Raw genomic sequence first — 57671 nt, 5'->3', positions numbered from 1 at the left:
GGGACGATGTGCGCGCCGACGTCAAGCTCACCCGGAAAAATCCCAACGCACTCGTCATCAATATCCCCTTTTCGGAAAAGCCGACGGAGTTTTATTATAATCACAAGATCAATTGTATGACCGCCGAGGGTGGTTTTACATATAGCGGAAAAGAATATCAATTCGGAGACCGGGCGTTCGGATTGCTCGACTGGGGCAGGGGTGTATGGCCGTTTTCAAACGAATGGTATTGGAGCAGCGGCACCGGGATTGTCAACGGCGAGATCTTTGGATTCAATCTCGGCTGCGGGTTCGGCAATACCTCCGCAGCAACCGAAAACATCCTGTTTTACGCAGGAGAAGCCCATAAAATCGGCCCCGTGGCTTTTGAACTCGGAGAGAAATATATGCAGCCCTGGCGGCTGCACGACCGGGAGGATAGGGTGGATTTGACCCTGACGCCGTCCTATGACCGCACAACAAAGACAAAAATGCTCTGGATCGACAACGAATGCCATCAGATGTTCGGTAAGTTTGCCGGAAGCGTTGTGTTAAACGACGGGCAAAAGATTGTGATAGACAATTTGTATTCGTTTGCGGAATTTGCAAGAAATCATTGGTAAGATCAGTGAACAGTAAATCAATTATAAAAAGCGTATTTCAAAAAAATTGGATATCCTATTTTATCGGCATCGTTTTGGCGGGCGGTACGTCCTATCTGAGTGCCCAGATACCCGGCCTTTTAGGTGATGCCGTCAATGCGCTTTCGGACGGAAATAACGATTTTAACGCCGTTAAAACCGCAGCGATTCTGATGATCGCAGCAGCATCCGGGGCTTTTGCCGCACGGTTCATTTGGCGGTTTTTGATCATCGGGACCACGCGAAAAATCGAATTGAATCTGCGTATGGGGTTGTTCGGACATCTCCAAAGCCAGTCTGGCGACTTTTACGTCAAATATAACACCGGTGATATTATCACGCGCTCCATTTCGGATATCAACGCCGTTCGCATGATGTTCGGTGTCGGACTTGTTGGAATTATCAACACTGCTGTCACCACCGTCGTATCTGTTACATACATGGTCAATGCGGTGGATTGGACACTGACGCTTGCGGCGGTGGTGCCGCTGCCGATTTTGGCATTCGGATTGACCAAATTGCGCTTTACCATCCGCAAACGTTTTAAAAGGGCACAGGAGGCGGTCTCCGACCTGAACGCAAAGACCCAGGAGAATATCACCGGCATCCGGGTGGTCAAGGCCTATGCACAGGAAAAAAGCGAGACCGAGACCTTTTCCCGATTGAGTAAACGCAAGTGGGCCAGCGAAATGGCGATGGTGCGCGTTTCGGCGTTGATCGGTCCTTCGACCGCGTTGGTATTCGGCATCGTGTTCTCGGTGTTTTTAATGGTCGGCGGGAGAATGGTCATCGACGGCACGATGAATTTGGGTCAGTATGTGGCGTTTAACGGTTATCTGGCGTTGGTCGTGGAGCCGATGAATATGATCAGCCGGATTATGACGGTTTGGCAGAGAGGCCGGGTCTCGATGGGCCGGCTTGATCAGCTGTTCAATGAAAAACCCAGTGTCAACGACGAGAAAGCAGACAAGACCATCACGGAATTGGAAGCCGGGCAGCTTGAAGTTCGCGATCTCACTTTTAGTTATCCCAATACCGATAAATCTTCGCTTAAAGACGTCAATTTCAGTGTCAGGCAGGGCCAACTTTTGGCGGTAATGGGCGTAACCGGCAGCGGGAAAACCACACTGGCCAATTTGATTTTACGTCTGTGGCCGCTTGAGGACGGCAAGGTCTTCCTTGACGGCATCGATATCAATCAAATTCCGATTTTGACGATGCGTAAATACGCCGCTTTTGTCCCGCAGGACAGTTTCTTGTTCTCTGACACGATCGCCGAAAACATCGCGTTCTTTGACGAGGATGTGACCGACGAGCAGGTGCGGGAGGCGGCCAAACTGGCCTGTGTGGATGAAAATATTATGGCGCAGCCGGACGGTTATGACACCGTCGTCGGCGAACGCGGTATGACGCTTTCGGGCGGTCAGAAACAGCGTATCTCGATTGCGCGGGCGTTGGTTCGCAACCCGCGGCTGCTGTTGCTCGACGACTGCCTTTCAGCCGTGGATGCAGCCACCGAACAGGCAATTTTAAAAAATCTGACCGATGCGCGCGGCGAGCGGATCACCGTGTTCATCACACACCGTATCAGTGCGGCAATGGCCGCCGACAACATTCTGCTGTTCAACAAGGACGGCAGCGTGGCCGGCATCGGCAGCCACGAACAGCTTTTACGCACAAATAAGGCCTATAACGACCTGATCGAACTGATCAAATCCCGAGAGCGGGGAGGTGATATCCGATGAAGCCCACTGTCGGTGAACACCTTCCGAAAGGCCGCATGAGCGAATACGAGAAGAAAAAACGACGCCATACGCTCCGACGGCTGTTGAGGTATTTTAAATATTCTCCCTGGCTCACAGTGGGCGCATTGCTGCTTGCCGTCGTCTCCAACATCACCGTCACGTTAAAGCCCTTTATTCTCGAACGTGTCATCGACCAAAACCTGATGACGGGTCTGAACGATTATAACGCGCTGATAAAATGGGCGGGGCTGTATTTTGCTGTGATCGTGCTCGGCTTTGGGATCTCCTATGTCCAGTCCATCGCGTTAGCATCACTCGGGCAGCGCATTATGCATAAGATGCGTGTTTCGCTGTTCGATAAGATTCAAAACATGTCAATGCGCTTTTTCGATAAAAATGCTTCGGGCAGTATCCTGACGCGCGTTTCCTCCGACGTTGAGTCGCTGTCCGACCTGTTTTCCAACGTCATCATCAGTTTGGTGAGTGATTTTCTGTTGGTGGTCAATGTCTTGGTCATGATGTTTCTGATGGATGTGAAACTGGCTTTTTCAAGTTTGGTCATTTTACCGCTCGTACTCGCCATCGCCCTGCTTTACCGATTCATTGCACGCAGAATCTTTATTCGCATCAAAGCCCAACTCTCACGAATGAACGGATTTTTGGCCGAGAACATCATCGGTATGCGTATTGTACAGATGTTCGGCAGCCAGAGCAAAAAATATGAACAATATGACGGGCTCGCCAAAGGATATTACAAACTCAGCATGATGGATATGCTGCTGCGCTCGCTGTCGAACCCGCTGCTCGGACTGATCGGCAATATTTCAATCGGCATTTTGATCATCCTGTATGCAAAGGATGTGTTTGCGGGGGTTTTGCTCGTCGGTGTTCTGCACGCGTTTACTTCTTATATTAAACAGTTTATCAATCCGATCTCCCGCATCGCCGAACAGTTCACCAATATCCAGTCTTCATTGATCTCGGCGGAACGTATTTTCGATATCATGGACAATAGGGACGATGTTGAAGATATCGAGTCGGGCGATAAAGTGACCGAGGTTCGGGGAGAGATCGAATTTAAACACGTCTGGTTTGCCTATGACGAGGAAAATTGGGTGCTGAAAGACGTCTCCTTCAAGGTGTTTCCGGGCCAGACGCTGGCCATTGTCGGCGATACGGGCAGCGGCAAAACCACCGTAATCTCATTGCTTGCGCGGTTTTATAAGATTCAAAAAGGCGAAATTCTGATCGACGGCAAGAACATCGAGACCATCAATCTCTCATCGCTGCGGCGGTTGGTTGCGGTTGTGATGCAGGATGTTTTCCTGTTCTCCGGCGATATCGGCTATAACATCCGCCTTAATGAGGAGAGCATTTCTGATGAGGATGTCGACAGGGCGGTTCGGACGGTTCACGCCAATGATTTCATCCAATCGCTGCCGTGCGGCATTCAAAGCTCGGTATCGGAGCGCGGCTGTACTTTCTCCGCCGGACAGCGGCAGTTGATCGCCTTTGCCAGAGCCGTGGCGTTTGAACCGCGCATTCTGGTTTTGGACGAGGCGACCGCGAACATCGACTCCGCTACCGAGGCGGCCTTGCAGGACGCACTGACCGAGGCCTCAAGCAAGCGAACGAGCATCGTCATCGCCCACCGCATCAGTACCATCATGTCCAGTGATATGATATTGGTCATGCGGTATGGTGAGATCATTCAACGCGGCACCCATACCCAGTTGATCGCCGAGGGCGGGCATTATGCCGATCTGTGCCGGGCAGGACAAAATTCCACATACAGGCCGGAATCGACCGAGGGTTAACCGACGAATACGGCAGATCCGAAACTGCAGCTTACTGTAACAAATCGTATCTTTCCCGCATACAATGACTATACAGGTTGCGGGGAGGGATCGGATATGATCAGCAGTTTTTACGAGTTGCGCGATAAGGACGTTGTCAATGTCAACAACGGGGAACGGTTGGGACGCATCTGCGATATCGACATTGATCTGGAGACAGCACGGGTATGTGCGCTGATATTACCGGGAAAATGCCGCTGTCTGGGGCTTTTCGGCCGTGAAGATGACATCACAATCGCATGGAATGAGATCACTTTAATCGGCGAGGACGTCATTTTGGTTAATAAATGTATGCCGCCGTGCGATAATAGGCGCTGTAAAAGCCCGCGTATTGACTAAAACCGTTTCATAGCGTATAATAAACCCATGTGAAAGGGGTGGGGAACGTATGCGCGTAATCGCCGGAAGCGCAAAGCGCAAACCGTTGAAAAGCACCGAAGAACCCGAGATGCAGCCCACCATAGAACGGGTCAAGGAAGCGGTTTTTTCAAAACTGCATTTCGAATTGGAGGGCAGGCGGGTGCTTGACCTCTTCGCCGGTTCAGGGCAGCTCGGAATCGAGGCGCTCAGCCGCGGAGCGGCGCATTGTGATTTTGTGGACAACTCCAAAGCCTCGCTCAGTTGCGTAAAAAAGAATGTGGAGTCCTGTGGCTTCACCGATCGCGCAGGAATTTACAGCACGGACGCGTTCGGTTTTATCAAGTCCGTCAACGAAAATTACGACATTGTTTTGCTCGATCCGCCGTTTAAACACGGGATTTTGGATAAGATGCTGCCGCTTGTGGCAAAGCATGTGGAGAAGAGCGGAATCATCTATTGCGAGACCAGCGACAAAGAGCGTCTGCCGGAGATCGCCGGAGATTTTGTGATGGATTCCCAGATTAAATACGGCTATATCAAGACGACTTATTATCGGCATAAGGACTATCATGAGGAAGAAGATTGATGGCCGCCGGTTTTACGGAAGGAATGATGGTGTATGAAGAAAATTGCAATTTGTCCCGGGAGTTTCGACCCCGTGACTTACGGACATATCGATATCATACGGCGGGCAGCCTCGCTGTTTGATGAGGTCATTGTCGTGGTTGCCAACAATCCGGATAAGAAACGGCATTTTACGGCGCAGCAGCGGTTGGAGTTTTTAAAAGAGTCCCTGTCCGATATCTCAAATGTGTCGGTTGACGTTTGGGACGGCCTGACCGCCGAATACGCCCGAAAGGTCGGTGCCGCCGCCATTGTCAGAGGTCTGCGCGCGATGACCGATTTCGAGAATGAATTCCAATTGGCGTTGACCAATAAAAAGCTTTATCCCGACGGCGATACCGTGTTTTTGACCACGAAGCTCGAAAACCTGTATATGTCGTCCTCGATGGTTCGGCAGTTAGCGGGTTTCGGCGGCGATACGACCGAATTTGTTCCTCCCTGTGTCAGTGCCGCTTTTAAAAACCGGGGAAAAAACAAATAAATATCTTACATAAAAGATGAAAATCAATTCGGCAGGAATTTTCCGGCCTTTGTGAAAGGATGGGACCATATCTTATGTCAGAAAAACGGCTCAGCATTGAAGACATCATCGACGAGATCCATGATTTACTTGACAAAGCGTGGGATTTGCCGCTGTCCAGAGGGCACAGTGTTGTTGATGCGGCGAAAATGCGCGATCTGCTGGAGGAAATCCGCGGTGGTCTGCCTGATGAGATCGGGCAGGCGCAGAAAATCGTTGCCGACCGCAGCGACATCATCACATCCGCCAAACGGGAGGCAGAGTCAATCATCGCAGCTGCCGAGGAACGTGCGAAAAAACTCATTTCCGAAGAGCGAATCGTGCATGATGCAAAGGAACTGGCTCAGAATATTGTCAGTGACGCCGAGTACAAAGCCGGGGAAGTCAAGCAGGGCGCCGTTGTTTTTGCCGACAACATTTTAAAGCGAACCGAAGATGAATTTACCAAGGGGCTCAACGACCTTCGTCAGTCGCGTGCGTCCCTTCGCAATACCCGCAGAGAGGATTAATCAGGTCTGATGGCGCGTAAAAAAGAAATTATTACAACTTTATTCGAAAGCGGAGTCGTCAGTGTCGCCCAACCGGATCAACCGTTCTGGCGTTCAACAGGGCGTCTTGCTGCGGTAAAAATTCGCACACAGCGTATTTTGGAAAATGACGATACGTCCGCTTCTGCGACAGCACTGGCCGATACGGCCTCCGACAGCCCGATGCTCATTACGAGAACATTGGGAACCTTGTGCAAACAGATGATGGATCGGTCACAGTCCTATCGGACAGTCATCGAGCGTTCCGTCGAGTTTCTCATGTCTGAACCGACCTGTCAAAGAGCCAATGCGGTTGCGGGAAGTCCGCACAACGGCTGGTTGTTTTCCATTCCGATTGCACAGCGTCTTGAGCTGCCGCACGCGATGATTTTTGACGATAAAAAGATTGTACTCTATCATGAAGGCCGAAGCAGTGAACTGAACGACGCACTCGGAAAAAAGTTTTTATTAGTAGGCGATATCATCGGCGGCGGCAACACCTATAACCGGGTTTGGCTGCCTGCAATCAATGAGACAGGCGGTTCGGCTGCGGTTGTATATAACATCATCGACCGCCGGCAGGGTGGGAGCGACCGGCTGGTGACGCTGGGCATTCCGCCGTTTTCGCTGTGCGATACCGATGCAACCTTTTTCCGCGAGGCCTTTGATTATAATCTCATCGATCAGGGTCAGCTGGATTTCGTGCTGGCCTATATCGCCGATCCGATCAAATCCATGTTGGACTTTGTACGTGAGCATCCCGATTTCATCACGAAATCCCTTGAAGGCGACGAGAGGACCAAAGCAGCCGCGATGCTCTGTCTGGAGCATGGATACTATACTGCAAAATAGCAGCATGATGCTGCATTCAAACGCGTCATAAAATCCGTGTTCCGTTTGCCACATAGCGCGCGCTTCCAACCACGATGTTTAAAATGGCTTACCGGAGAAAAAAGATTTAATAAAAAAATTATTTTTACGATAACAATAAAACAAAAAACGGAAAGGTGTTCGTTATGAGATTTCGCCAGATTCACCTCGATTTTCACACGTCCGAATGTGTTCCGGATGTCGGAGGCAAGTTCGACAAGAAACAGTTTCAGGAAGCGCTGAAAGTCGGCTGCGTCGATTCAATCACGCTGTTTTCCAAGGGCCATCACGGCTGGTGTTATCATCCTACCAAAGCCAATGTAATGCACCCGAAATTGAAGTTTGACCTGCTCGGTGCGCAGCTTGAGGCCTGCAAAGAACTCGGCGTGCGCACGCCGATTTATATTTCTGCGGGATTAGATGAAAAAGAGGTAGGCCGTCATCCCGAGTGGCTGGCGCGCAATGCCGACGAGAGTACTCTTGTCACTAAAAATTTCGACGAACCGGGTTATCATTGGCTCTGCTTTAACACCGGTTATCTGGACGTGCTGCTTGCGCAGATACGCGAAGTGGCCGAGTTATATCATCCGGTTGAGATCTTTTTGGACATCTGTGCGCCCAAGCCCTGTTATTGCAGCCGCTGCCGCGCGGATATGAAGAAAAAGGGGCTTGACGCCGCGAATCCCGACGACGTGATGAAACAAGCCGAGGACGTCTACGCCAACTATGCCCGCAGCGTGCGTGAGGCCATTGATTCGGTCGATAAAAATATCGCTGTCTTTCACAATTTCGGCCATCTGCATTGCGGGCGGCGCGATCTGGCCGATTTTCAGACCCATCTCGAGCTCGAATCGCTGCCCACCGGCGGCTGGGGATATGACGACTTCCCGTTCTCCGCGCTCTATGCCGAGACGTTAGGAAAAGAATACCTCGGCATGACCGGGAAATTCCACAAGAGCTGGGGCGAGTTCGGTGGATTTAAGCATCCGAACGCCCTGCGTTATGAGACCTCTCTTTCAGCGGCGCTCGGCGCCGGAAGTTCGGTCGGCGATCAGCTGCATCCGCTCGCAAAAATGGACATGTCCACTTATAAACTCATCGGCGCCGCTTACAGCGAACTCAAAGAGAAAGAGCCGTGGGTTAAGGATACCCGCGCGGTGGCTGATATTGCGTTGCTGTCGTCCGAGGCCGTCGGCGTCGCCGCAGGGAAAGAAATCAAAAGAACCGCCGATATCGGCGCTAACCGGATGCTGCTCGAGGGGAAATACCTCTACAGCGTCATCGATACCGAAGAGGATTTTTCGAAATTCAAGCTGCTTGTCATGCCCGACTGCGGCCGGGTGACTCCGGCAGTTGCCGCAAAACTGAACAGCTATCTCAAAAACGGCGGCAAATTGCTGGCATCCGGCACAAGCTGCTTAGCGATAGATAAAGACGAATTCGCGGTCGATCTGGGGGTAAAATACCTCGGTGAGAACGAATTTTCTCCGACTTATCTGAACAGTCAAGACCGTCTCAAGACCAATAACGGCGTTTTGCTGATGTACGGGAAAAATCATCGTTTCGAGACAGCGGGCGCGACGGAATTCGCAGCCGTCCAGAATCCCTATTTCAACCGTACCGCCGCACACTTCTGCTCGCATGCCCATGCGCCTAATGACCCGACCGACGTCGGACCCGGTGCGGCTTTGACCAAGAACACGGCTTATATCGGTTGGGAGATCTTCTCCGATTACGCCACCGAAGGCGCGCTGCAGTGCAAAGAACTGGTCACCGCACTGATCGAAAAGCTGATCGGCAGTGAAAAGACACTCCAAACCAATCTGCCCGACCGTGGCATCGTCACGCTGCGTAAAAAGGGCGATGTGCTCATCAACCACCTGTTGTTCGCGCACACCACCGTTCGGGGCGCCAACACCGAGGTCATCGAGGACCTGCTGCCGATTTATGACACCACTGTCGAAATTAAGTTGAAAAAAGCCCCGAAATCAATCGTTTTACAGCCGCAGGGCAAAGCGATTCCGTTTGAATATCAAAACGGTGTTTTGCTGTATACCGTTGAAAAATTCACCTGCCATCAGATGATCGAAATCAAATAAGGAATAACATGAGCTATCAGTACATTTTACGCTATGGAATCGCCCCCGGCTTCCATGAGGAGGAGGCTGTCTCGGGGCTGTTGGAATTCTGCCAAAGCGCCCAAATCGACAATGTGATGTTCCATCTCAACTGCGAACAGCTCAACCGGGGCCATATCTCGATTGAACAGACAACGCCGTGGCTTGAGACGATCAAAAGGGCGGGGGAACAGCTTGCCGAAATCGGGGTAAAGACCTCGATCAATCCCTGGATCACGACGCTGCATGCCGACCGGGGACGCAAACTGTGGGATTTTAACAAGTTCGGTACGATGGTCGACCCTTGGGGGCAAAAAGCCACTGCGGTCGTCTGTCCCGCCGATCCCGAATTTCAGAAATACCTCTGCGAGATGTACGCCTATTACGCTACCATACAACCCGATACGATCTGGGTCGAAGACGATTTCCGTCTGCATAACCACGCACCGCTTAAATGGGGCGGGTGCTTCTGCGAACGGCATATGGCAATTTATTCAGAGAGAGCGGGAAAGCCGCTTTCCCGCGAAGAATTTGTCAAAGGTGTTTTGATGCCCGGCGAACCGCATCCCTATCGTAAAATCTGGCTTGACGTTTCGCGTGAAACCATGCGGGGACTGGCGAAAAAAATCGGTGCCGCAGTGCATGCGGTATCACCTGAGACCAAAGTCGGCCTGATGAGTTCTTCCCCCAAAGTCCATTGCGCCGAGGGACGTGATTGGAGCGGTATTTTACGCGGCCTCGCCGGTGAAAACGATCCTGTCAGCCGTCCGCATCTGCCGTCTTATCAAGATGTGACAATGGCGCAGTACGAGTGGAATTTTGCCGCGCACTCCTGCCAAACCGCTGCCGATTGTCCGTCCGAGACGTTGATTTATCCCGAACTAGAGGGTTATCCGTTCGGGCGTTTCGTCAAGTCCAAAGCCATGATCCGTGCGCAGCTGCTGACTTCGGTTTTGCTGCCCGCCGACGGCATGACGTTAAATCTTTTTGACATGATGGGTGACGTCATCATCAAAGAATACGGCTACGACAAGGTTTTATCTCAGGCTAAACCCGTTTTGGAACGCATTACAGCGCTTGGTTTGAAGAATATGCAGCGCAAAGGCGTCTGCGTTCCGATCAATGAAAAGGCCTCCTATTCACTACACACCATAAAAGGTGAGCGCATGGAGGAACTCTATCCCGACGAGAGCTTTTGGTTCTCATTTTTGTCCGCTCACGGTATCCCGTGCCGCTTTGTGAAAACTACCGATTTTAGCGGTGAAATCGTCGCGGTCTCGGGGCAGTATTTCCGTTCGTTGACTGAAGACATGATCAAAAAGCTGTTTACGCACAATATTGTTTTATTGGATGGTGAGGCCGCGAATACCCTGTTCGAGATGGGACTCGGCGAATTGGCGTTGATCTCAGGCTGTGAACGGCAGACCGGCGACGCGGGTCCTGCGATCTGGCACCAAGTCGTCAACGGCGTCGAATATACCGCAATCCCCGAGGCCAGAGTCGGCGTCGGCGATTGTTATTTCAACATCCGATACAGTGAAGCGCCTTATCTGATCACCGAGGCTAAAAACTACATGGGCGAGGCAGTCGGAAACGGCATTGCGCTGACCGGGTCGAAATGCCTCATTTTCCCGTTTTCCTCACCGGATATGCCTTCCGCTTTACTGACGCCGATTCACCGCGATATTCTGTTCGGCGTGATTGCCTCGTGCAAATCAGCGATGCCCTGCGCGGTCGGCGGAACCTACCTGTTTCCGGCGCTGTTTTCCCAAGAAGACAAGGACATTCTGTTGATTGTAAATTTTTCGCCGGACGAAACCGACGACATCACCGTGTTCATCCCGAGACCCGAACAATATCGAAAAATCATTTTAGACGGCTGTGAAGACCCGGAGCATAACGGCGAGTATTATAGTTTCCGCAAAAAGCTGGCGACCGGGGAGGCAGCTGTTCTGACCTTGATTCGTTAAGGAGGCGGTCGGATGCTGGACAAATCTAAAATCAAAGCGTTTAACGAACTGAAAATCGGCCTTGTGATGTCGGGCGGCGGTGCAAAAGGCGCCTATGAGGGCGGTGTGATTGCGGCGCTTTATGATCTCGATCTGCGCGATAAAGTCAAAGCGGTTTCGGGTACATCCATCGGCGCGTTGAATACGATGCTGTTTGCCACCGGGGATCAAAAACTCTGCCGAGAGCTTTGGAATGAGAAGGACGTCGCGGGATTTATGTTTAAAAACGGCAGAGTGCCGTCGGAAAGGAGAAAAGAATTTTTAAAATTCGTCAATACCGGGCGCGGTTTTCCCGATTTCCACTCGGCGATCTCCTACATAGCCGCCGGAAACCAGTCGGCCTTTACGCTTGAGGGCGTTCGGCAGTTCATCCAGTCCTGCGACATCGCGCCACTGTGGCGTGACGGACGGGATTATTATGTCTGTGCCTATAACTGTGAGCGGTTTGAACCGGAATATTTTCATCTGAACGAATGCGATTATAAACGCGCCGTCGACTGTACGTTGGCCTCGGCTGCGATCCCGTATCTGTTCGAGCCGATTGTAATGGACGGCATCCGGTATTGCGACGGCGGAATCGCTGCCCCCGGGTCTCCGGATGAAAATGCTGACGGAACGCCTTTCAAGCCCCTTTTAGAAAAAGACTTGGATATCCTCATCGGCGTGCATCTTCGGGAGCCGTCACAGGTTAAAACGATCCCTTCGACGCCGGAACGGGAGGTCATCGATATTGTCCCGACCCGTTCCATCGAGCCGGTCAGGGGCATTTCGGCCATGAATTTTACGCATTCTTATCTGCGCGATAAATACGAACTCGGATATCGGGATGCAATGAGCCTATTAGCGCCGAAAATCATCTCTTGGCTCAAGGCAGCAGAAGAGAAAAAATCCCTTTTCAAGCGTTCTTGAACGCAAACCACCCATCCGGTTTTTGATCGGAATAAACAAATCCGATATCTTCATAAACGCCTGCGCGTCAAGAGAATTATTGTTTAAATGCAAACCAAGTGTCTACATTCCAATCGGAATAAACAAATCCAATGTCCTCATAGACACGCATGGCGACCGGATTTTCGACCCATAAATAAATATCTTTATTGTTATAATGCTCGAGCTGAAAGCGCATCGCCGCGCTCATCATCGCCCGGGCATACCCTTTTCCCCGAAACTGCGGCAGGGTAAAGACGTCCTGTACCAGTGCAAGATGGGTGATATTGTCGTGTTCAATGCTGACCGAGGCAGCGCCGCAGCTGTTTTCACGCCCAACAAATACGTCGATACTGCCGTAATTCATGCAATCGCGTGTGGCCAGCGCGCACCAGTCGCCGCCGTCGTGGGCGAAGAACATATTATAAATCTCATCGTCAAAGCGTTCTTTACGAATAATCTGCAGCTTCGGAGAGGTGTATTCCTTGAGTGAACCGCCGCCCCATAACATCAGTTTTCGGTCAGCGACCTCAATCGTCCAACCGCGTTTTCGGAGCGCCGGAGTCAGCAGCTCACGTTCGTTTTCAAAACCGCCGAAGAAGATGCGCGGTGTGACGGCTTTGGTATAATAAAACGCTTCGACCATCTCCAGCGCCGATTCCGAGTCAGACAAATCAGAGATCACGGCGTGGTTGCAGTCGTGCGAATTTTTATTGGTGTCGGAATAGAAAAAGTGGGCAAAAGAGGTCTTTATAAGATTCGCGCAGTGGCACAGCAAGTTGTTTTCACAGGTCATGACGGTTTTTAAATCGGTCATCAAATCACCTCAAAGCTATTATATAGTTTTAAAATAAAAAAATAAAGATCTCTGTAACAAAAGGGTGAAAAGTGTGGTCATATAAGCGGACCGGAGGCGTGAGCATCCGCCTCCGGTCCGACGGCCATACCTAAAGGGAGATAACACAAAAGGGGTAGCTTAAAAGCTACCCCTTTTGTGTTTGGGAAGAAAAGGCTTTACGGCCTTTTCTTCTTTTTAATAATGCGCTTAAAAGCTACCCCTTTTGTGTTTGGAAGAAAATTCGGTTTTGTCTTTGCGAGGAGAGGCGCGGGACTTGATACTGCGCCCGACGAAGCAATCCAGAGTACCGTGTCCGGATTAAACGGTGATCTAATTCGACCGCAATGTCTGGATTGCCGCGGGGCTAAAGCCCCTCGCAATGACGTTAAATTCAATATCAAATCAGCGTCAGCTGTTCATTCTTTTCTTCCAGCATGTTCATATAGCGAAAAATCTGACCCACATCGTGCATCACGCCGTGTTTTTCACATTCATTGTGGAAAATTTTCATCAGTTTCGGGCTGTTGTCGCTGATGCACGAGTAGGCAAGCCCGTATTTTTGAATGTATTTTTGCATTATGCCCGGGAAATGCCGGTTGAGCGCGGCATAAAAATACTCGCGGTCACCGTCGCGCAAGGTTACCCCCATATCCCAGCAGATAATGCCTTTCACCCCGGCCTCGAAACAATAAGATAAAATCCCGCGCAGGTTTTCTTCGGTGTCGTTTATAAATGGCAGTATCGGACACATCCAGACCACCGTCGGAATGCCGTTATCACGCAAAGTTTTCAAGACCTCAAACCGCCTTTTGGTTGTGCAGACGTTCGGCTCGAGAATTTTACATAAATCCTCGTCATAAGTTGTCAGCGTGATCTGTACCACACATTTGGCTTTTTCATTAATGCTTTTCAGCAGATCGAGGCCGCGCAGAATCAAATCGGATTTCGTCAAAATCGCAAGTCCGAATTCCAATCGGTCAATCACTTCAAGGCAGCGGCGGGTGTATTCGATTTCCTTTTCAAGCGGGATATACGGATCGCACATTGAGCCGGTTCCGACCATGACGCGGCTGCGCTTTCGAAGCAATTCGCTTTCCAACTGTTCGGGTGCGCCGGTCTTAACCTCGATATCTTCAAAATCGTGCAAAAACTGATAACACAAACTGCGGCTGTCGCAGTAGATACACCCGTGCTGACAGCCGCGATAAATATTCATGCCGTTTTTGGCAGAAAGAATGGATTTGTATTGTTTATAATGCATTACTCAGCGATAAAGTGGCAGATGTCGAGGATGATCTCGCCGTTCTCGTCGGGTTCTATAAAGCGCGGATAAGCATAGCGTTCAAAGAACCAGTATGCTCCTTGTTCATCGGTAACGATTCTCATGCCGTCGGCCTGAAGCTGTTTGTTGCAATTTTCTTCTTGAAAATAGACATTTGCCTCACTGCCCCTGACCCAGCAAACGCCGAGGTCGGCAGCGGGGAAGTCATGAGAATCAAAGCCATCGGGAACAACTGTTTCAGCCGGTAGGAACATACCGATCCAATACTCAAACGGCTCGTTCTTTTTCCAACGCATCAATCCGACATGAGCGCCGCCGTCTTCATATACAGAGAGAAATTCCGGCGTGTAAAGCGCTGTGAGAGATGCAAACCGATTTGTATTTAACCACTCGTGCCATTGAAAGCTGTAACCGAGGTTTACACGATCCTTTTCGCCGTACCGAATGCCGATAAACCTTGACGCGGGAACCTTTTGGCGATAACACCTGACTATTTCCGGCATATTACTCCTCCCTTGCTAAAGTCAATTTTCGAATATTTTGAAACCTTATTAAATAATCCTTGCGCCGGTCACGCCCATAATTCCCAAAATTCGCTCGAGTAAAGGACGGGTGTCGGTGAGTTCATTATCCAAATCAATCAGCGTATAAGCCCAGTTGCCGCGGCTCTGGTTGGACATGTATTCGATATTATGTCCGCCGCCGGAGATGATCGACGTAATGGAGCTGACCATGTTGGGAATGTTTTTATGCAAAACAGTAACACGGGGCTTGCCGCCGTAGGGCACATTGCAGGCCGGGAAATTGACCGAGTTGCGGATGATGCCGTATTTGAGATAATTGATCATCTCTTCGGCGGCCATCTCGGCGCAGTTGTCCTCGGACTCGGGGGTCGAAGCGCCGAGGTGGGGGATGCAGAGCGTGTTGGGCAGCGCAAGCACTTCTTTGGACGGGAAATCGGTGGCATAACAGGCAATCGTACCGTCTGCGATGGCATCGGCCAGCGCGGCGGTGTCGACGAGTTCCCCGCGTGAAAAGTTTAAAAGCCGCGCCCCCTTTTTGGTGGCTTGAAACAGTTCTTTTCCGTACAATCCTTTGGTTTTTTCGGTGTAGGGCACATGCAGTGAAATATAGTCGCTGGTGGCGACAAGTTCCTCAATGGAACAGGCTTTTTTGACGGCACGCGATAAGCTCCAGGCCGCGTCGACGCTCAAAAACGGATCGTGACCGCAGACCTGCATATCGAGTGCGTAACCCGTGTTGGCGACCTGCGCGCCGATGGCGCCTAGTCCGATGACGCCCAGTTTTTTGCCTCTGATCTCCGGGCCGATAAACTGCGATTTGCCTTTTTCAACCGTCTTAGCAACATCTTCCGCATCCGTCAGCGTTTTTGCCCAGGCAATACCCTCGGCGATCTTGCGTGATGACAGCAACAAGGCCGCGACGACGAGTTCTTTGACGGCATTGGCGTTCGCACCCGGCGTGTTAAAGACCACGATGCCGCGGTCGGAACAGGCGTCAATCGGAATATTATTCACGCCTGCGCCCGCTCTGGCGACTGCCAGCAGCGATTTGGGCAGCTCCATATCGTTCATATTGAAGCTTCGCAGAATAATTCCATCCGGTTCTGTACAATCGGAACAGACTGTGAATTCAGGCGGCGTCAGCAGGGACAGGCCGGAGTCGGAAATGGCGTTTAACGTTTGAATCTTATACATAAGATTACCATCCTTATATTAATATGGGAAGTTTAGTTCGGAAGAATCAAAACTTTTGGCTTGAAAAATTAATTTTTCAAGCTTTCCCCCTCGAACTTGGCCATAAATTCCACCAAAGCTTCAACACCCTCGACCGGCATTGCGTTGTAGATGCTTGCGCGCATACCGCCGACAGTGCGGTGGCCTTTGAGATTGACAAAACCCGCTTGTTTCGCCGTTTTGATAAACATATCGTTGAGTTCCTCGGTAGGCAGAATGAATGGGATGTTCATCAGAGAGCGATCATTTTTAACGACCGTGCCTTTAAACAGTTTTGAGTTGTCGAGGAAATTATATAAAATCGCGGCTTTTTTCTCGTTGATTTTCTGCATTTCAGACACACCGCCGCGTTCCAGCATCCATTTGAACACCAAACCCATGACGTAGATCGCATAAGTCGGCGGGGTGTTGAACATCGATTTTTCCTTGGCGTGAATCGCATAAGAGAGCATGGTCGGGGTGTTCGCCGGCTCGTGCCCGATCAGGTCGTTTCGAATAATCACGACCGTAACGCCCGCCGGCCCGAGATTTTTCTGCGCACCGGCATAAATCATTCCGAATTTGGTAATGTCAATCTGTTCGGAGAGAATTGATGAAGACATATCCGCAATCAACGGTACATTCCCGACGTCGGGCAGTTTTGTGAACCGGGTGCCGTAAATAGTATTGTTCAGAGTGATATGAAAATAATCCGCGTCCTTGGAGAAGGTGTTCGGGTCAAGGTCGGGGATGTAGTTGAAAACTTTGTCTGCGGAACTTGCAACGACGTTTGCCGTGCCGAATTTGGAGGCCTCGGCGACCGCACGTTTGGACCATTGCCCGGTTATAACGAAATCAGCTTTTTTACTGCCGGTTAAAAGATTCATCGGGATCATATCGAACTGCAGCGAAGCGCCGCCCTGTAAAAATAATACGGTATAGTTGTCGGGGATCGCCATCAGCGTACGCAGGTCGGCTTCGGCCGCTTCAATGATGGCTTCGTAATCCTTGGAGCGGTGGCTCATCTCCATCACCGACATGCCGCAAGTGCCGTAGTTGACCAGTTCGCTCTGTGCTTTTTGCAGTACTTCGAGCGGGAGCATGGAGGGACCCGCAGAGAAGTTAAATACTCGTTCCATATTTGTGATCTTCCTTTCGTCTTTGCCGCGATTGCCATGATGTGTAATATTATACGCTATTTTTGCATACCGTGCAAGCCCCTGCGAGAGACAGAGAAGAGAGGGCAGGGGGATTATTTTTGTAGGGCGGGGCATCCCTGACGCGACGTGTACCGCAGGAAAAAGAAGAAAATCAAAAGCAAAAACTGGTACCGCCGCAGTGGGTAATCGGGACATGTAGGGAATGGTCTTGACCATTCCGAAAAATCGCAAGTGAAAAAATCGGAAATAAAAAAGCGGGATCCGGTTTGTCATTCTGAGCGCAGTCGAAGAATCTCGGACTGATGAAAGCAAAAAATAAAAAGGCGGAGATCGGTTTGTCATTCTGGGCGCAGTCGAAGAATCTCGGGCTGATAAAAACGAAAAATAAAAGGCGGGGAATTCCCCGCCTTTTTAAATCGCAATTTTACCGCTGGACTCTACCGCTGCCGTCGCCGCCCGCGAGGGCTTTGACCTCTGCGACCGAGACGTGGTTGAAGTCGCCTTCGACCGCATGCTTCAGGCAAGAGGCCGCAACCGCGAATTCGAGCGCATCGGCACTGCTCATGCCGGTCAGTATGCCGTAGATCAGGCCGCCGCCGAAGCTGTCTCCGCCGCCGACCCGATCGACGATGTGCACATCGTAGTTCTTGGAGAAATAATAGTCCTTGCCGTCATAAAGCATACCGGCCCAGTTGTTGTCGTTGGCCGATTTGGAGCTGCGCAGCGTGATAGCCACCTTTTCGCAGCCGAACCGCTTGGAGAGTTCCGCCGCGACGAACTTGTAACCCTCGTGGCTCAGCTTACCGCCGCCGACATCGGTGTTCGGGGCCTTAATGCCGAAGACCTTGTCCGCATCCTCTTCGTTGGCGATGCACAGGTCAACGTACTTCATCAGTTCGCCCATGACCTTGCCGGCCTTCTCGGTCGACCAGAGGTTTTTGCGGTAATTCAAATCGCAGCTGACCTTAACGCCGAGTTTTCTTGCGGTTTTCACCGCATCGAGGCAGGCCGCAGCGCAGTTGTCGGACAGGGCGGGGGTGATGCCGGTAAAATGGAACCACGCACAGCCCGTAAAAATTTTTTCCCAGTCGAACTCGGACGGATCCGCCGCCGCGATCGAGGCGTATTTGCGGTCGTAGATGACCTTAGAAGGACGCTGGGAAGCGCCTTTTTCGCAATAATAGATGCCCAGCCGTTCCCCGCCGCGTACAATCATCGAAGTATCGACGCCGAAACGGCGCAGCTCGTTGACGGCTGCCTGGCCGATCTCATGCGCCGGAACTTTGGTCACAAACGCCGCGTCGAGGCCGTAGTTGGCCAAACTGACGCTGACATTGGCCTCGCCGCCCGCATAATAGACGTCAAAGCTGTCGCATTGGACGAACCGCTGGTAGTTCGGGGGCGAGAGCCGAAGCATGATCTCGCCGAAACAGACGATTTTAGCCATGTCAATCGCTCCTAATTAAAACTTTTTTTGCAGCAGATGCAGGGTGAAGCCGTTCAGATCGATATCGAGATAAGCGGCATTCAGCTTGCCTTTGTCGTTGTATTTCATGCCATCCGGGTTGAACTTGATGCCCTTGTCGGTCATGTAGCGCACGCCGCGCTCGGTGCTGTTGGTCGCGATGGCGACGTGGCCTTTTTCCGCCAGATAGGGCGTCATGACCTCAAACTCAGTGCCGACAAAACCCTTTGTCTGCGGCAGGTCAAACGCCATCGAAAGGAACGCCTTGACCGTATCGGTCTGCGCGTCGTCTTTGGTATAGATGCCGACGTGGGCGATCTGGTAGCCCAGAATCGCTTTGACGGCGGTTTTGGTCAGTTCGGTGATCTTGGCGTAGTTGCCCTCTTTGATCGCGACTTTGTCAATGACGAAAGAACCGCCGCAGGCCAATACATTGGGCAATGCCAGATAGTCGGCGATGTTTTTCTCGTTCACGCCGCCGGTCGGCAGGAACTTCATCTGCGCATACGGGCCTCCGAATGCTTTCAATGTCGCAATACCACCCATCTGTTCGGCGGGGAAGAACTTGACCGCAGTCAGACCCATCTCGAGCGCCGCTTCGATTTCTGCGGTGCCGGAAACGCCGGGCATGACCGGGATTTTGTTGTCGAGGCACCATTGGACGACCTTGAGGTTAAAGCCTGGGGCGACAATATATTTTGCGCCGCATTCGACGGCTTCTTTCGCCTGTTCAACGGTCAGCACCGTGCCTGCGCCGAGGATGATTTCGGGAACTTCCTTGGCGATACGGCGAATGCAATCCGCTGCGGCTGCGGTGCGGAACGTGATTTCGGCAACGGGAAGACCGCCCGCGACCAGTGCTTTTGCCACAGGTACTGCGGTATCGGCATTATCCAGTGCAATGGCGGGTACGAGTCCGTATTCGCCGATAAGTTTAAGCAGATCGTTCATAAATATGACATCCTTTCCGATTGCGAAAGTTTTCTCTTTATAGATTATTTCATGTCGACGGGCTTGATAAAGTCCTGATCGGTAAAGGTGTAGTTCTCACCGGCCATGGCCCAGCAGAACGCGTAATTCGAAGTTCCCGCTGCCGAGTGAATCGACCAGGTCGGGCTGATGACGGCCTCGTGGTCTTTCATGACCAGATGGCGGGTTTCGGTCGGTTCGCCCATCAGGTGGAAGACGACGTCGTCCGCGCCGAGGTCAAAGTAGAGATAGGCCTCCATGCGGCGGTCGTGGGTATGCACCGGCATGGTGTTCCAGATGCTGCCCTTTTCCAAAATCGTGACGCCCAGCATCAGCTGGCAGCTCTTGGCGATACCGTCGGCGTGGATGTATTTATAGATTGTACGCTCGTTGCAGTTGGCCTTGTCACCCATATGCGCCGGAGTGGCTTTGGTGATGTCGATGAGAACGGTCGGATAAGCCATATGCGCCGTGCAGGAGACAAAATAGAGCTGGCAGGGGTTGGCTGCATCTTCACTGGCAACTGTGACGTCTTTGTTGCCCTTGCCGACATAGAGCGCGTCTTTGTTGTTGAGAACGTATTTCTTTCCCTCGACCGTGACGACAGCTTTTCCGCCGCCGGTGTTTAAAAACGCCAATTCACGGCGTTCGAGGAAATACTCGGTTTTGAGTTCCGGTTCCTCGAGTTTCAAAGTCTTTTTCACCGGAATGCAGCCGCCGATGATATAGCGGTCGTAATGGGAATAGACCATTTTAATTTCGTCTTCAACAAACAAGTTTTCAATTAAAAACCGTTCACGAAGCTCATCGGTGGTCAGGTATTTTGCATCGTCGGGATGGGAGCACTGTCTGATATCCAACATAATTATAACATTCCTTTCATTTAAAGCGGGAAGTTTGGCCTGTCAAGGATAAACTTCTGGGTAAGTCGAAGACTTACCTGGCTAACCAACCGCCGTCGCAGGCAATCGTGAAACCGTTGACATAGTCCGCTGCGGGTGAGGCCAAAAAGACCGCGACGCCGGCGACGTCATCGGGGGTGCCCCAACGACCTGCCGGAATGCGTGCAAGAATGCTGGCTTCGCGTTCGGCGTCGGCGCGGATCGGTGCGGTGTTGTTGGTGGCCATATATCCCGGGGCGATAGCGTTGATATTGATGTTGAATTTGGCCCATTCGTTGGCGAGTTCCATCGTGATGCCCTTGACGCCGCTCTTGGATGCGCAGTAAGACGGAACGCGGATGCCGCCCTGATAGGAGAGCATCGAAGCGATGTTGATGATCTTGCCGCCGCCCTGTTTCATATATTCCTTGGCGACGCGCTGGGAGAAGAAAAAGACGGTTTTGAGGTTGATGTTCATTACGTCGTCCCAATCCTTCTCGGAGAAGTTGATCGAATCCTCACGGCGGATGATACCGGCGTTGTTGACGAGGATGTCGACGTGGCCGAATTTGGCGACGCAGTCTTTGACAATGTCATCGATCGGCTCGATGGACATCAGGTTGGCTTTTTGGCCTTCAAACCGTCTGCCGCAGGCCTCAACAGCCGCTTTGATCTCTGCGAAATCGCCGGGATAAGAGGCGCCGTAGATGTCCGCGCCAGCTTCAGCCAGACCTTTAGCCATGCCGTAACCGAGACCGACTTCACAGCCGGTGACGATGGCGACTTTACCTTTGAGAGAAAAATTGGTTGACATAAAAAACACTCCTTTGAAAATGGTATTGGGATTACTTGAGGGTATTGAGCGCGTTGTCAAGATCCGCGCACAGGGAATCGGCATCCTCAAGGCCGACCGAGATACGGAACAGCCCGGAGGGAATATCGATTTCGGCAAGTTTTTCGGGTTCGCCCGCACCCGGGAAGTTGAATAAGCTCTCGTAGCCGCCCCAACTCGGGCCTTCTTCAAAGTACTGCAGCGATTTGAGCGCCTGAAGCACTTTTTCTTTCGGGGCCTTAGCGATAAAGGACATCAGGCCGGTATAGCCGCGCATCTGTTTTTTACCGAGTTTGTAGCCGGGGTCACTTTCGAGTCCCGGATAGTAAACCCGTTCGATCATCGGATGCTGCTCGAGGAACTTGGCGACCTGTACGCCGTTTTTACAGTGCTGCTCCATGCGCAGGGGGAAGCTTCTCAGGGAGCGGGTCAGCAGCCAGGCCTTCATCGGGTCGACACATGAACCGTAGGTGGTGCGTTCGTTCCAGCCGAATTTGCTGAGTTCAGGGTCTTTGGTGATAATGACGCCCGCGATGATGTCGCTGTGTCCGCCGAGGTATTTGCTGGCGGAATGCATCACGACGTCCGCGCCCAGATCGAGCGGGTTCTGAAAATACGGGGTCGCCCAGGTGCTGTCAATCAGCACTTTGATGCCCTTGGAATGGGCTAACTTGCTGATTGCGGCGATGTCCTGCACCAAAAAGATGTTCGACGACGGGCTTTCAAGGTAAATGATCTTTGTATTGGGCTGAATCGCTGCTTCAAATTCGTTCAGGTCATCACCGTGGACATAGGTCACGCCGATGTTGTAGCGCGGACAGAGCGTGGTGTCAAAGAAGGCCTTGACCGGCAGATAGACGCTGCGCACGACAACCGCATGGTCACCGGATGACAGCAGCGCCATCAAGGAACTGGTGATCGCCGCCATACCGGAGGCGAACAGCAGGGCATGGTTGCCTTTTTCAAGCTGCGCAATTTTTTGTTCGGTAACCTTAACGGTCGGGTTGTCCACGCGGGTGTAGACATAGCCAAAGCTCTTTTCCTTGCGGGTAAACAGGGTGTTTTCGAAGATCGGGGGCACAACGGCACCGAGGTATTGGGTATAGTCGTCGCCGAGGTGGGCGACGGTATTCGGTACTTTGGAATAATCCTTTTCCATGATGTAATCGCACTTTCTGCCCGATAACAGGGCAAATGGTTTAGAACCCCATCCGGGTCCATTTTCCCGCTTCATTCGCGGGAATATTTAAGATTTCTTTGACAAGAGAGACGTAATATCGGTAATTTTCAATCGGAACACCGTTCGGGATGCGGTGGTCGAGTCCGAAGACAATTCCGAGGTCATTTTTTAACGAGCCGACTTTATATTCGACCTCGCGGCGGATGTACTCTTTGGTTCCGCTCAAAGTGTACTTGTCGATGCCGGCCTTGTAGGCAAGGCGGTTTCCGAGTTGCTTCCGGCTTTTGACGATGTCCATCCCGGAGCCCGGTTCCATCGGAAAACAGACGTTAACGCCGCTCTCGGCGATGTTTTCAAGCAGGGGATTCATATTGCCGTCGCTGTCCTGAGAAAAAATCGTAGCGCCGAGGGCTTTTGCCGCATCCCAAAGCTTGCTGTAATACGGTTTAACGAATTCGTTAAACAGCGAAGGACCGATCAGCGGGCCGCTTTTTCCGGCCATGTCCTCATGGACGTATAAATTGTCGACGGCGAGTTTCCCTTCGAGCCGTTCAAACACTTTCAGCGAGGTGTCGGCGAACGTGTCGAGCATATCCCGAATTAGATCCGGGTCGTCGTAATAGGCGATGCAAAGATTCTCTTCGCCCATCAGTTCGCGAGGCATATCAAATCCGCCCGGGATTTCAAGGTGCGTCAGCGCGTCGTGTTCACGTGCTTTGGCTGCCGCATTCACGGCTTCCATGTCGATCCGTTTTTCGTCGAATTGAAATTTCGGCTTGATTTTTTCCCAACTCTCAAAATCGGTGACCGGATATGAGACGGGCAGGGGGATGGTCGCGGTGGCGGTACAGAGCTTGACGGTACGGCCCATATAATCCTGCGAAATGACATATCCGTCGCCTTTTTCAAGCACTTTTTCCTCAAACGGGTCCATCAGACCGCAGTTGGCACCGGCTGGTATGCGTTCCACCCAGTCGAAATTGAAAGCGGATAGATCGCGCTCGGCCTCGGTGGCACCCTGCGCAGCCCATTCCTCATCGAGCCCGATCAGTTTCCCGAAAATCTCGACGAACATGGGGCGGGGCGCGCCTTTGAAGGTCATCAGGTCAATATATTGCTGTCTTGTCCAAAACATGATTTTGTTATTTCTGCCTGCAGAGGTATTCCGTCAGTGCCAGCAACGTCAGCGACTGGCCGTAGCCGGTGGAAGTCAGGCGGATCTGTTTGTAATAGTCCTTGGTCATGTGGACGACCGTGCCGTAGGAGGCGTTCAAAACGATGCCGTCGGGGCCGATTTCTTTCCAAAGCCCGTCAATGCCTTTTTCGCAGACAGCTTTATAACTGTCGTCGAGCACACCGGAGGCCACGCCTTTTTGCAGGCCGTAGATGAATCCGGCGGAACCGGAACTCTCCAAATACGCGGTCGGGTCGTCGACCAGCGTGTGGAACAAACCGGATGCGTCCTGATATTTTTTCAGCGCCGCGCACTGTTTGCGGTAGCCGTTAAAAATTGCGGTCTTGTCCGGTTCGGGGATGTCGATGTATTCGGTCATATCGATCGAAGCCGCCGTGAACCAGCAGTTGCCGCGGCACCAGAGCGCCTTGCCGAAGTTGTGATGCCCGTCGAAAGTCCAGCCGTGGAATAACAGCCCGGTTTCGGGGTCTTGGAGATATTTGATGTGAATTAAAAACTGTTTTATCGCTTCGTCTTTGTAGGCCTGATTGCCGGTGATCTGACCGATTTTCGCCATTGAAAGCGCGGTCATGAAGACCGTGTCGGCCCAGAGCTGCTGGGTGTTCAACGAATCAATCGTCAGATGCTGAAGGCCGCCCTCATCGGTGCGGGGCATCTCGTGCAGAACCCATTCGGCCCAGCGGATGCAGAAGTCGCGGTATTTTTCGTTGCCCGTCTCCTCATAAAGGTGCGCCATGGTCGAAAGCGGCGCCATGGTGTTGACGTTTTTCATGATCTTGTCTTCGTCGGGCATTTTGGAGTCAAACCACTCGATCAGATAGTCGAGATACTTTTTCTTGCCGCTGTATTTATAATATTTATAGATACCGTAAAGACCGACGCCCTGAGACCAGTCCCAGATGTTCATGTTGAGCAAGATGTTTGTGCCTTCGGTGCCGATTGCGATCAGGGTGTCGATGATCTGTTCGCATTTTTGTTCGACGACCGCCTTATTTTCCCGCATGATTATAACCTCCGCGTTATCATTCGGGCCGGATTTCATCCCATCCAAACCCATGGTACATTGTACCACGACGCCATTCGGATGTAAACCCTAAAAGGCAAGAAAACCGTGCCGAAAAAGTGATTTCGTCACGCAGTTGATTTGTTTAATTCGCCTGCGTTTCAAAAAGCGGATGGTGGTAATATTCATCGAAAAAACACAATAGCTTATTGAAATGATTGATAGAAAACAATTTAAATCAAATGTAAACCATTGACAAAACCGGCAAATCATTATATAATTCTACCATGCATTTTATGGAATTTAACCGATCCGGGAGGGACTTTCATTTTACGGGAACTGACGCTGGACGAAATTCGGAAAATTGAATTGGAAATTCTAACGGCATTCGATCTGTTCTGCCGTGAAAACGATCTACGCTATTCGCTCGGTTTCGGTACAATGATCGGTGCCGCAAGACATCGCGGGTTTATTCCCTGGGATGACGATATCGACGTAATTATGCCCCGACAGGATTATATGAAATTTATCCGGCTCACAAACTCCGGGATGGGAAGATATGCCGTCGAATCTCCTTATAAAAAGAAAACAAAAAGCGCTCCGCCCCATCCTTATTTATACACGAAAATTTGCGATAACGATACAATATGGCTCAGTTATCCGAAACAGTGGAAAATTGAAATGGGCGTCAACATCGACGTGTTCCCCATAGACGGTTTACCGGCTGACAGCGCAAAAACGGAGCGGCACGTTCAGCGCACCGAAAAAAGAGCGTTGGTTTTTTGGATATTTCATATGTCCCATTACCGAAAAAACTGGTGCGAACCAACCCTGCCTTGGCGTTGTGTGAATACGGTGAGAATGCTTTTGCCACAGGGTGCGGCGATTCGTTTTGTAGACCGTCTACGGATGAAATACCCATGTGAAAGCACCGGTCACATCGGATTACTGACGGCCTGTTACGGGGGAAGAGAACGCGCATTGCTCACGGACATAGCCGAGTGTGTCGATATGGAATTCGAGGGCAAAACGTTCAAAGCCATGGTCGGATATGATCGGCTTTTGCGTAACACCTACGGTGACTATATGACGCCGCCGCCCCCTGAAGAGCGTGTTCGAAAACACGATTTTGTCGCTTTCAGCAAAGAATAAACGGTTTATAAAACCAGCGTTTCAAACAATCGTGCGGCAAAAAGCGTATGCAGTTCCCTTGTGGGATGATTGATGTGATTGGCAAGCAGGGAAGTGATATCCGCGCCGTTTTCATAGAGTTTTTTCCAATCAGTATAACAATCGCAGACTTCAATGTCGTTTTCTCGGCAGATCTGTTTTGCGCTGTTCATATATAAATCCATCACGCCCTCGGTTTGCAAACGGCAGCAGGCGGCTGCCGCTTTCGGACACATCTCGCCTGCAGGAAACTCCGGCCAAATCGAGACGCACATCATGTTCGGCGTCATAAAAATCGTTTTAATGCCGGCGGATTTCAAACGCTCCAATAACAGCAGTAACGTTTTTTTATAACTGTCCAATGCCACCATTCCGCCGTGCACATCGTTGAGCCCGTAACAGACCACCGCGATGTCGGGTTTATGATCAATCACGTCTTTTTGTACCCGTGAAAGACCTCCGGCGGTGTTGTCCCCGCCGATCCCCGCATTGATAAATGCGAAAGGACATTTCGGAAACACGGTCTCAAGCATGCGTTTCAGCTGTGCGTGATAGACGTTTTCCGGATCCTTGATATTTTTAAACTGCCCGTTTTCTTCCCGCGTCTCAAAACAACCCTCGGTTACGCTGTCGCCTAAAAATGCGATTTTGAGCGGGTTTTCCATTCGTTTTTCCGCTGTCTGTGCGCAGAATTTTTCAATCACGCCGTTCATGGTCTTCCTCCGAAAAAGTTTGCATTCAGTATACCACGCGGCTGACGACTTGGCAACGCAGCGGGAATGTGTTAAACTGTTATTAATAATTTACGCAAGGACGTTCCCATGAAAAAAACTTCAAAGAGACTTTCAATATCCTTCGGCATTTTATGGACCCTGTTTTCACTGCTGCCGTATTTTGTATACGGGTTGATCAACATCGGCGTCTGGTTTCCGACGCTTATCGGGATCTTCTTTATTCTGCTTCCGGTTCTTGCGCCGGCTGCGAAAAAACTGCTGAAAAAAGCCTACAAGCCGATAAAAATAATATTCTGGTCGGTGTTCTGTACCGGAGCGGCCTATCTGGTTGTAATGATTGCAGTCGTCGCTGTCGGTTCCTATGTTCCCGTATCCGCGAATCCCGATGCGGTAATCGTTATGGGCGGGGGCATTGAGGGCGACCGGCCCAAACTGATGTTGCAATATCGGCTCGATGCGGCTTATGACTTTTTAACCGAACACCCGGATGTCGTCTGTGTGGTCAGCGGCGGCGAAGACAGCGGCAGCGACCGGACCGAAGCCGATGTGATGAAACAATACCTCGTCGAAAAAGGGATCATACCCGAACGGATTTTCGAGGAGGACAAGTCGACCGACAGCCACGAAAACCTCCTTTTCAGCGCGAAAATTTTAGAGGAAGCCGGAATCGGAAACAATGTGGTGGTTGTCACGGATCGCTTTCATCAATACCGCAGTTCGTTGTATGCCACGAATGCCGACCTTGTCAGCACGCCCTATTGTTCGAAGAGCCCGTATATTTTACAGCAGTCTTATTGGATACGCGAGGCATTTGCAATGGTCAAGTATTTTATGATTACAGGTTAAAGGCAAAACAACAAAGCCACAGTGACAGAAAGGAATAAACGATGGCATGGGAACCGTGGACAGGATGTTATCCGGCCAGTGAGGGCTGCAAGTACTGTTATTATTACGGGCTGCATTCCAAACGATACGGGCAAAATACAATTGTTAAAACAGACGACTTTTATAAACCGATTGAAACCGTCTATATGCCGCGTAAAAAGATCACAAAGCAGAAAATCGAAAGCGGCAAAAATGTCTATACCTGTTTTACAACGGATTTCTTTTTGCCCGAAGCGGACGAATGGCGCGCAGAAGCGTGGAACATCATCAAACAGCGCCCTGATTTGACCTTTTTGTTTTTGACCAAACGCATTGAACGATTCACGGTCTCGCTGCCCGGAGACTGGGGCGACGGATATGAAAATGTTCGAATCGGCTGTACGGTCGAAAACCAGCGAACCGCCGACATTCGCTTGCCGCTCTATATTTCATACCCCATCCGGCATCGGTTTATCGTCTGCTCTCCATTGTTGGAGGAATTAAATTTAAGCGCTTATCTGCACGGGGTCGAAAGTGTCAACGCAAGCGGAGAAGCCGGTATCAACGCCCGCGAGTGCGATTTTAATTGGGTTGCCGGTTTGAGTGAGCAGTGCAAAACCGCCGGCATCCCGTTTTCTTTTGCAAGCACCGGTACATATTTTCGCAAAGACGGCGTTTTGCAGAAAGTAAACCCCTATATGCAGCGTAAAATTGCCCGGGAGTCAGGGCTGAATACTTCTGCCGAAGAGGAACCCATCATTGAATAATACCCTTTATCCCATCATCCGGTATAAAAAACCAAGCCGAAGAGGATTTCCCTTCGGCTTGGTTTTTAATTGGATACTTTTGGGTTATGCCAGTGCCGTAAACGGGATGGACATGGCGGTCAGCATCGACGCGGCGGCGCTGCCGGTATAAGCGTAAATGTGAATGACCGTGCATCCGGAAAAGGCGTTGGTCCCCAGATACTGCAGGGAGCGGGGCAAGATAATTGAGGTTAACACGGAGCAAGAACTGAACGCATAATTGCCGATATTGATCAGCCCCTCACTGATTGAAACGGTGGTGAGCTTAGAGCATTCATAAAACGCAGAATCACCGATGGTCTTGACCGTGGACGGCAGTGCGACGGAGGTGATTGCACAGCGGTAGAACGCGGAGTCACCGATATCTGTGAGTTTGGAGGGGATATTCACGGTCGCCAAAGACGTGCAGTTATAGAACAGCTTGTCGGGGATTTCACAAAGCGCATTGGATAGGTGAATTGAGGTCAGCGCCGTGCATCCGCTGAAGGCCTCGCTGCCGATGGCATAGATTTTATCGGACATGGCGATTGAAGTGACGTTCATATTATTGATAAACGCCTTGGTTTCAATGGCGGTTACGGGCAGATTTTCAAGGCGGGTCGGAACGGTGACAGCGGTCGCGGTGCCGATATAAGCGGTGATTTTTACCTGATTGGTATAAACGGCATAGTTAAAGCCGTCGGCAGAGGCGTTGCGCACAAAGGTCGCCGGGAGATAACGCAGCGAATATTCTTCGGCATATGAATCTGCCGGTGCCTCGATTTTAACATTCGGGCAGTTGTCGAAAGCATCTTCGCCGATGGTGATCACACCGGCCGGGAATACCACTGTCTGGAGCGCGGTGCAGCCGATAAAAGCATGGCTCAAAAGCGCGGTGAGATTCTCGGGGAGTGTGACTTTGGTCAGCGAGGTCAGATTTTTAAAGGCCTCGGAATTGATTACGGTCACGGTTTTGCCATAGAGTGTAGTCGGTACGGTAATTTCGGCTTCTGTCGATTTACAGGCCAAAATGACGGCGTAGCTGTCATAGACCTCAAACTGATAGATGCCGTTGTCAATCTCATAGGGATAAGTGGCTGCGATGCTTAAAGTTGCGGCAAGATTAGCTCCCGCAGAACCGCTCGGCGCGGCGATGCGGGCGTTGGCGCTGCCCTCAAAAGCATCAGCGGCAATGGAAGTTACGGAAGCGGGAACGGAGATGAATTCAAGCGCGGTGCAGTTCGAGAATGCTTTTTCCCCCACGGAGGCGATGCCGCTTTCAATTGATACCGAGACCACGCCGGTTCCGGCAAACGCACTCGCGCCGATGGCGCCGACGGTCTTGGAATCGATTACAGCGGGCACGATGACGTCGGTCAAAGCACCTTTGTATTTTGTGATTGTAATAACGGAATCGGTGATTTCATAAGTGAACAGATCGGTAGAACCGGTTGTCGTTGCGGGCTGTGAAGATACCGCCGAAGAGGTTTCTGAAGAGGTCTGTGCGGACGATGTTGCAGCGGAGGCGGGTTCGGATGAAACCGGAACCGAGGAGGTTTCCGCCGGCTCGCTGGCGACGGATTCAGGCGTTGATGAGACCTCGCTCACAACCGAGACTTGGGATTGCGGTGTAATGGATGTGCCGGGAATTGAAGATTGCGTTTTTTGCGTACAGCCGGAGAATGCCGTTAAGATCATTACAAGCGCTGTTATGAAAATAAGAATTTTTTTCATGATGATGTTCCCCCTTGCCTTTTTCAGATATTTCCATTATATAGAATTCATGTGTGCTTGTCAAGAAAGCAAATCTGCAGAAACAAGGTTGCATAAATGCATATAAGTGATATAAAAAGCCTTAAAAGCGCTTTTACAATTAAAAATGTAACTTTAATGTAACCGTTAAATGGTATAATATGACATGACGTCTGAAACGGGCGTGTTTTTAAAAACAAAAAGAGGTAAATGATAAATGAAAACGTTTCCCAAAATCGCAGTTGTTCTTCTTTCGGTACTCATGATGATGTCGTTCGCTTCTATGACAATGTCCGCAGTTGCCGCGGATCCGACCCCTGATCCGTCTAAAACCTATGATCTGCTCTATTTGACAAATGGCAGCGGTGTTGACGGTGCCACGATGCCGGCAAAGGTGAAAAATCTGAAAATCGGCGACGTCGTCGCTTTAGATACTTCCGCAGCGCCCACACGCACTTATAACGGAACCGAGTATACTTTTCTCGGCTGGAGTCTGACGGGCGGCAATCATAACGCCTCCAACATTGTCACTTCGGTAACCATCGGACAGAGCAACTTGATTATGGATACCTACGGCAGATATGTCGTTTATGCCGCATGGAGTGTGAAAGCAACTTATTCGGAGCCGACCGTTTCTTCTCAGCCGACTGTCTCATCTGAACCGATTGTGTCCTCCGACCCCACGGTTTCCTCCGAACCGTCCCAACAATATGATCTTCTCTATCTGACAAACGGCAACGGCGTGGATCATTCCACAATGCCGGCGAAGGCAGAAAATCTCTCACTCGGCAGTGAAGTCACGCTGGACACAGCGTCGATCCCCGTCAGAGTTGACGGAGGTACAGAATATGAGTTTCTGGGTTGGAGCTTGACCGGCGGCAGGAACAATTCCGATGATATCGTGACCACGGTGACCATCGGACAGAGCGGTTTGGTTATGGATACATACGGCAGATATGTCGTTTATGCCTCCTGGCAGGAAAAAACAACTTCCTCCGAGCCCGCTGTTTCTTCTGAACCCATTGTCTCTTCTGAACCCATTGTCTCTTCTGAACCGGCTGTTTCCTCCGAGCCGCCTGCATCCTCGGAATTTACCTATTCCCGTTCGTATCGGTCGATTCCGGTGCTTTCTTCCGAGCCGACCATTTCGTCCGAACCCGAAATTTCCGTTGAATCCATCAGCTCATCTGAACCGGTGTCTTCGGCAGAATCAAGTGTTCTTTCAACGGTTTCAATTGCTCAATCCTCCGCTTCAACGGGCAGTACCGTAAGCATTTCCGACGGCGAAGTTCCGTTGAATGTACCTTCCATGGATACGGGCAGCGCTGCCGACTTTGCCCCGACCGTCGCGGTTGCATGTGCCGTCGGAATTCTGATGTTCGTGATTTTCGGCAGAAAAGAAAACACTGCTGAATAATTGCAAAAATAATGACAGCCGTCCGAAAGGGCGGCTGTTTTCGTGTAGAGCGTGAATTACTCGGACATTTTCTTTACCGATACCCCTTTTTTACGATGCAATGGCTTTGCGAAGCAGGGAGATCCCCTCCGAGAGGGTGAATTTTTCAGGCTGAAAGACCGAGGAAGTGCCGGCCACGAAAATATCCGCACCGGCTTTTGACATCAGCTGTGCGTTTTTAAGGCTGACGTTTCCGTCCACTTCGATTCGGATATCGGGGTGTCCCGAGGCGTCCAGCAGATTTCGTGTATCTTTGATTTTTTGAACGGTGGCGGGAATCAATTCCTGTCCCGAATAGCCGGGATTGACGCACATGACAAGCACGCCGTCGATATCGTCGAGGACGTAATTCAACGGCTGCAGCGGCGTGGCGGGATTCAGGGCCGCGATTGGTTTTGCACCGCGAGACCGGATCGCATGCAGCACGCGCTGGAGATGTTTTGTGCTTTCAACATGGACGGAAACAAGGTCGCCGGGGCCGAAGTTAAACCAGTCCAGACGGTTTTCCGGTTCCTCGATCATCAGGTGAATATCAAGCGGGATATCGGAGGATTTTTTTAAAATACGGCAGTAATCCGTTCCAAGCGTGATATTGGGGACAAAGCGTCCGTCCATGATATCCACATGCAGATAGTCGGCATGAGCGCTTTTAAAAGCGTTCAGTGCTTCTTCCAGACGGAGGGGATCCGCACACATCATGGAGAGCGAAATTTCCTTGTTCATCTCAAACCTCGCAGTCAAGCAAAACTTTTCCGTAGAACTCTTTTTTGCCGGTAATCAACTCAAGCGCCTTTGCAATATCGGCAAGGGGATAAACATGTGTGATCAGCTTTTCGGCGGGGATGATGCCGCTGTCAAGTGCCTGCAGACTGTCGACCCAGTCGTTCTTTTTCGTACCGAAGGAGGAATTCCATGTTCCGCATACCGTGAGTTCCTTGCGCATGATATGCCAATAGGCGTCCTGCGGCAGCGTAACTTCGCGAGACGGATTGCCGAGCAGGACCACGCGTCCGAACGGCTTGACGGCGGTGAGGACCCGAATCAGCGCGTCGGAATAGCCCGTGCCCTCAAGCGCGGTATCAATATGTACGCCGTTTACATAAGTGTCAAATCCCAATGCTTTCGCAAATTCGATTTTTTTCGGATCGATATCGTCGTAAAAGACCTGTTGTGCACCGAAGGATTTCGCCCATAAACCGGCCAGAATTCCGATCGGCCCTGCGCCGGTGATGAGAACGCAGCTGCCGCTGAAAATTCCGGCATGAAGCGCGGCATGGCGGGCTACGGCGACGGGCTCGCACATCGCGCCGACTTTGGTGCTGACATGTTTCGGGAGCGGAACGAGATTCCATCGTTTGACCGCGAGGTATTGGGCGAATCCGCCGTCGCGGCGCGAACCGTAATAATCGTAATTCGAGCAGGCGGCATATTCCTCCGCTTTGCAGGAAGGACATGAGAAACAGGGCAGCAGGGGAAAGATGGTAACCCGTGTGCCGGTCAGTTTTCCCGTCGGGTCGTATTCCACGGTTCCGGCGAATTCATGGCCCGGAATCGTGGGGAAACGATAGGTTCCCTTCTTGAAAATGCGCGGAATGTCGCTACCGCAGATCCCGCAGTATTCGATGCGGACGAGAACTTCGTCGTCTGCGGGGACGGGTTTGGGCACATCTTCAATCCGAAGATCGCCGATGCCGTGAAGAACGGCTGCAATCACAGAATCAACTCCTTTCAATGATTACAGAAAAATTATAGTTTTTATAGATGAATCAATCAATAATGAGCGAAAAGGTTGATAAACAAAAGTGAATATGATAATATATAATCATAAATAATCAGAAATGAGCGTAACGTATATGTATGATATCGAACGTCAGGAAGAAATACAGAAACTCTTGCAGGAACGGGGTAGTATGACCGTTCACCGGATCGCAGAATTGCTGCATGTCAGCGAATCGACGGTCAGACGGGATCTGCGTGCGCTGGACGAACGAGGAAAAGTCCGCAGAACCTTCGGCGGCGCGGTGCCGGTCGACATACTGACCCGCGAGGTGCCGCTGATGCTGCGTGAAAATGTCAGCGGCAGGGAAAAACAGGCTATCGCGGCAAAAGCCGTCCGATTTATCAGAGACGGTGAGGTGCTGTTTCTCGACGCGTCCTCCACAGTTTTGCGGCTTGTTCCGCTGCTTTCACGCTTCAAAGATCTGACGGTGATCACCAACGGACCGAAAACGGCATTGGAACTCGGCAAACAGAAAATACGCACGATTTGTACGGGCGGCCTTTTGCTTGACGATTCGATGGCGCTTGTCGGAAGCGATGCGGAAGATGTGATCCGGCGGTTCAACGCCGACGCGATGTTTTTTTCCTGCCGTGGAATGACCGAAGAGGGCATGCTGAATGATTCCTCGATGGAGGAGTCGCATCTGCGCCGAATTATGCTCGAGCATGTTTCGGAAAAATATTTTCTGTGTACCCGCGATAAAATCGGGTGCAGGTATCTTTACAACGTCATACATCGAAATCAGATTACAGATGTGGTTATACAGGACGTGGGAGACTGAAAGATGTCGGAACGCAGAATGCGGGAAGTTCAGCGCGTCAATTACTATTTACGGCTTGACGGCGGAGAAAAGAGGCAGTAAAATAATAACCTATATGGAACTTGTGTTTTCGGTTGAAAGTAACCGAAACCGGTAAAGTCAGAGTTCTGCTGAAAGGAATCTTTAAAATGGGTAAAAAAGTATTATTGATTTTGGTCGACGGAATGCGCCCGGACGCGGTCGCGAAATGCCCGCATCCGTTTATCAAGGAACTGCAAAAGCGCGGAAGTTATACCGCAGAGGCGAGAACGGTCATGCCGTCGGTCACGCTGCCGTGCCATATGTCGTTGTTTCACAGCGTGACGCCGCAAAGACACGGGGTCACAACCAACCAGTATGTGCCGCAGGTCCGCCCTGTAAAGGGCATATTCGATGTGCTGCGTACACATAAAAAGATCAGTGCGATGTTTTTCGACTGGGAGGAACTGCGCGATCTCGGGCGGCCCGACGCATTGGCCCATACCTGTTTTTATTCGGGCCATATCATGTCTTATGAAAAAGCCAATCTCTGCATCACCGACGATGCGGTGGAATATATGAAAAAATACACACCCGATTTTGCGTTTTTGTATTTGGGCTTCACCGACGAGGCGGGGCACGACTTCGGTTGGATGACCGACGAATATATGCGTGCGGTCAATCAAAGCTGGGATTGTATTGAGCGTGTCGTCAATGTGCTGTCAGACGAATATGCCGTTATCATAACTGCTGATCACGGCGGGCATGAGCGCAGCCACGGCACCGAGATGCCGGAGGACATGACCATTCCGATGTTTGCGGTCGGCGATGAGTTTGCCGCAGGCGGAGCATTAAAAAATATCAGCATCATGGATATCGCGCCGACGGTGGTCAAGATTCTCAACCTTCCTCCCGAGGATGAATGGGAAGGGAAGCCCTTGTTTTAACAACAATAAAATGAGCCGTGCAACGAACTTCGTTGCGCGGCTCATTTATTAAATTCAATTGGCTTGTGAAGTTACGGAAGAGATTTCCCAAACGCTTTGCGAACTTTCGGCAGAGGATTCAACGGAACTTTCAACAGAGCTTTCAACGGAACTTTCAACAGAACTCTCAATTGAACTTTCGACGGAGCTCTCTTCCGAAAATACCGTCGGTTCGCTGGAGACCTCGGGCTGCGAGGGTTCCGGAACATATCCGCTGCCCTCAACGACAATTCCGTAGGTGGCGAAGTAATCGATAATGCCCTTAACCGTGGCACGGGCAAAGCCGTCCTGTGTGTTGGGATCAATAATCTTTTGCAGTTCCGCTGAGTTGCTCATAAATCCGTATTCGACCAGCGTGGAGGGGCAGTACCAATACCGAGTGACATAGAACGGATAATAATTACAGCCGCGCTTATAAGCGCTCGAATTGGCATTGGGATACATATTGCTGTCATAATATCCGATCATTTGATTATAAATTGCGTTGGCCAAATCCTTCGAGAACGGCATAAAGTAGAAGGAGTCGGTACCGTAAGCGCTGACCGAGGCCGCCCAGTTGTGGTGGAGGCTGATAAAGATATCGGGTTTATATTGACCGCACAGAATCGCACGGTTTTCAATCGAGATATAGACGTCGCTGGTACGCATCATAATGACGTTGGCGCCCAAGCTTTCGAGGATATCCGCGACCTTGTTGGCCAGTTCGAGATTGATGCGCTTTTCGGGATAATTCGGATTTGCGCCGACCGCACCAGGAGATGAACCGCCGTGTCCGGCATCGAGGAGTACAGTGATCCCCTGCAGCGAGTAGCCATAGCTGTTGGATGCAGTGGAGATCACTGGCGGATTATTGAACGAGAACACCAACGTGTCTCCCTCATATTCGCTGTACATACCATAAAACGACCTTGCCATCGTCAGAGTGATGCTGTAATTGCTGCCGTCATGCTCCCAGCCGCTGACCGATGAGAACAGGGCGCTTCCGGAGAAATCGGGCAGAGCGGAAGCGTCAGTGACGTAATTGAAAGTGATCTTGACTTTGTCGGCGGTGAAGTCGCCGATGGTGAAATCAGGCACGGTGCTGGTGGCGTCGACATAGCTCTGCGGGAGCAGTTCGACCGTGAACGGTACCTTGCTGCTCATATCCAGATACATCATGGTGTAGTCATCGTTGACCGCAAAGCCGATATTGCTGATTGTGGTGAACGGAACCGTTGAACCCGCCTGAACGATCACGTCGGTGGAGGCGACGCCGTCTTTGCTCTTGTAGATGCGCTTGCCGGACTGCAGCAGATAGTAGACGTAGACGTGGCTGACGCCGTCTTCGGTAAAGGGCAAGGTGACCTCGCCGATAATGAAGTCACGCGTTCCTGCGGGCAGCGGATAGGCGGTCGGTACGGATTTATCGTCGACGGTGCCGTAGCGGAAGACCTCCGCGCCGTCTTCGGAGACAACCTCGGCCACCCGGACAGTGTTTTTGTCAATCTCTTTGACCTTGACGTCGGCACAGTCCTTGGTGGTGGTATAGCCGTCCCATTCGCCGGTGATCTTGATGTCGCTGATCGTGCGGGATTTTGAATTTTCGGGCACGGTATAGCTGCCGGTAAAGTTGATATAATCGCCGAGGGCCTCGCTGGATTCGTCCAGCAAGATCGCATCCTCGTGCATTTCCACGCGAGTGCCGTCGACTTCGGCGTAAACGGTGCTGCCTTTTAAAGCCGTTGCGCTGAACACGATCGGCGTACCGGCATAGATGGTGATGGACTTAGTGGGATCGACCGTCTTGACGACCAGAATTTTACGCTCGACGGTATAGGTCACTTTGGTGCCTTTGTGTTCGAGCACATATTTATTCGTTCCTACCTCAAGATCGAGGTTGAGTGAGAAATAACCCTTCGAAGTCCGATCGAGTACCTCCCCGTTCAGTGTGACGCTGAAGTTCGGATCGGAGCTGCCGGACAATGTGATTTGGGATTCATAAGTCGTGGTGGATTTCTTATTGGGAGCGGTGATGGTCAGTTTTCTCAAAATATCGTCGCCGTCTACCTCACCGCTGAACGATTGGGAGATCACGGCGGGGATCTCGGAATATTTCTGAAGCCGTGCAATCCCGCTGATCACGCTTCCCCCGTAGGACTCATATTGCTGCGCCTCAAGAATCTGTTTGGGGATTTGATCATAGAGTGACCACCCGGTCGCATCGGTTGCAATCTTTTGGCCGTCGTGGACGACCATCAGCGGAATCTCGGTTCCGGCCGCTTCGGTCCACCAGGCAAAAACATCGTCAAACGGCTGTTCTTTGTCGGTCAGGGAACCGAAGTTTTCGATTTGAAAGAAGTTGAAGATCCCGTTAGCAAGCCAGGCTTTTGTGTCCGCATAACCGTCCGAAAAACTCTCGAAATCGCATTCGACGTCAATGCCTTCGGAACAGCTGTCGGAGAGCTGCCAGACGGGACTGACGCGGACGCCGACCATAATATCTTCACCGCCGGCACGCAGAGTCTCGGCGATCTCAAACAGACAGTCGGAAAGCGCGTCACGCTTGTAGACTTCGAATCCGCATCCGATGTTTGAAGCGGCGTAGTCGGCATAAGTGCCTTGACTTTCGTCGTATTCACAATCGGTCAGCACAAAGTTTCCGGCGCCCAATGCGGCAATTTGAGCCGCAGCGTTTGAAATCACCAGGCGGTCGGACGGTTTTGTTGGATCGAGCAAAACAGGCGTGCCGCTTTTCACCCAGGAAAAGGGTGAAAACTCGAAAGAAATTTTAATTCCCGCGTCGTTTCCGGCAGAGACGAGATAGGCCGGAAGCTGACCGTTGAACAATACGTCGAAACCGCTGATATTGACGAAAGTGCCTTCATCGCACTGCAGCGGTACGATCAGTTCGGTGGCCTGCATCGAAGAGGCAAAAGACAGCAGCTCATCCAGTTCTTTTTTTGCGTCTTCAAAGGACATGCCGGGTTCGGTATAAAAATCCACGCCGGGCAGTGCTTCCAACGCCAGCGTCTTGTCATAAAAGGTCGCTTCGGACGATTGGGAGGTGTAGCTCAGCGGTGTGTATGTAAAGCGCGAAGCCAGATAATCCGGATCGGTTTCGGAGAGCGGTAAGACGGTCACCTCTTCCTGTTTCCAGCTGTCCACAAGATCGAGGATGTCATACCACTTGACATAGGTCATCGTACCGCCTGCGAGAATCAATACCGCCAATATCAGCGCGGTGATTTTCAAGCCGAGATGAGTGCCGGGTTTCTTGGGCTCTTTCGGCGCTTTATAAGGTTTTTCATCGGGCGGAAGCTGCGTCTTGGGCGGGGTGACGGGTTTGTCCGCTTTCTTTTTTTCAACGGTTTCAATCGGATCATCCGAGACAGCAAAAAGATCCGCAGCCTTGATTTTTACCTCTTTTTTCTCAAAGGCCTTGGACTTATCTTTTCTCTCAAGCAGTGATTTTCCGCCGCTTCTGCTGCGCCTTCTGGCGCTGTAGTCCTGCATGATTTTTTACCTCCCTGTGTGTATACGTATCATTCCAACAATTCGCGCAGCGCATCTCTCTCTTCTATGTTTGCGCTGTCAGCCATTGCAGTGTAGCTGTAAACGATAAATCCGTCGCAATTGGTCTCGCGTGTCGCAAGCACCATTCGCTTGATAATTTCTGTATCGGTTTTAAATTCATACTTTCCGGAACCCGCGCCGGAGTCTGTTTCACCCAATTTGTAGGCCGGAAGCCCGATATAAAGTTTTACCGAGGGGTTGGTGACAATACCGAGCCAGTCGTTGAGCACGCCCAGAAACGGCATGGTGTCATGGTCGAAGCCCCAATAAATCTGCGGGCAGAGGTAATCCACATAGCCGTAGGAACTGCCCCAGAGCATGATGTCGGCATACATGTTATTAAAGACGCGGTCGATGTTTCCGGCGGGACTGACCCCGAACGGAACGCCTTTCGACGCGCAGAGCTCGTGTACTTGCAGCAGCAGTTTGTCGACGTTTTCCCTGCGCCAGTCGGCCAGAGAGAGCAGACCGCCGTCGTGTCTGTAAGCGTCGTAAGAATCCTCGTCAAAATCGGCGTCGGTCGTGGGATAGAAGTAATCGTCAAAATGTACGCCGTCGACCGCGTAATGGTCCAGCATCTCTGCGATGCCTGCGGTCAGTAAATCGCGCACGCCTTGTTCGGCGGGATTATAATAAAGTCCCTTTCCGGTAGAAAGCACATAATTATCGTTTGCTGTGTCATCATCATTCCAAAAAATATACGCCGGATTATCGACCGATAACGCCTCGATATCATCGGAGAGCGTCCAGATGCGGTAGGGGTTCCACCAGGCATGCAGTTGAAGTCCGCGCTGATGTGCGGCGCTGACGGCATAGGCCAGCGGATCGTAACCGGGGTCTACACCTTGAATCGGATCGCCGTTGGGTGTCTGATACCCGATACGGTGCGTGAAGGGGAAAATCTGCGAAGGATACATTGCGTCGCCGAAGGCGTGTACATGGAAGAAAACCGCATTGAAACCGATCGCTTTTGCCGTATCGAACATGGTGTCGATTCGGGTTTTATATTCGTTGTAATCGGTGATGTCGGACAGTTCGTAAAAAGAGATCCAGACGCCCCGCAATTCGCTCAATTCCGTAACGGGCAAAACGGTCTGTTCACTTGACGTTTCGGGAATGCTGGAAGCGGTGGATGCCGCGGCAGAAGAAACCGGCTCTGAAGAGGCCTCGGGCTTACTGGAGACGGTTTCGCTCGATTTTGTCTCCTCGCTTTGCTCCGGTTCGCTTGAGACCGCCTTTGAGGATTCGGTCACGGAACTTTTTTCTTCGGACTGCGGTTCGGCGGAACTCTCTTCAGAGGACGGGACAACGGAAGATTCGACCGAGACTTCGGAAGCGGGTGTAATTGCTTGGGAGGCAGGCAAAATCGGCGCGTTTTCACCGGCGGAATTGAACGAGGACGAAGCCGGTACGGCCGGCGTGCAGCCGATGAAAAACACGAGTAAAATCAAAAAGGAAACGACTTTTTTCATTTCAACTCTCCAAAAAGCATCCGTTACCGTTTGATTATACCAAAATCTGCGCATTGATACAATCGCAAAAATCAGGAAATTTAAGCAAGCGAGAGGATCTCGTCCGCCTTTTCTACAATTTTATCGGTACCGGCTTTCTCCAATTCTCCCGGTTCGGAGAATCCCCAGCGCACACCCACGGAATAAAATCCGCAGTTCTTTGCAAAGACGGTATCAAATTTGGAATCCCCCACCATTACGCAGTCGGCGGCGGAAAGTCCGTGCTTGTTCAAAATGTATTGCCCGAGTTCGGGACGCGGTTTGGGCGGCACGCCGTCCATCTGTCCGATCATATCGTCAAACAACCCGGGGAAAAGCTTGTCTGCGATGATTTTGACATAGACATCGGTCTTATTGGAGGCCATGATCAGCAGGCAGCCCTTTTGCCGCAAAGCCCGAAGCAGATCAATCACGCCGTCATAGACGGTCGTGAGATCGGCCAGGTGGTTTTTATAATATTCGCCGTAGACGTCTTTTATAACCGAGAGTTCCTCTTCGGTGACGACATGCGGCAGGTTGATATTTCGGATAAAATCATCCAGCCCGTGGCCGACGTTTGTGCGGATTTCTTCAAGAGATCGGGTTGAAAGCCCCACGGCTGTAAATGCCTTGTTGGCTGCCGTCTGAATATCGGGAAGGGAATTGATTAGGGTACCGTCAAGGTCAAAAATAAAAGTTTTCATCAATACTTAAACTCCGGGTTTTATTCGACAAAACCGAATAAATTCTGTCAAAAAAGATTATATCACAAAACCCTCGTTTTGCATAGGGTGAAATCTGTGATCCGACGAAATTTCTGGCGCTTAAAAAGCCGAATTTACGTTGCCAAATTGTTCGTTTTATGTTATAGTGTCCGATAGACGTTAAAAAATTTGGGGAGGACAGTCAAATGCAAGATCAAAAAGCACCGTCCCGTGTGAAACTTGAATTGGGAGAACCTGTGGTCATCGCACAGGCTCCGCCGCTGCCGTCCGATCAGGACAACTGGGGAATCTGCCAGTTTCCGAGGGTTGAACTGCTCGAGGGCGGAAAACTGCACTGCGAATACCACATCGGAAAGGACTCCGCACACGCATACGGAAAACCCAAGGGACATGCGATGAGTGAAGACAGCGGCATAACCTGGACGGAATGCGACAACCCCGGCGGAGGAGTTCCCCTTTCGGACGGCAGGTATCTCAATTATAAAATTGTATCTGCTTTTCAGCTTTCGGACGTAAAACTCCCGGAAGAACCGGACGGTTTTTGGGAAAATTACGGGTGGAAGAGAAATATCTATAAAATTGAAAAAATGCCGGAGGAGTTTCGGCTTTTCCCGTTCGAAATCACGGAAAAAGACGGGACTTTACACACCGTTTGGAAAAGGATTGAAGTCCCCGGAATGACTGCTTATACCAGCGAGGGTGTGCTCCCGAGACCTGCTTTTTGGCGGATTCGGAAAGCGCCGAATGGCCGGCTTTGGGCCATCGGCTATCCGTTTTTTCTCGGCGAAAAACGCCCGGCAAACAGCGCCCTGTTTTGCGTCTCGGACGATGACGGTGAGAGCTTTAATTTTCTCAGCCGGATTCCGTTTGAACCCGATCCGATTGCGGATTATTATTATCGTGTCCGCGGCGGTTTCGGCGAACCCGATATCTGTTTTCTGCCCGACGGCTCGGTCTTCTGCCTGCTGCGGACTACCGACGGAAACGGCATCGGCCCGTCCTATTTTGCCAAGAGCTTTGACGGTGGAAAGACCTGGAGCAAGCCGGCTGTCTTTGACAACAACGGCGTCTGGCCGTGCCTCTGTGCATTAAAAAACGGCGTGACATTGGCCAGCTACGGAAGACCGGGTTTGTTCTTACGGGCGAGTGCGGACGAACAGGGGTTGGCCTGGGACGACCGAATCGAGATCATTCCCCCCGGCCGTTATCAGACCGATACCTGCTCCTACAGTGAGATGGTTGCGCTCAGTGAAAACGAGGCCTTCATCGTCTATTCCGATTTCGCTTATCCGAACGCAGACGGTGTGCGGGTTAAAACGATTCTCGGCAGAAAAATCAAAGCGGAAAAAGCGTAAAGAATAAGAATCGTAAGCCAAAAAATGACTTATATTACCAAAATAGCGAGCCGTTGACAAAAAGCCCGAAAGTGATATAATAATCAATGGCGCTTAAGCGCAATTTTTTAATATGATTTTCGAAAGGCATACAGCATCAACGATATGAAAAAACGCTTTTTACTCCTGTTAATCGGGCTCACCTTGTGTTCCGGATGTGCGATTAATGTTCCGACTTCTTCGGTTTACATCGCATCGGAGGAATACGCCGTCGGCCTCAATACAATATTGACCCCAAGTGTCGCTTCTTCATCTTCCGAAGACTTCGAAAGCAGCCTGACGGAAGAATTATCGGAAACTGTTGATACAGAAAGCAGCGAGCCGGAAACATCTGTGACCTCTCTGCCTGCTTTTACGCGAAACCCGGATTTCGACTGGGCTCTGATTTTAGTCAATAAAAACAATGTCCTGCCGGACACCTACAAACCCGAAATCGCCGCATACAGTTCCACACGCAATTTTGAAGCGCGGGCGTTGTCTTATCTTCAGGCGATGATTCAAGATGCCGCGGCAGATGGGATTGAATTGAACGTAATTTCTTCATATCGAAGCCCGGAACGCCAGGTTGAGCTTTACAACGCAAAAGTTAGCGAATATGTTCAATCCGGTGAAACCCAAGAGGACGCCGAAGTTGAAGCCGCCAAGATGGTGGCGCCGCCCGGGACCAGCGAACATTGCACAGGCCTTGCGGTGGACATCGTCAGCGTGGACTGGTACGACGACAACAAATCGCTGACCTCCAAATTCGAAAATACCGACGAGTTTGAATGGTTGATTTCCCATTGTGCCAAATATGGATTTATTCTTCGTTATCCCGATGGAAAAGAAGACATCACAATGATTGATTACGAACCGTGGCACTATCGGTTTGTCGGTCCCGACAACGCGCGTTATATCATGGAGAACAATCTGACCCTCGAAGAATTTTTAGACTTGTTTCAATAAACGAATTAAACCGGCGGCGCAACATCAGTTACGCAGCCGGTTTTGTATTTTTATGCAAAACGGGCAAGAGCGCTTGAAAAAGGGGCAGGGGTATGCTATAATACAGACCGCACGGAGATTTCGTGCAACAATTCAATGGCAGAGTAGAAATTTGCGCGTTAAGTGCTGCCCGAACGGGGAGTTGTCGGGCGGACGAAAAGGTTTCTTGCGGTGCAGATTTCGCATCCCGCTGCTGCATACCGAGGATCATTGATTTTCCCGTGTATTTCTCCTTATGCGGCAATTGCCGAATCATAAGGGGGAATTTTATTTATGGACTTTGAACGCTCCAAAAAACTGATACAGGGCGCGGTCAGGCAGGGCAGTTTTCTCGGACTCGAACGGGTATCGGCGTTATTAAAGCTGCTGGGTGACCCGCAGGAAAAAGTCAAATGCGTGCATGTTGCGGGCACCAACGGCAAGGGTTCGGTGGTCGAGATGACCGCCCAAATTCTGCACGCCGCAGGATACAAAACCGGACGTTATACCTCTCCTGCGTTGTTCGAATTCAACGAGCGCATTTCGGTCAACGGCGTCAACATCACCGACAATGAACTAAAAAAGCTGGTTTCATCCGTGAAAATCGCAGCCAAACAGCTTGAAAACAGCTTCGGTGAACTGCCGACCGAATTCGAATTCGTCACGGCGTTGGCGTTTTTGTATTTTGCCGAGAAAAACTGCGATATCGTCGTACTCGAAACCGGATTGGGTGGGCGGCTTGACGCCACCAATGCGATTCAAAATCCCGTCAGCGTGGTCATTACCGCCATCGGCTTCGATCATATGAAAGAACTCGGCGACACGCTTGAACAGATCGCGGGTGAAAAAGCCGGTATTATCAAACCGGGCAGTGACGTGGTCAGTTATGTGCAGGAGCCGGAGGCGGCAAAGGTCATTGAAGCCCGCTGCAAGGAGACGGATTCACGTCTTTATATCGCCGAAAATGAAAAAATTGCCGTCAAATCCTGTGACCGCAACGGGTTGGTATTCGATTACGGCGAATTGAAAGATTTACGCCTTTCGCTTTGCGGTGATTACCAGGGCAAAAACGTTGCGGTTGTGCTGAAAAACGTCGAGGTACTGCGCCAAAAGGGGTTTGAAATCACGGATTCGGCCATTCGAAAAGGTTTGCATAAAGCGGTTTGGCCGGGACGCATGGCCTTTATCTCGAAAAAGCCGGTCGTCCTGTTTGACGGCGCACACAATCTCCACGGGGTAAAAGCCTTGACGTCTTCGTTAAAACAGATGTTCCCGAATCAAAAATTTATCTTTGTCATGGGGGTTTTAGCCGACAAGGATTACCGTGAGATGATCGCGGAATTTACGCCGTTGGCCGCTCATGTAATTACCGTCGCGCCGCCGAATCCCCGCGCATTACTCCCCGATGAACTTGCCAAGAATATCTCCGAATACGTGAAAAACGTACATTCTGCAAACAGCATCAAAAAGGGTATTGCTGAAGCAAAAGCGTTACAAAAAAAGACCGGCTTGCCGATCTGCTGTTTCGGTTCGCTGTATTCGGCCAAAGAGGTTTATGATTGTTTTCCGGAGGCCCAAAAGCCCAAAATGACCGGTCATGAGATTCTGAAAATGGTCGTAACAATGGCGTTGATGATCGCGCTGGAGGTTGTCCTGCATCGGTTTTTGTCGATCAAATTGCCGACGGTGCAGTTCCATCTCGGGTTTTTGCCGATTGCGGCGCTTGCGATTCTTTACGGACCGTGGGCCGGATTGGCTTGGGGCATCGCGGAATTCTTAGGAGCAATCTTGTTTCCGGTCGGCGCGTATTTTCCGGGATTCACAATTTCATCCGCGCTTTTCGGTGTGGTACTCGGTCTGTTCCTTTATCGCTACCGATATAAGTTCTGGAAAGTGGTTGTCGCCTCTGTCATCTGCACGATTGCATTTTCACTGTGCCTCGATACGTTCTGGCTGGTTCAATTCTTCGGGCAGGGTTTTATTGCAATTCTTCCCATCCGTCTGATCAAAGCGGGCGTTCTGATCGCGCTTCAAATCGCACTCATCCCGCCGCTGTATCAACTGTTGAAAAAGCAGAAATTATTATAGAAGAACAAGAATGTAGGGGGCGGATATCATCCGCCCGCAGAAACAACGATATATTAAAAAACGATCCCGTGGCGTTTCGCCACGGGATCGTTTTATGTCAGGGTATCAATTTAAAATGCGATTTTCTTATATTCGTCAATGACCGATTCGATAATGCCGAACCGCTTGATCTTGCGGGAGGTGTTCTTGACGAATTCCTCTCTGCGCACGATGGTAACGGTCATGCGTTTATAGGCGGGGACGATCTTGTTGACCTCTTCCACAGCCGCCTCGAGTTTGGCTTTGACCTGCTGGTCGGTGTAGCCGGGACCGTATTCTTCTGTGAACTTTTCCTCGTCGGGTACGACGATGGCCACAATGTCATAATCGCGTTTGCGCTCGTTCATAATACCCACGATGACGCTTTCCAACACAAACGGATCGCGTGCCAGATAGGTCTCGAGTTCCTCGGGGAAGACGTTTTTGCCGTTGGCCGTGACGATGACGTTCTTTTTGCGGCCGGTGATGTGCAAAAACCCGTCGTCGTCGATATATCCGAGATCTCCGGTATAAAACCATCCGTCGCAAATCACTTCGGAGGTCAGCTCCGGCGCATTATAATAGCCCAGCATGACGTTTGGACCTTTATACCGGATTTCACCGGTGCCGTCGGGGCCGGGGTTAAAAATTTCGAGTTTGCCGTCAGGCGGTGCAAGACCTGCGGAGTCGTCTTTGGAAAAATGGTCGCGGTTGAGCGCGGCAATCGGGGCGCATTCGGTCAAACCGTAGCCCTGAATGGCATTGATGCCGAGATCGTGCAGCCCCGCCATAATCTGCGGGTCGACTGCGGCGCCGCCGGAGATCAAAAGGCGCAGATGACCGCCGAAGGTGCTGTGGATATCTTTGAACAGTTTCTTGGACATATCGATACCGGCTTTTTTGAGGGCATTGTTCAGCTTAATTGCCTTTTTCAAGGTCTGGGCCTTTCCCTTTTTTTCGGCGCCCTGCCAGATCTTTTTATGCATCGATTCAATCAGAACGGGAACGCAGAGCATAACCGTGACCTTGGCCTCCTGCATGTTCTTAGTGATATAGCGAAGGCCTTCACAATAAGCGATGGTGCTGCCGCGGTAGATTTGGCAAAGGTAACCGCAGGTGCATTCATAGGTGTGGTGCAGGGGCAGCACGGACAAAAAGATATCCTTGTCGTCGATATAGCACATCATGCACATCTGCATCAGGTCAAAGCAGATATTGGTCTGGGAGAGCATAACGCCTTTTGAGACGCCGGTTGTGCCTGAGGTGAACAACAAAATCGAGAGTATGTCGGGATCGATCGGGGCGTTCAAATATTTTTCCTCGCCGTTGGCAATCAGTTTCGCGCCTTTATCGATAAAACCTTCAAGCTGAGAGAACGGGATTTTCACCACGCCGCGGATGGGTTCGATCTTCGGGGCGACGGCTTCCGAGTAAATAATCAGTGCCGCCTGTGACAGATTGATGATGTTTTCAATCTCCTCGGCGGGAAGCTCCTTGTCCACGGGAACGATAACGCCGAGTCCGCAGACCGTGGCCATATAGGTCAGCGCCCATTCATAACAGTTTTCGCCGATCACTACGACGCGTTTTCCGCTGTATCCCAAATCCCACAGTGCGGTTCCCAAGGCCTCGACGTCGGACCGGAAACGTTTATAGCTGATGGGTTTATAGACACCGTCGTCTTTAACCAAAAAGGCGGTATGGTCGCCGTAAATCTCCACGCTGGAGCGCATCATCTGCCGGATATCGGTAATATATCGGACCTTATAATTTCGTTTGCTATTCATTTATTCAACCTCTTTTCGTTCGATTTGCGAAAAAGACACAACTTTATTTTACAACAACGGAAATTGAAATGCAACCCGAAAACGAAAGAAGGGACGGAAATCAATCCGTCCCGCGTCTGGCAAGATTATGAAAACTCAGACAGCGCGTTCGACTTTGTTGGAACGCAGGCAGCGTGTGCAGACGTGAACTCTTTTCGGGGTTCCGTTAACGATGGCCTTAACACGGCGCACATTGGGTTTCCAGGTTCTGTTGGAACGTCTGTGCGAGTGGGAGACCTTGATTCCGAAAACAACTTCTTTTCCGCAGATATCACATTTCGCCATATATGATCATCCTTTCTTGTACATGATGAATGGTTAATAACATCGAAATAAAACTGTCTTTGGCTCGACAGCCCGTCTATTTTAACACAGTTATGGCCAAGATGCAAGCGGTTTCGCAAAATATTTTAAGATTTTTCGAAAAATGGGTAGACAACTGTGTACCTGTTTGCTATACTGTAATCAGGTTGACAGATGTGTACCAAAACAAAGGATAAAAGAGGTCTTATGAATGAATCTTTCTGACGGCGAATGGAAGCTGATGAATCGGCTCTGGCAGGATGGACCCAACACCATTATGCGCCTGACCGAGGCGCTCAAGCCCGAGACCGGCTGGAGCAAGCATACGGTAATCACGATGCTTGCGCGGCTCGAGGCAAAAGGTGCGGTACGCCATGAAGAGGGTGAACGGGCAAAAACGTATTTTTCGACGGTCGAGCGGGAGGAGGCATCGGCGGCGGAGACCGAGAATTTTCTCTCCAAGGTTTATAACGGACAGTTGGGGAGCATGGTGAATGCGATGGTCGATCAAAAAGCGCTCTCTAAACAAGAAATCGACGAACTTTATGAAATCTTGAAACGGGCGGAAGAAAGCAAGTAACTTAAATCCGGCGGAAGGGAGGTCATGAACATGACAGAACTGTTGATTACATCCTCGATATTGATCATTATCGTCGCAGCATTGCGGTTTGCACTAAAAAACAAACTTTCCCGGAGGATTCGGTATGCGCTTTGGGGCGTGGTCGTATTGCGCCTGATGTTGCCGTTTTCACTGTTCGAAAGCCCGATTTCGGCAGTTGATTCCGATACCGTTTCTGCGGTTCATAGCGTCGCACAGACCACACAGATTGCGGTACTGCCGTATGAATCGTACACGCTCGAAGAGTATGCCGAAGGTAACAGTATTCCTCTTGAACAGGCACAAGCGGAAGTCGGCGCATCCGAGCTCGAAGCGGCTTCGGTCAAACGTCAAACCATCCCGCTTGAGACGCTGCTCAAATGGATTTGGTTCGGCGGCGCGGCAGTGGCGGCGGTTTGGTTTTTTATCAGGAATACCGTATTTTATATCAAACTTCTAACAGTCCGCGTTCCGGTTGAAACCGAATGCAAATTAAAAGTATATCAGGCGGATTTTCTGCATTCGCCGTGTTTGTTCGGATTGCTCAAACCTGCTGTCTATCTCAACGAAAAAGCGCTTGCCGATGAAAACACGACAAAAACGGTATTGACACATGAACTCTGCCACTATACACACGCCGACAATCTCTGGTCGTTTGTGCGGTGCGCCTTGCTGGCGGTCTATTGGTTTGACCCGTTCGTCTGGATGGCGGCGGCGATGTCCAGAACCGACTGCGAATCGGCCTGCGACGAGGCGGCCGTGAAAAAACTCGGCGAGGAAAACCGCATTGCATACGGTAAAACCCTCATCGGCATGATCGAAGTCAAGAAAACGCCCGTAGGGTTGACCTGCGCGGCCACCACCATGGTATCGGGCAAAAACGGGATAAAGGAGCGTGTGAAGATGATTGTCAAAAATCATAAGACACGGGCATGGGCTGCGGTTGTGATGGCATTGATAATGGTACTTACCATCGGCTGCACCTTCGGCACCACCCCACCTGAAGGGGGAATTGTCACTAATGAGGATATGAAACTCGGTGAACTCAAAATCGGTTTGACAATGAATGAGGTCAAATCCATCTTGGGCGAGCCGACCAGAACAGGTGAATATAATATGGACGATTTGGCAGAACCTTATGAAGCGATCAGACCTTATCATTTCGGAGATTGTTATCAATGGAGATATGATAAAGAGCTTATATTGAGTTTTTATCGTTTCGAAGAAGGCGACGATGACGAATATCAGCTTGGCGGAATAGCTCTTGGGAATGATAAATACACGTTGCCAAACGGCTTGAAAGTGGGCTCAAAATTGATCGAGGTTGTAGAGGCCTACTCTTGGGATGAGAGTTACGGAGTGATAATTTCTGATTTTAAAAGTCCGGACATCCGTAAGGATGATTACGAACAGTCAGCTTATTATCTCTACGGCGGGGTTTGGCCGGATGAATCGGACGAAGTGCGTACCGAAGCGGTCGGAACCGCTTATATAAATCAATATCAAATTAATTCGGGAACTAATTGCTATATGATCAACTACGATTGGTGTCCGAAGGGCAGTTTTGGCTGGAACGGCTGTTATATTCTGCGTTTTGATACGGACGTGAGACAGGAAATCAATATGATTGTAATATCATACATACCGACGATATATTTAGATTAAATAAAACGAGTTAAATAAACCCACCCCGCGTGTTTCCACGCGGGGTGTTCTTGTTTCTGTGGGATTGACAATATTAGGCTATTGAGTATAATATATTTTACGGGAAGGATATTTTGGATAAGAGTAACAAGAGAGGGCCGTTATATGATAAAAAGCAACAAGATCAAGATTTTTGTATGTATGATGCTGTCGTTGCTAATGACGCTTTGCATCGGCTGCACCCCCGGCACCGCAGGGCAAAAACAACCGGTCACATCCGCTGAGATGACCATTGCCGGACTGCGGCTCGGCATGACAATGGATGAAGTGCAGAATCTTTTTGGAGAACCGGTCTCGACCGAAGCCATAGCGATGGACGGGACGCACGGCGCTGTGATCTGGGAATATGACGGTCTGACGCTTTCTTTTCCGCGTTATATGCCGGTCGTGCCCGAGGTTCAAATACAACCGCTGGCCAGTATCACGATTCAAAGCGACGCTTATGCGCTCGAGAACGGGCTGAGGATCGGATCGGGATATGATCGGGTATTGAACACCTATGCCAAAGACAGCAGTCGGGGCGAGCAGTCAAGCGATTTTACCGCCGAACTTCTCATGACCGGCACTCAGACGAGCGAAGAAATAGCGGACACCGTCACCTATATCTACCGGGATCTGGCGGACGAAGATCAGACCGGGTTGGGAACAGCTTTTGAATATTCTTCTGAAAACGGAGCTGTTGTGAACTATTGCTGGGATCCATCCGATTCGGATAAATATCCGGTGCTGTCATACACTTTTGATCAGAACGGGACCGTGACGGAAATCAGCATTTCCGACGCAAGCCGCAATTATATCTCAATTGGCGGAATTGTGATGCCCGATGATCTGGCGCTTGACGATATAAAACTCGGATTCACCATGGATGAAGTACGATATTTGTTGGGAGAGCCGACAAAAATCGTGGACTCGGACGACCTTGAGGAAAACACCTTTATATACGGGCATTATTATGATTGGTATTATGGTGAAGATTTAATATTGACGTTTTATCAGTTCAACGGAATATTGACAGCACCATTTCAACTCGGTAGCGTTGTTTCATTGAGCGATTCCTATCATCTGCTGAGTTTTTTAAGGGTCGGAGACACATTCAGCGAGGTCATTCAGGCTTATGGGCGGGATGAGCATTTCGGAGAAGACGCCCTCGGAGGCGACGGAGATTCGTTCGGATACTATCTCTACGGAGGATCCATGGTTGGGAGTCATGATGAATTTCCGCTCACCAAGGCGGTTGGAACGGCGTATACGGACAATGATTTTGATGACGGTAACGGAAAGATCGCCTATCACTGGTATCCGGCCGGCAGTTACGGTTTCGAAAACAGTTATGGATTGGTTATTTACATGGATGCCGATATGACCGTCAGCAGCATTAGAATTTACTACAACTCGATGATGGATGCGGAGCAGGCGGTAGAGGGTCCTGGAACGCCTTCGGACGGTACCGAGCCAATCGTCGAATACCCCGATTGGAGCACTTGGACAAGGCCGATCGAGCGTCATGATTTAATCAGCTATGACGAACTGCTGGCCAAAATGCCCACGATCACCTCCAACGCCGACGCCTCCCGCTTCACCGCGGAGGATGCCGTTGCCGCCGGAGTCCGCGACGGCGACACGTTCAATTCCATTAAAAAGAAACTGGGTGACCCGATTGCAATATATGATGATCGCGGCGTTGAGGGGCTCATGCGTTACTATCTGTATGACGGCGTCTATTTCGCGTTTTTCAAAGAGATTTCCGAAGACGGCGGAGAGACCTATGAAACATATGAAAACGGCAGTATCGTGATGTCGGCGGTCATTTTCGGCGAGGGCATCGAAGGTCCGCGCGGAATCAAGATCGGAGATACTTTTCAATCGGTGATGTCCATGTATCCGCAGGATCGGGATTACCTTGGAAGCGGCGCTCTTTTTTACGGCAAATACGCTTTCAGCGGCCCGTCCGGCAAGGTCTATGTGTCGGATATTACCGGCTTCAACGATCCGTTCGGCGAATCGGAAGGCCCGGGTTGTCCGGAAATCGTTTTAATTCCGGACGGGACTTTGCCGTTTGTAAAACTGTTTTTCGATGACAATTTAATCTTGAGAGAAATTCGAGTTTATTATGAGGTCTATCCGTTCGGCTGATTTACTTGTTTCAATCCGCCCCGCGTGAAACACGCGGAGCGGATTTTGCTGTGAAAGATGTTGCCGGCCGGGATGATTTATCTTCATTTCACCTTGACGGAAAAAGGTAATTACGATATAATAGAAAGGTACAATGCGTAGGAATTATTCTGCTTAGTTTATAATGGAGCGAAAATAAGAAAAATGCTGCAAATGCTTGGAACGGGGGCAAGTTTCCCCGAAATCATTATCAATATTTTTTTAATCGGACTGGCGCTGATCATCGTGATGCCGGTGCATGAGTTTGCGCATGCTTTCACGGCCTATAAACTTGGTGACACCTCGCAGCTGACACAGGGCCGATTGACCTTGAACCCGCTTAAACATCTCGACCCGTTTGGTGCTGTTTGTATTCTGCTGACCGGTTTCGGTTGGGCAAAACCGGTCTACATCAACGGATCACTGTTAAAAAAGGGCGGAAAATTCGCCAACAGTTTTGTGGCGCTGGCCGGTCCGTTTTCCAATGTGCTCTTAGCAATTATCTTTGCATTTTTATACCGATTGATCGGTCGGCTTTTCGATGTTTCGGCCGGATTCGGTTCGGTGGTTGAACTCTTCGTCATCGTAGTTTTCATGATCAGCATCAACCTTGCGATTTTTAACCTGATTCCGGTTCCGCCTTTGGATGGCTTTGGCATCATCAATCCGCTGCTCCCGTTAAAAGCGCAGATGTTCGTGCGTAAATATCAACAGGGATTTTCAATCGTTTTCATCATCTTGCTGGTGACGGGTGTGCTGACGACGCCGGTCGTTTTTGTCTCCAGCTGGCTGCAAAACCTGATCATGGAAGGGGTGTCGCTGATTCTATGAGCGTACAGCACCCCACGGTCAAAGTCGAGACCTTTGAAGGCCCATTGGATCTCTTGCTTTTTCTGATCGCCAAAAACAAGGTCAGCATTCTCGACATCCCGATCGCCGATATTTTTGAGCAGTATACCCAATACCTCGACGTGCTGCGCGAGGACAACATCGAGATCGCCAGTGATTTTCTTGAGATGGCGGCGCGACTGGTCTACATAAAAACCGCCATGCTGCTGCCCAAGAGTGAGGAAGGCGACCAGCTCAAACAGGAGCTCGCGCAGGAGCTGATGGAATATCAGGTCTGCCGGATTGCGGCGGAAAAGCTGCGCGAAACGGCGGCATTTGACACCTTTACCCGCGAACCGTCCGAGATTGAGGTGGACAGGCAGTATACCCGAATCCACGAGGTCACGATTCTCACTGCGGCTTTTTTAACGATACTGGGCCGCGCAAAACGCCGTCTGCCGCCCAAGGAGAGCGACTTCACCGAATATGTCGCAAAGCCGATTGTGCCGGTGGCCTGGGGCGTTTACAGCGTCATCAAGCAGTTAAAACGCAGAAAGCACGCGTCGATCGAGAAACTCTTTTCCGACTGTACCAAGCGCGACCAGATGATCGCCGTTTTTATGGCGTTGCTGGAACTGGTCAAGGCCGGACGCGTGATTATGGATAACGACCTATCGCTGACTTTGAGAGAAAATAAGGGGAGTGAGTTTGAAAAATGAATTTTCAAACCTGGAGTTTAATTTATTTGGTCATAACCAAATAAATTAAACATCCTCAAATCTACGAATGGAAGGCTATGACTATGCCGATTGAAGCGGGAACAACCGAACAGGTCGATCTGAAACAACTTGAGCAGGCACTCGAGGCCATTTTGTTCACGGCGGGTGAGCCGGTGGCTGCCCAGCGGTTGGCGCAGGCGCTTGAAATCGACGAATTCACCCTAAAAAAGGTCACGCTTGCGCTCGAAGATCGGCTTTCACGTGAAAGCGGACTGGCACTCTGGAACGTCGAAGACCGCTATCAGCTGGTCACTAAACCCGAGACCGCCGAGACCGTCCGAAAATCCATGGAAATTCGCCGTGACATCCCGTTGTCACCCGCAGCATTTGAGGTGCTCGCCATCATCGCCTACCGCCAGCCGGTCACCAAGGCTTATGTCGAACAGACCCGCGGCGTCGACTGCAGCGGCATCATCTCCAATCTTGTGATAAAGGGCCTGATTGAAGAAAAAGGGCGGCTCGAACTGCCGGGCAGACCGCTTTTATACGGCACAACCGACAATTTCCTGCGTTGTTTCGGCATCGAGACCCTCGAACAGCTGCCCGATCTGACCGAGATTGAACTCGAGGCAGGGCAGAATGCCGCCGACAGCGCCGAGGATTCCGATCAAGAACCGCTGCCCATCGGCGCGGACACTTAATTGTTATGTGGGCGCTGTACGTTTTCGGCGGCCTCGCGGTTCTCATCACCGCGTTATTGCTGTCCGACGTCTGCATCGACATCACCTACGATCATGCGTTTCTGATCAAAGCGGGTCTTTGGCGGGCGAATATTGTTTTATTCCCCGAAGACCGAAAGAAACCCAAAAAGGAAAAAGAAAAGGAAGAGCCTAAAGAAGAAAAAACCGAGGAAAAAGAAGAATCCAAGCCCGACCTGCAGGAACTCGCCGGTCAGATCAAATCCATTTTGGGGTTGCTCGGAAGAGCATTGAAAAAAGCCCGTTTGAAACCCTGTAAAATTCACATTGTCGCGGCGGCGGGTGACGCGGCCAAAACCGCGATTTTGTACGGGACCTTTTGCGCCGGGCTCACAGCGGTACAGACCGTACTGAACGAATTGTTCGGACGGTATGAAAGCGATTTTTTGGTGCTGTGGGATTACGAAGGCAAAAATACAAGCGTCGAAGCCGATTTGAAAATCCGTATTCGAATCTTTTGGATACTGACGATTCTGTGGCCCGTGATCCTGCGCTATATCGCAAATCCCGATCTCGGCCTCGAAGCGGCGCTGACCGGAAAAAAATCCCCGAAAAAGCAAAAAACTCCGCAAAAGCGGAATAAAAAATCATAACCCGTTCAAACATATACGGTGAAAGGAAGGTCACTATGGAAATGCATCCTCTGTCTTCAATCATGCAGACTACGATGGAGAACATCAAGCAGATGGTGGACGTCAACACAATCGTCGGTACACCGGTCACAGCTCCGGACGGCACGATGATCATTCCGGTGTCAAAAGTCTCGTTCGGATTCGCTTCGGGCGGCTCCGATTTTGACGGCAAAACCGCGCCCAAAACGAATTTCGGAGGCGGCGGAGGCGCCGGCGTCACAATCAACCCGATCGCATTTTTAGTGGTCTCTTCCGAGGGCGTCCGATTGATTCCGATCGGTTCGTCCGGCGAGCCGGTGGACAGAGTCGCGGCTCTGGTACCGGAGATGTTCGATAAAGTTGTCTCGCTTTTCAAAAAGGATAAAGAAAAAGATAAAGACAAGAAATCCGAAATGACAACGGACGGCGAATAACGGCGGACAGGCGGCATAAAATTCAAGGGGATATCCCTGAATTTTGTATGGATGCGGTTAAACGCCGTATGTCCGTATGCCGACCTGAGAGGAGTGCCGAAATCACATGAGGAAAAAACTCGTCGCGCTTGCCGCCGTTCTTGCAGCAGCGGCCATCTGCTTTTCACTGATTTTTAATCCGGGTACAAGTCCTGTTGCCGGGGAAATTGTCGATGTTTTAAAACCGGTTTCAGAGGTCTTGACGGTTTCGCAAAACGACATCAGCGCAGAAGCCGCCGTAATCATTGAGGCCGACAGCCGCAAGATCATCTGGAGCAAAAACGCGGACGAATTGCTGCCGATGGCCAGCACGACCAAAATCATGACGGCAATGCTGACCCTTCAACAGCAAAACCTGGATGACTATTTCACGGTCGACACTGCGGCCATTACCGTCGAGGGTTCTTCAATGGGATTGCGGGTCGGCGACCAAGCGTCTTTACGGGCGCTTGCCGTGGGTATGCTAACCGTCTCGGGCAACGACGCGGCCAATGCCGCCGCAGTGCGTATCTGTGGGTCGATTTCAAAATTTGTCGAGCTGATGAATCGGACTGCTGTTGAGATCGGCATGAAAAACACATCATTTGCCACGCCGAGCGGACTGGATGCCAAAAATCATTATTCCACGGCTTACGATATGGCTTTATTGGCCGCCGAAGCGTTGGAGAATGAAGAATTCAGAACCATCTGTTCCTCCAAATCAGCGGAGGCGACCTATGGCAATCCGCCGTACCGCCGCCTGCTGATGAATAACAACCGCATGCTGCGCAGCTACGACGGCGCCATCGGCGTTAAGACCGGTTTTACCAAAAAATCGGGTCGTTGTCTGGTCTCGGCGGCAGAGCGGGACGGCATCACGATCATCTGCGTCACATTAAACGCGCCTAACGATTGGGCCGACCATACCGCTTTGCTGGATTTGGGCTTTTCTTCGGTTGAGTTATTATCGTTTACACCGGAGCAAATCGAATATAATGTCCCTGTAGCGGGCACAACGCAGAATATTTCGGTAATCCCCTCCGGAAGCGCGAGTGTGGCTTGTATCGCGGGGGACCGAAATGCCGTAATCACAAAAATCAACCTGCCGGAGTTTGTAAATGCACCGATCCGCGCCGGGGATACGCTCGGGAATATCGAATATATCTACAACGACCGTGTGGTCGCCAAAATTTCTTTGATCGCACTCAGCGACTGCATTGACCCTCAGGCGAAAACACCGGGATTTTTCGAACGCCTATTCGGCAGAAAGGATTAAAGTTTGAAAATAATTTTTCAGATGAAGGATGGTAAAAATATATGCCTGATGCAGGAGAACGCATACAAAAATTGATGTCGGAGTGGGGAATCTGCTCCCGTCGCGCTGCCGAAAAGCTGATTGAGCAGGGCAGGGTGAAGCGCAACGGAAGACCGGTCTCGCTGGGTGAAAAAGCGACCTCGCGGGATCTTTTAACCGTCGACGGGGAGCGCATCGGCCCGACCGTCGACCGAAAAATTTACATAATGCTAAACAAACCGCGTGGCTATGTCACCACCGCGAAGGACGAGTTGGGACGTAAGTGCGTCACCGATCTGGTGGCCGATCTCAATACGCGCCTTTATCCGGTCGGACGGCTTGACCGTGATTCCGAAGGGCTTTTGCTTTTAACAAACGACGGTGCGTTTGCACAGAAGATTTCGCACCCGTCTTATGAAGTCGGCAAAACCTACCGCGTGACCGTGGAAGGCAAGATCACGCCCGAGACCGAACTGGCTTTTTTAGAGGGCGTGGACAGTGAGGGTGAACTCCTGAACGTCAAACGGATTCAGCTGATCGAGGAAAAAGAGAACCGTACTGTGCTGGAAATTGCACTCACCGAGGGCAAAAACCGCCATATCCGCCGCATCTGTGAGGTGTTGGGGCTCTCGGTTCTGCGGTTGAAGAGAATCGCCGAAGGCGGGGTGAAATTGGGCGGGCTTCCGGTTGGGAAATATCGCGAATTGACCCCGCAGGAGGTTGCGACGCTGAAAAACAGATAAAAGGTGTACACAAGCAATGATTTGTATCAAGCGCAACGATTTAAATAACGGACAATTTTGCTGGATTGCAGAGGATGCGGACGGCGTAATCGGACGAATCGCCGTCAATGCGGGAGATATTCCCGAAGTGACGCAGTTGGAATTTCAACAAAAAGAGATCGGTGACGGTCTGATCAAGGCCGCCGCTGCATTTTTTGCCACCGCCGGGGTGCAAAAAATGCGTATTTCAATTGATTCGGACGAGGTTAAAGCGGCCGCTTTGGCCGCAGGATTTTTACAGACCAAGACCGGATTTGAACTGGATCCCACAAACGTCAAACGAAACTGCGGGGGGCATTAAAAAACGGAAAATGGCTTGCTTTTGCGGAAAAATTGTAGTTGTAGGTTTGTCAATGATGTGTTACAAAAAGGATAAAGGAAAAAGGATTACGGA

Annotated in this window: 52 protein-coding genes and 1 riboswitch (1 of these 53 running past the window's edge); of the genes, 31 read left to right on the top strand and 21 right to left on the bottom strand. The window is 50.7% G+C overall.

Annotated elements, in window-relative coordinates; translation table 11 throughout:
• The 11 genes from PK629_03775 to PK629_03725 all read left to right on the top strand — a co-directional run.
• A protein-coding gene (locus PK629_03775) for a DUF2804 domain-containing protein (GenBank protein ID HOP10592.1) crosses the window boundary here: on the top strand, window positions 1-602 show its 3' portion. It extends 397 nt beyond the left edge of the window; the window shows 602 of its 999 coding nt (coding positions 398-999); its start codon lies beyond the left edge, outside the window; the stop codon is at window positions 600-602.
• Window positions 596-2365, top strand: a complete 1770-nt coding sequence (locus PK629_03770; protein ID HOP10591.1) for an ABC transporter ATP-binding protein — start codon at window positions 596-598, stop codon at window positions 2363-2365. Before PK629_03775 ends, PK629_03770 begins: the two co-directional genes overlap by 7 nt.
• The gene (locus tag PK629_03765) at window positions 2362-4182 is read left to right on the top strand and encodes an ABC transporter ATP-binding protein (GenBank protein HOP10590.1); all 1821 of its coding nucleotides are present in this window, start codon (window positions 2362-2364) and stop codon (window positions 4180-4182) included. The genes PK629_03770 and PK629_03765 overlap by 4 nt, the downstream gene beginning before the upstream one ends.
• A gap of 96 nt (window positions 4183-4278) precedes the next feature.
• Window positions 4279-4560, top strand: a complete 282-nt coding sequence (locus PK629_03760) for a YlmC/YmxH family sporulation protein (GenBank protein ID HOP10589.1) — start codon at window positions 4279-4281, stop codon at window positions 4558-4560.
• 19 nt (window positions 4561-4579) lie between these two features.
• Window positions 4580-5167: a 16S rRNA (guanine(966)-N(2))-methyltransferase RsmD gene (gene rsmD / locus PK629_03755; protein HOP10588.1), complete on the top strand. Its 588-nt coding sequence runs from the start codon at window positions 4580-4582 to the stop codon at window positions 5165-5167.
• A gap of 33 nt (window positions 5168-5200) precedes the next feature.
• Entirely contained in the window at window positions 5201-5686 is a 486-nt protein-coding gene (gene coaD / locus PK629_03750) for a pantetheine-phosphate adenylyltransferase (protein ID HOP10587.1), read from the top strand.
• Window positions 5687-5760: 74 nt separating this feature from the next.
• The gene (locus PK629_03745; GenBank protein HOP10586.1) at window positions 5761-6234 is read left to right on the top strand and encodes an ATPase; all 474 of its coding nucleotides are present in this window, start codon (window positions 5761-5763) and stop codon (window positions 6232-6234) included.
• 9 nt (window positions 6235-6243) lie between these two features.
• A complete protein-coding gene (locus PK629_03740) occupies window positions 6244-7104 on the top strand; it encodes a hypothetical protein (GenBank protein ID HOP10585.1) in 861 nt (286 codons plus the stop codon).
• A gap of 164 nt (window positions 7105-7268) precedes the next feature.
• Complete coding sequence (locus PK629_03735) at window positions 7269-9221, top strand: hypothetical protein (GenBank protein ID HOP10584.1); 1953 nt, start codon at window positions 7269-7271, stop codon at window positions 9219-9221.
• 8 nt (window positions 9222-9229) lie between these two features.
• Window positions 9230-11209 carry a hypothetical protein gene (locus PK629_03730; protein HOP10583.1) on the top strand — a complete coding sequence of 660 codons (1980 nt, stop codon included), beginning with the start codon at window positions 9230-9232 and terminating at the stop codon, window positions 11207-11209.
• 12 nt (window positions 11210-11221) lie between these two features.
• Window positions 11222-12157: a patatin-like phospholipase family protein gene (locus PK629_03725; GenBank protein ID HOP10582.1), complete on the top strand. Its 936-nt coding sequence runs from the start codon at window positions 11222-11224 to the stop codon at window positions 12155-12157.
• A gap of 76 nt (window positions 12158-12233) precedes the next feature.
• On the opposite strand, the gene PK629_03720 is transcribed toward PK629_03725, so the two are convergent.
• The 12 genes from PK629_03720 to PK629_03665 all read right to left on the bottom strand — a co-directional run bounded on the left by PK629_03720 (window position 12234) and on the right by PK629_03665 (window position 24716).
• Window positions 12234-12992, bottom strand: coding sequence for a GNAT family N-acetyltransferase (locus PK629_03720; protein HOP10581.1), 759 nt, complete (start codon window positions 12990-12992; stop codon window positions 12234-12236).
• Window positions 12993-13410: 418 nt separating this feature from the next.
• Complete coding sequence (locus tag PK629_03715) at window positions 13411-14274, bottom strand: radical SAM protein (GenBank protein HOP10580.1); 864 nt, start codon at window positions 14272-14274, stop codon at window positions 13411-13413.
• On the bottom strand, window positions 14274-14798 hold the full coding sequence (locus PK629_03710; GenBank protein ID HOP10579.1) for a hypothetical protein: 525 nt from the start codon (window positions 14796-14798) through the stop codon (window positions 14274-14276). Before PK629_03710 ends, PK629_03715 begins: the two co-directional genes overlap by 1 nt.
• A gap of 48 nt (window positions 14799-14846) precedes the next feature.
• Window positions 14847-16013, bottom strand: coding sequence for a phosphoglycerate dehydrogenase (locus PK629_03705; protein ID HOP10578.1), 1167 nt, complete (start codon window positions 16011-16013; stop codon window positions 14847-14849).
• A gap of 68 nt (window positions 16014-16081) precedes the next feature.
• Window positions 16082-17170, bottom strand: a complete 1089-nt coding sequence (gene serC / locus PK629_03700) for a 3-phosphoserine/phosphohydroxythreonine transaminase (GenBank protein HOP10577.1) — start codon at window positions 17168-17170, stop codon at window positions 16082-16084.
• 445 nt (window positions 17171-17615) lie between these two features.
• Entirely contained in the window at window positions 17616-18638 is a 1023-nt protein-coding gene (locus tag PK629_03695) for a sugar kinase (GenBank protein HOP10576.1), read from the bottom strand.
• Window positions 18639-18653: 15 nt separating this feature from the next.
• Window positions 18654-19607 (bottom strand): bifunctional 4-hydroxy-2-oxoglutarate aldolase/2-dehydro-3-deoxy-phosphogluconate aldolase, encoded by a 954-nt coding sequence (locus PK629_03690; protein ID HOP10575.1) that lies wholly within the window; start codon window positions 19605-19607, stop codon window positions 18654-18656.
• Window positions 19608-19651: 44 nt separating this feature from the next.
• Window positions 19652-20485, bottom strand: coding sequence for a 5-dehydro-4-deoxy-D-glucuronate isomerase (gene kduI / locus PK629_03685; GenBank protein HOP10574.1), 834 nt, complete (start codon window positions 20483-20485; stop codon window positions 19652-19654).
• A 76-nt stretch (window positions 20486-20561) separates the two neighbouring features.
• Window positions 20562-21320 (bottom strand): 2-dehydro-3-deoxy-D-gluconate 5-dehydrogenase KduD, encoded by a 759-nt coding sequence (gene kduD, locus PK629_03680; protein HOP10573.1) that lies wholly within the window; start codon window positions 21318-21320, stop codon window positions 20562-20564.
• A 31-nt stretch (window positions 21321-21351) separates the two neighbouring features.
• A complete protein-coding gene (locus PK629_03675; GenBank protein HOP10572.1) occupies window positions 21352-22497 on the bottom strand; it encodes a PLP-dependent aspartate aminotransferase family protein in 1146 nt (381 codons plus the stop codon).
• A gap of 40 nt (window positions 22498-22537) precedes the next feature.
• On the bottom strand, window positions 22538-23653 hold the full coding sequence (locus PK629_03670; protein HOP10571.1) for a uroporphyrinogen decarboxylase family protein: 1116 nt from the start codon (window positions 23651-23653) through the stop codon (window positions 22538-22540).
• A gap of 7 nt (window positions 23654-23660) precedes the next feature.
• On the bottom strand, window positions 23661-24716 hold the full coding sequence (locus tag PK629_03665) for a glycoside hydrolase family 88 protein (protein HOP10570.1): 1056 nt from the start codon (window positions 24714-24716) through the stop codon (window positions 23661-23663).
• 252 nt (window positions 24717-24968) lie between these two features.
• On the opposite strand from PK629_03665, the gene PK629_03660 reads away from it, so the two are divergent.
• Complete coding sequence (locus PK629_03660) at window positions 24969-25868, top strand: LicD family protein (protein HOP10569.1); 900 nt, start codon at window positions 24969-24971, stop codon at window positions 25866-25868.
• A 5-nt stretch (window positions 25869-25873) separates the two neighbouring features.
• Here the strand turns inward: PK629_03660 and PK629_03655 are convergent, their stop codons facing one another.
• Entirely contained in the window at window positions 25874-26599 is a 726-nt protein-coding gene (locus PK629_03655) for a GDSL-type esterase/lipase family protein (GenBank protein HOP10568.1), read from the bottom strand.
• A gap of 108 nt (window positions 26600-26707) precedes the next feature.
• On the opposite strand from PK629_03655, the gene PK629_03650 reads away from it, so the two are divergent.
• Both PK629_03650 and PK629_03645 read left to right on the top strand, forming a co-directional pair.
• On the top strand, window positions 26708-27466 hold the full coding sequence (locus PK629_03650; GenBank protein ID HOP10567.1) for a YdcF family protein: 759 nt from the start codon (window positions 26708-26710) through the stop codon (window positions 27464-27466).
• Between the two features lie 41 nt (window positions 27467-27507).
• Window positions 27508-28251: a DUF5131 family protein gene (locus PK629_03645; protein HOP10566.1), complete on the top strand. Its 744-nt coding sequence runs from the start codon at window positions 27508-27510 to the stop codon at window positions 28249-28251.
• Between the two features lie 84 nt (window positions 28252-28335).
• Here the strand turns inward: PK629_03645 and PK629_03640 are convergent, their stop codons facing one another.
• Window positions 28336-30003 carry a leucine-rich repeat protein gene (locus PK629_03640; GenBank protein ID HOP10565.1) on the bottom strand — a complete coding sequence of 556 codons (1668 nt, stop codon included), beginning with the start codon at window positions 30001-30003 and terminating at the stop codon, window positions 28336-28338.
• A gap of 235 nt (window positions 30004-30238) precedes the next feature.
• Between PK629_03640 and PK629_03635 the strand changes: the two genes are divergently transcribed.
• Window positions 30239-31438, top strand: a complete 1200-nt coding sequence (locus PK629_03635; GenBank protein ID HOP10564.1) for a hypothetical protein — start codon at window positions 30239-30241, stop codon at window positions 31436-31438.
• Between the two features lie 90 nt (window positions 31439-31528).
• Here PK629_03635 and rpe read toward each other — a convergent pair whose 3' ends face one another.
• Together rpe and PK629_03625 are read right to left on the bottom strand one after the other, a co-directional pair.
• Window positions 31529-32200 carry a ribulose-phosphate 3-epimerase gene (rpe, locus tag PK629_03630; protein HOP10563.1) on the bottom strand — a complete coding sequence of 224 codons (672 nt, stop codon included), beginning with the start codon at window positions 32198-32200 and terminating at the stop codon, window positions 31529-31531.
• A gap of 1 nt (window position 32201) precedes the next feature.
• On the bottom strand, window positions 32202-33191 hold the full coding sequence (locus tag PK629_03625; GenBank protein ID HOP10562.1) for a galactitol-1-phosphate 5-dehydrogenase: 990 nt from the start codon (window positions 33189-33191) through the stop codon (window positions 32202-32204).
• Window positions 33192-33330: 139 nt separating this feature from the next.
• On the opposite strand from PK629_03625, the gene PK629_03620 reads away from it, so the two are divergent.
• Complete coding sequence (locus tag PK629_03620) at window positions 33331-34038, top strand: DeoR/GlpR family DNA-binding transcription regulator (protein ID HOP10561.1); 708 nt, start codon at window positions 33331-33333, stop codon at window positions 34036-34038.
• Window positions 34039-34205: 167 nt separating this feature from the next.
• Window positions 34206-34982: an alkaline phosphatase family protein gene (locus PK629_03615; GenBank protein HOP10560.1), complete on the top strand. Its 777-nt coding sequence runs from the start codon at window positions 34206-34208 to the stop codon at window positions 34980-34982.
• A 54-nt stretch (window positions 34983-35036) separates the two neighbouring features.
• On the opposite strand, the gene PK629_03610 is transcribed toward PK629_03615, so the two are convergent.
• From PK629_03610 to PK629_03600, 3 genes are all read right to left on the bottom strand, one after another.
• Complete coding sequence (locus PK629_03610; protein ID HOP10559.1) at window positions 35037-38513, bottom strand: N-acetylmuramoyl-L-alanine amidase; 3477 nt, start codon at window positions 38511-38513, stop codon at window positions 35037-35039.
• Between the two features lie 29 nt (window positions 38514-38542).
• The gene (locus PK629_03605; protein ID HOP10558.1) at window positions 38543-40045 is read right to left on the bottom strand and encodes a family 10 glycosylhydrolase; all 1503 of its coding nucleotides are present in this window, start codon (window positions 40043-40045) and stop codon (window positions 38543-38545) included.
• Between the two features lie 80 nt (window positions 40046-40125).
• On the bottom strand, window positions 40126-40767 hold the full coding sequence (locus tag PK629_03600) for an HAD family hydrolase (protein HOP10557.1): 642 nt from the start codon (window positions 40765-40767) through the stop codon (window positions 40126-40128).
• Between the two features lie 206 nt (window positions 40768-40973).
• On the opposite strand from PK629_03600, the gene PK629_03595 reads away from it, so the two are divergent.
• The 3 genes from PK629_03595 (at window position 40974) to PK629_03585 (ending at window position 45233) form a co-directional block, all read left to right on the top strand.
• Complete coding sequence (locus PK629_03595) at window positions 40974-42143, top strand: sialidase family protein (protein HOP10556.1); 1170 nt, start codon at window positions 40974-40976, stop codon at window positions 42141-42143.
• Between the two features lie 144 nt (window positions 42144-42287).
• Window positions 42288-43127 (top strand): M15 family metallopeptidase, encoded by an 840-nt coding sequence (locus PK629_03590; GenBank protein ID HOP10555.1) that lies wholly within the window; start codon window positions 42288-42290, stop codon window positions 43125-43127.
• A gap of 137 nt (window positions 43128-43264) precedes the next feature.
• Window positions 43265-43361: riboswitch (THF riboswitch) on the top strand.
• Window positions 43362-43439: 78 nt separating this feature from the next.
• Window positions 43440-45233, top strand: coding sequence for a folate family ECF transporter S component (locus PK629_03585; protein ID HOP10554.1), 1794 nt, complete (start codon window positions 43440-43442; stop codon window positions 45231-45233).
• A 110-nt stretch (window positions 45234-45343) separates the two neighbouring features.
• Here PK629_03585 and PK629_03580 read toward each other — a convergent pair whose 3' ends face one another.
• Both PK629_03580 and rpmB read right to left on the bottom strand, forming a co-directional pair.
• Window positions 45344-47038 carry an AMP-binding protein gene (locus PK629_03580; protein HOP10553.1) on the bottom strand — a complete coding sequence of 565 codons (1695 nt, stop codon included), beginning with the start codon at window positions 47036-47038 and terminating at the stop codon, window positions 45344-45346.
• Between the two features lie 135 nt (window positions 47039-47173).
• Window positions 47174-47362, bottom strand: a complete 189-nt coding sequence (gene rpmB, locus PK629_03575) for a 50S ribosomal protein L28 (GenBank protein HOP10552.1) — start codon at window positions 47360-47362, stop codon at window positions 47174-47176.
• A gap of 229 nt (window positions 47363-47591) precedes the next feature.
• On the opposite strand from rpmB, the gene PK629_03570 reads away from it, so the two are divergent.
• From PK629_03570 to PK629_03520, 11 genes are all read left to right on the top strand, one after another.
• The gene (locus tag PK629_03570) at window positions 47592-47960 is read left to right on the top strand and encodes a BlaI/MecI/CopY family transcriptional regulator (GenBank protein HOP10551.1); all 369 of its coding nucleotides are present in this window, start codon (window positions 47592-47594) and stop codon (window positions 47958-47960) included.
• A 24-nt stretch (window positions 47961-47984) separates the two neighbouring features.
• Window positions 47985-49643 carry a M56 family metallopeptidase gene (locus PK629_03565; GenBank protein HOP10550.1) on the top strand — a complete coding sequence of 553 codons (1659 nt, stop codon included), beginning with the start codon at window positions 47985-47987 and terminating at the stop codon, window positions 49641-49643.
• 144 nt (window positions 49644-49787) lie between these two features.
• On the top strand, window positions 49788-51815 hold the full coding sequence (locus PK629_03560; GenBank protein HOP10549.1) for a hypothetical protein: 2028 nt from the start codon (window positions 49788-49790) through the stop codon (window positions 51813-51815).
• Between the two features lie 192 nt (window positions 51816-52007).
• Window positions 52008-52664 carry a site-2 protease family protein gene (locus PK629_03555; GenBank protein ID HOP10548.1) on the top strand — a complete coding sequence of 219 codons (657 nt, stop codon included), beginning with the start codon at window positions 52008-52010 and terminating at the stop codon, window positions 52662-52664.
• The gene (locus tag PK629_03550; GenBank protein HOP10547.1) at window positions 52661-53380 is read left to right on the top strand and encodes a segregation/condensation protein A; all 720 of its coding nucleotides are present in this window, start codon (window positions 52661-52663) and stop codon (window positions 53378-53380) included. Before PK629_03555 ends, PK629_03550 begins: the two co-directional genes overlap by 4 nt.
• An 83-nt stretch (window positions 53381-53463) precedes the next feature.
• Window positions 53464-54081, top strand: coding sequence for an SMC-Scp complex subunit ScpB (scpB, locus tag PK629_03545; protein HOP10546.1), 618 nt, complete (start codon window positions 53464-53466; stop codon window positions 54079-54081).
• Between the two features lie 5 nt (window positions 54082-54086).
• Window positions 54087-54731, top strand: a complete 645-nt coding sequence (locus PK629_03540; protein ID HOP10545.1) for a hypothetical protein — start codon at window positions 54087-54089, stop codon at window positions 54729-54731.
• Window positions 54732-54766: 35 nt separating this feature from the next.
• Window positions 54767-55183, top strand: a complete 417-nt coding sequence (gene ytfJ / locus PK629_03535) for a GerW family sporulation protein (GenBank protein ID HOP10544.1) — start codon at window positions 54767-54769, stop codon at window positions 55181-55183.
• 106 nt (window positions 55184-55289) lie between these two features.
• Window positions 55290-56477, top strand: coding sequence for a D-alanyl-D-alanine carboxypeptidase family protein (locus PK629_03530; GenBank protein HOP10543.1), 1188 nt, complete (start codon window positions 55290-55292; stop codon window positions 56475-56477).
• A gap of 41 nt (window positions 56478-56518) precedes the next feature.
• The gene (locus PK629_03525) at window positions 56519-57238 is read left to right on the top strand and encodes a pseudouridine synthase (GenBank protein HOP10542.1); all 720 of its coding nucleotides are present in this window, start codon (window positions 56519-56521) and stop codon (window positions 57236-57238) included.
• A 16-nt stretch (window positions 57239-57254) separates the two neighbouring features.
• Window positions 57255-57578 carry a hypothetical protein gene (locus tag PK629_03520; GenBank protein ID HOP10541.1) on the top strand — a complete coding sequence of 108 codons (324 nt, stop codon included), beginning with the start codon at window positions 57255-57257 and terminating at the stop codon, window positions 57576-57578.
• The last annotated feature ends 93 nt before the right edge of the window (window positions 57579-57671 follow it).

The sequence above is a fragment of the Oscillospiraceae bacterium genome, from assembly GCA_035380125.1.
Lineage (GTDB): Bacteria > Bacillota > Clostridia > Oscillospirales > JAKOTC01 > DAOPZJ01.
Note: the sequence above shows the minus strand (reverse complement) of the source record. Positions and strands in the feature narration are given on the sequence as shown.

Excerpts from the sequence above, each read along its gene's own strand:
- PK629_03655 (HOP10568.1), bottom strand. The coding sequence starts at position 26,599 with ATGAACGGCGTGATTGAAAAATTCTGCGCACAGACAGCGGAAAAACGA.
- PK629_03675 (HOP10572.1), bottom strand. The coding sequence starts at position 22,497 with ATGGAAAAGGATTATTCCAAAGTACCGAATACCGTCGCCCACCTCGGC.
- PK629_03635 (HOP10564.1), top strand. The coding sequence starts at position 30,239 with ATGAAAACGTTTCCCAAAATCGCAGTTGTTCTTCTTTCGGTACTCATG.
- PK629_03705 (HOP10578.1), bottom strand. The coding sequence starts at position 16,013 with ATGTATAAGATTCAAACGTTAAACGCCATTTCCGACTCCGGCCTGTCC.
- serC (HOP10577.1), bottom strand. The coding sequence starts at position 17,170 with ATGGAACGAGTATTTAACTTCTCTGCGGGTCCCTCCATGCTCCCGCTC.
- PK629_03610 (HOP10559.1), bottom strand. The coding sequence starts at position 38,513 with ATGCAGGACTACAGCGCCAGAAGGCGCAGCAGAAGCGGCGGAAAATCA.
- PK629_03570 (HOP10551.1), top strand. The coding sequence starts at position 47,592 with ATGAATCTTTCTGACGGCGAATGGAAGCTGATGAATCGGCTCTGGCAG.
- PK629_03665 (HOP10570.1), bottom strand. The coding sequence starts at position 24,716 with ATGCGGGAAAATAAGGCGGTCGTCGAACAAAAATGCGAACAGATCATC.
- PK629_03520 (HOP10541.1), top strand. The coding sequence starts at position 57,255 with ATGATTTGTATCAAGCGCAACGATTTAAATAACGGACAATTTTGCTGG.
- PK629_03645 (HOP10566.1), top strand. The coding sequence starts at position 27,508 with ATGGCATGGGAACCGTGGACAGGATGTTATCCGGCCAGTGAGGGCTGC.
- PK629_03590 (HOP10555.1), top strand. The coding sequence starts at position 42,288 with ATGAAAAAACGCTTTTTACTCCTGTTAATCGGGCTCACCTTGTGTTCC.
- PK629_03555 (HOP10548.1), top strand. The coding sequence starts at position 52,008 with ATGCTTGGAACGGGGGCAAGTTTCCCCGAAATCATTATCAATATTTTT.
- PK629_03565 (HOP10550.1), top strand. The coding sequence starts at position 47,985 with ATGAACATGACAGAACTGTTGATTACATCCTCGATATTGATCATTATC.
- rpe (HOP10563.1), bottom strand. The coding sequence starts at position 32,200 with ATGAACAAGGAAATTTCGCTCTCCATGATGTGTGCGGATCCCCTCCGT.
- PK629_03605 (HOP10558.1), bottom strand. The coding sequence starts at position 40,045 with ATGAAAAAAGTCGTTTCCTTTTTGATTTTACTCGTGTTTTTCATCGGC.
- PK629_03735 (HOP10584.1), top strand. The coding sequence starts at position 7,269 with ATGAGATTTCGCCAGATTCACCTCGATTTTCACACGTCCGAATGTGTT.
- PK629_03550 (HOP10547.1), top strand. The coding sequence starts at position 52,661 with ATGAGCGTACAGCACCCCACGGTCAAAGTCGAGACCTTTGAAGGCCCA.
- ytfJ (HOP10544.1), top strand. The coding sequence starts at position 54,767 with ATGGAAATGCATCCTCTGTCTTCAATCATGCAGACTACGATGGAGAAC.
- PK629_03580 (HOP10553.1), bottom strand. The coding sequence starts at position 47,038 with ATGAATAGCAAACGAAATTATAAGGTCCGATATATTACCGATATCCGG.
- PK629_03650 (HOP10567.1), top strand. The coding sequence starts at position 26,708 with ATGAAAAAAACTTCAAAGAGACTTTCAATATCCTTCGGCATTTTATGG.
- PK629_03540 (HOP10545.1), top strand. The coding sequence starts at position 54,087 with ATGTGGGCGCTGTACGTTTTCGGCGGCCTCGCGGTTCTCATCACCGCG.
- PK629_03585 (HOP10554.1), top strand. The coding sequence starts at position 43,440 with ATGGACTTTGAACGCTCCAAAAAACTGATACAGGGCGCGGTCAGGCAG.
- PK629_03695 (HOP10576.1), bottom strand. The coding sequence starts at position 18,638 with ATGGCTAAAATCGTCTGTTTCGGCGAGATCATGCTTCGGCTCTCGCCC.
- PK629_03710 (HOP10579.1), bottom strand. The coding sequence starts at position 14,798 with ATGCCGGAAATAGTCAGGTGTTATCGCCAAAAGGTTCCCGCGTCAAGG.
- kduD (HOP10573.1), bottom strand. The coding sequence starts at position 21,320 with ATGTCAACCAATTTTTCTCTCAAAGGTAAAGTCGCCATCGTCACCGGC.
- PK629_03730 (HOP10583.1), top strand. The coding sequence starts at position 9,230 with ATGAGCTATCAGTACATTTTACGCTATGGAATCGCCCCCGGCTTCCAT.
- PK629_03765 (HOP10590.1), top strand. The coding sequence starts at position 2,362 with ATGAAGCCCACTGTCGGTGAACACCTTCCGAAAGGCCGCATGAGCGAA.
- PK629_03670 (HOP10571.1), bottom strand. The coding sequence starts at position 23,653 with ATGTTTTGGACAAGACAGCAATATATTGACCTGATGACCTTCAAAGGC.
- PK629_03525 (HOP10542.1), top strand. The coding sequence starts at position 56,519 with ATGCCTGATGCAGGAGAACGCATACAAAAATTGATGTCGGAGTGGGGA.
- PK629_03745 (HOP10586.1), top strand. The coding sequence starts at position 5,761 with ATGTCAGAAAAACGGCTCAGCATTGAAGACATCATCGACGAGATCCAT.
- PK629_03640 (HOP10565.1), bottom strand. The coding sequence starts at position 30,003 with ATGAAAAAAATTCTTATTTTCATAACAGCGCTTGTAATGATCTTAACG.
- PK629_03595 (HOP10556.1), top strand. The coding sequence starts at position 40,974 with ATGCAAGATCAAAAAGCACCGTCCCGTGTGAAACTTGAATTGGGAGAA.
- PK629_03715 (HOP10580.1), bottom strand. The coding sequence starts at position 14,274 with ATGCATTATAAACAATACAAATCCATTCTTTCTGCCAAAAACGGCATG.
- scpB (HOP10546.1), top strand. The coding sequence starts at position 53,464 with ATGCCGATTGAAGCGGGAACAACCGAACAGGTCGATCTGAAACAACTT.
- PK629_03725 (HOP10582.1), top strand. The coding sequence starts at position 11,222 with ATGCTGGACAAATCTAAAATCAAAGCGTTTAACGAACTGAAAATCGGC.
- PK629_03560 (HOP10549.1), top strand. The coding sequence starts at position 49,788 with ATGATAAAAAGCAACAAGATCAAGATTTTTGTATGTATGATGCTGTCG.
- coaD (HOP10587.1), top strand. The coding sequence starts at position 5,201 with ATGAAGAAAATTGCAATTTGTCCCGGGAGTTTCGACCCCGTGACTTAC.
- PK629_03530 (HOP10543.1), top strand. The coding sequence starts at position 55,290 with ATGAGGAAAAAACTCGTCGCGCTTGCCGCCGTTCTTGCAGCAGCGGCC.
- PK629_03740 (HOP10585.1), top strand. The coding sequence starts at position 6,244 with ATGGCGCGTAAAAAAGAAATTATTACAACTTTATTCGAAAGCGGAGTC.
- PK629_03600 (HOP10557.1), bottom strand. The coding sequence starts at position 40,767 with ATGAAAACTTTTATTTTTGACCTTGACGGTACCCTAATCAATTCCCTT.
- rpmB (HOP10552.1), bottom strand. The coding sequence starts at position 47,362 with ATGGCGAAATGTGATATCTGCGGAAAAGAAGTTGTTTTCGGAATCAAG.
- PK629_03620 (HOP10561.1), top strand. The coding sequence starts at position 33,331 with ATGTATGATATCGAACGTCAGGAAGAAATACAGAAACTCTTGCAGGAA.
- PK629_03615 (HOP10560.1), top strand. The coding sequence starts at position 34,206 with ATGGGTAAAAAAGTATTATTGATTTTGGTCGACGGAATGCGCCCGGAC.
- PK629_03720 (HOP10581.1), bottom strand. The coding sequence starts at position 12,992 with ATGACCGATTTAAAAACCGTCATGACCTGTGAAAACAACTTGCTGTGC.
- PK629_03690 (HOP10575.1), bottom strand. The coding sequence starts at position 19,607 with ATGAACGATCTGCTTAAACTTATCGGCGAATACGGACTCGTACCCGCC.
- PK629_03760 (HOP10589.1), top strand. The coding sequence starts at position 4,279 with ATGATCAGCAGTTTTTACGAGTTGCGCGATAAGGACGTTGTCAATGTC.